The sequence below is a fragment of the Microbacterium sp. LWH13-1.2 genome (genome assembly GCF_038397735.1).
GTDB lineage: Bacteria > Actinomycetota > Actinomycetes > Actinomycetales > Microbacteriaceae > Microbacterium.
In genome coordinates, this window is sequence record NZ_CP151635.1 from 1639043 (window position 1) to 1696713 (window position 57671).

The 57671-nt window shown below is 67.3% G+C and carries 52 protein-coding genes and 1 tRNA gene (2 of these 53 running past the window's edge); 22 read left to right on the forward strand and 31 right to left on the reverse strand.

The features are described from left to right. Positions 1–780 carry the 5' portion of a Fe-S cluster assembly protein SufD gene (sufD, locus tag MRBLWH13_RS07710; protein WP_341957781.1) on the reverse strand. Its footprint begins 426 nt before the window's first position, so only the first 780 of its 1206 coding nucleotides appear in the window; its start codon is at positions 778–780; its stop codon lies beyond the left edge, outside the window. Between the two features lies 1 nt (position 781). Then, a complete protein-coding gene (gene sufB / locus MRBLWH13_RS07715) occupies positions 782–2200 on the reverse strand; it encodes a Fe-S cluster assembly protein SufB (RefSeq protein ID WP_053096457.1) in 1419 nt (472 codons plus the stop codon). Positions 2201–2460: 260 nt separating this feature from the next. Here sufB and MRBLWH13_RS07720 point away from each other — a divergent pair, with 260 nt between their 5' ends. Together MRBLWH13_RS07720 and MRBLWH13_RS07725 are read left to right on the forward strand one after the other, a co-directional pair. After that, positions 2461–3543 carry a heme A synthase gene (locus MRBLWH13_RS07720; RefSeq protein WP_341957786.1) on the forward strand — a complete coding sequence of 361 codons (1083 nt, stop codon included), beginning with the start codon at positions 2461–2463 and terminating at the stop codon, positions 3541–3543. A gap of 83 nt (positions 3544–3626) precedes the next feature. Beyond that, entirely contained in the window at positions 3627–4073 is a 447-nt protein-coding gene (locus tag MRBLWH13_RS07725; RefSeq protein ID WP_341957788.1) for a hypothetical protein, read from the forward strand. On the opposite strand, the gene MRBLWH13_RS07730 is transcribed toward MRBLWH13_RS07725, so the two are convergent. Then, on the reverse strand, positions 4019–4924 hold the full coding sequence (locus tag MRBLWH13_RS07730) for a heme o synthase (RefSeq protein WP_341958249.1): 906 nt from the start codon (positions 4922–4924) through the stop codon (positions 4019–4021). The two genes, MRBLWH13_RS07725 and MRBLWH13_RS07730, sit on opposite strands and share 55 nt — an antisense overlap. Positions 4925–5263: 339 nt before the next feature. Here MRBLWH13_RS07730 and tkt point away from each other — a divergent pair, with 339 nt between their 5' ends. Genes tkt through pgl form a run of 6 tightly spaced genes read left to right on the forward strand, consistent with a single transcriptional unit; the run spans position 5264 to position 13363 of the window. After that, positions 5264–7360 (forward strand): transketolase, encoded by a 2097-nt coding sequence (tkt, locus tag MRBLWH13_RS07735; RefSeq protein WP_341958251.1) that lies wholly within the window; start codon positions 5264–5266, stop codon positions 7358–7360. Continuing rightward, positions 7357–8469, forward strand: coding sequence for a transaldolase (gene tal, locus MRBLWH13_RS07740; protein WP_341957790.1), 1113 nt, complete (start codon positions 7357–7359; stop codon positions 8467–8469). Before tkt ends, tal begins: the two co-directional genes overlap by 4 nt. Further along, positions 8466–10073 (forward strand): glucose-6-phosphate isomerase, encoded by a 1608-nt coding sequence (locus MRBLWH13_RS07745; protein ID WP_341957791.1) that lies wholly within the window; start codon positions 8466–8468, stop codon positions 10071–10073. The genes tal and MRBLWH13_RS07745 overlap by 4 nt, the downstream gene beginning before the upstream one ends. 22 nt (positions 10074–10095) lie before the next feature. After that, on the forward strand, positions 10096–11646 hold the full coding sequence (gene zwf / locus MRBLWH13_RS07750) for a glucose-6-phosphate dehydrogenase (protein ID WP_341957793.1): 1551 nt from the start codon (positions 10096–10098) through the stop codon (positions 11644–11646). After that, positions 11643–12578 carry a glucose-6-phosphate dehydrogenase assembly protein OpcA gene (locus tag MRBLWH13_RS07755; RefSeq protein ID WP_341957795.1) on the forward strand — a complete coding sequence of 312 codons (936 nt, stop codon included), beginning with the start codon at positions 11643–11645 and terminating at the stop codon, positions 12576–12578. The genes zwf and MRBLWH13_RS07755 overlap by 4 nt, the downstream gene beginning before the upstream one ends. After that, the gene (gene pgl / locus MRBLWH13_RS07760; RefSeq protein ID WP_341957796.1) at positions 12578–13363 is read left to right on the forward strand and encodes a 6-phosphogluconolactonase; all 786 of its coding nucleotides are present in this window, start codon (positions 12578–12580) and stop codon (positions 13361–13363) included. The genes MRBLWH13_RS07755 and pgl overlap by 1 nt, the downstream gene beginning before the upstream one ends. 10 nt (positions 13364–13373) lie before the next feature. Here pgl and MRBLWH13_RS07765 read toward each other — a convergent pair whose 3' ends face one another. Continuing rightward, complete coding sequence (locus tag MRBLWH13_RS07765; protein WP_341958253.1) at positions 13374–14384, reverse strand: DMT family transporter; 1011 nt, start codon at positions 14382–14384, stop codon at positions 13374–13376. Between the two features lie 49 nt (positions 14385–14433). Here MRBLWH13_RS07765 and def point away from each other — a divergent pair, with 49 nt between their 5' ends. Both def and MRBLWH13_RS07775 read left to right on the forward strand, forming a co-directional pair. Beyond that, on the forward strand, positions 14434–15000 hold the full coding sequence (gene def / locus MRBLWH13_RS07770) for a peptide deformylase (protein ID WP_341957798.1): 567 nt from the start codon (positions 14434–14436) through the stop codon (positions 14998–15000). Positions 15001–15119: 119 nt separating this feature from the next. After that, positions 15120–15635, forward strand: a complete 516-nt coding sequence (locus MRBLWH13_RS07775; RefSeq protein WP_341957800.1) for a septum formation family protein — start codon at positions 15120–15122, stop codon at positions 15633–15635. A 127-nt stretch (positions 15636–15762) separates the two neighbouring features. On the opposite strand, the gene MRBLWH13_RS07780 is transcribed toward MRBLWH13_RS07775, so the two are convergent. The 5 genes from MRBLWH13_RS07780 to dusB form a co-directional block, all read right to left on the reverse strand. Beyond that, positions 15763–15838, reverse strand: a tRNA-Asn gene (locus MRBLWH13_RS07780). A gap of 97 nt (positions 15839–15935) precedes the next feature. After that, positions 15936–16709, reverse strand: coding sequence for an ATP-binding cassette domain-containing protein (locus MRBLWH13_RS07785; RefSeq protein ID WP_056307278.1), 774 nt, complete (start codon positions 16707–16709; stop codon positions 15936–15938). Positions 16710–16745: 36 nt separating this feature from the next. Beyond that, positions 16746–18611, reverse strand: a complete 1866-nt coding sequence (gene dnaG, locus MRBLWH13_RS07790; protein WP_341957807.1) for a DNA primase — start codon at positions 18609–18611, stop codon at positions 16746–16748. After that, positions 18611–19987, reverse strand: a complete 1377-nt coding sequence (locus MRBLWH13_RS07795) for a deoxyguanosinetriphosphate triphosphohydrolase (RefSeq protein ID WP_341957809.1) — start codon at positions 19985–19987, stop codon at positions 18611–18613. The genes dnaG and MRBLWH13_RS07795 overlap by 1 nt, the downstream gene beginning before the upstream one ends. Before the next feature lie 7 nt (positions 19988–19994). After that, positions 19995–21149 (reverse strand): tRNA dihydrouridine synthase DusB, encoded by a 1155-nt coding sequence (dusB, locus tag MRBLWH13_RS07800; protein WP_341957811.1) that lies wholly within the window; start codon positions 21147–21149, stop codon positions 19995–19997. 59 nt (positions 21150–21208) lie between these two features. Here dusB and MRBLWH13_RS07805 point away from each other — a divergent pair, with 59 nt between their 5' ends. Beyond that, positions 21209–21703: a glutathione peroxidase gene (locus MRBLWH13_RS07805; protein WP_056516851.1), complete on the forward strand. Its 495-nt coding sequence runs from the start codon at positions 21209–21211 to the stop codon at positions 21701–21703. On the opposite strand, the gene MRBLWH13_RS07810 is transcribed toward MRBLWH13_RS07805, so the two are convergent. After that, entirely contained in the window at positions 21700–22392 is a 693-nt protein-coding gene (locus MRBLWH13_RS07810) for a DsbA family oxidoreductase (RefSeq protein ID WP_341957814.1), read from the reverse strand. The genes MRBLWH13_RS07805 and MRBLWH13_RS07810 overlap by 4 nt on opposite strands. A 53-nt stretch (positions 22393–22445) precedes the next feature. Between MRBLWH13_RS07810 and MRBLWH13_RS07815 the strand changes: the two genes are divergently transcribed. Beyond that, positions 22446–23021, forward strand: coding sequence for an AAA family ATPase (locus MRBLWH13_RS07815; protein WP_341957816.1), 576 nt, complete (start codon positions 22446–22448; stop codon positions 23019–23021). Further along, positions 23018–23644 (forward strand): AAA family ATPase, encoded by a 627-nt coding sequence (locus MRBLWH13_RS07820; RefSeq protein WP_341957818.1) that lies wholly within the window; start codon positions 23018–23020, stop codon positions 23642–23644. The genes MRBLWH13_RS07815 and MRBLWH13_RS07820 overlap by 4 nt, the downstream gene beginning before the upstream one ends. Here MRBLWH13_RS07820 and MRBLWH13_RS07825 read toward each other — a convergent pair. Continuing rightward, entirely contained in the window at positions 23584–24387 is an 804-nt protein-coding gene (locus tag MRBLWH13_RS07825) for an isoprenyl transferase (RefSeq protein ID WP_341957820.1), read from the reverse strand. The two genes, MRBLWH13_RS07820 and MRBLWH13_RS07825, sit on opposite strands and share 61 nt — an antisense overlap. Then, positions 24384–25130 (reverse strand): DNA repair protein RecO, encoded by a 747-nt coding sequence (gene recO, locus MRBLWH13_RS07830; protein WP_341957822.1) that lies wholly within the window; start codon positions 25128–25130, stop codon positions 24384–24386. Before recO ends, MRBLWH13_RS07825 begins: the two co-directional genes overlap by 4 nt. Before the next feature lie 34 nt (positions 25131–25164). Here recO and MRBLWH13_RS07835 point away from each other — a divergent pair, with 34 nt between their 5' ends. Continuing rightward, a complete protein-coding gene (locus MRBLWH13_RS07835; protein WP_056516839.1) occupies positions 25165–25860 on the forward strand; it encodes a TRIC cation channel family protein in 696 nt (231 codons plus the stop codon). 69 nt (positions 25861–25929) lie between these two features. On the opposite strand, the gene leuA is transcribed toward MRBLWH13_RS07835, so the two are convergent. From leuA to hrcA, 12 genes are all read right to left on the reverse strand, one after another. Further along, on the reverse strand, positions 25930–27684 hold the full coding sequence (leuA, locus tag MRBLWH13_RS07840; protein ID WP_341957826.1) for a 2-isopropylmalate synthase: 1755 nt from the start codon (positions 27682–27684) through the stop codon (positions 25930–25932). A gap of 155 nt (positions 27685–27839) precedes the next feature. After that, on the reverse strand, positions 27840–28790 hold the full coding sequence (locus MRBLWH13_RS07845) for a zinc-binding dehydrogenase (RefSeq protein ID WP_341957827.1): 951 nt from the start codon (positions 28788–28790) through the stop codon (positions 27840–27842). Positions 28791–28851: 61 nt separating this feature from the next. After that, complete coding sequence (locus MRBLWH13_RS07850; protein WP_341957829.1) at positions 28852–29835, reverse strand: hypothetical protein; 984 nt, start codon at positions 29833–29835, stop codon at positions 28852–28854. Beyond that, the gene (locus MRBLWH13_RS07855) at positions 29832–30374 is read right to left on the reverse strand and encodes a sigma-70 family RNA polymerase sigma factor (protein WP_341957830.1); all 543 of its coding nucleotides are present in this window, start codon (positions 30372–30374) and stop codon (positions 29832–29834) included. Before MRBLWH13_RS07855 ends, MRBLWH13_RS07850 begins: the two co-directional genes overlap by 4 nt. Positions 30375–30404: 30 nt before the next feature. After that, complete coding sequence (era, locus tag MRBLWH13_RS07860; RefSeq protein ID WP_341957832.1) at positions 30405–31301, reverse strand: GTPase Era; 897 nt, start codon at positions 31299–31301, stop codon at positions 30405–30407. Further along, positions 31294–32589: a hemolysin family protein gene (locus tag MRBLWH13_RS07865; protein WP_341957834.1), complete on the reverse strand. Its 1296-nt coding sequence runs from the start codon at positions 32587–32589 to the stop codon at positions 31294–31296. Before MRBLWH13_RS07865 ends, era begins: the two co-directional genes overlap by 8 nt. Continuing rightward, the gene (ybeY, locus tag MRBLWH13_RS07870) at positions 32586–33044 is read right to left on the reverse strand and encodes an rRNA maturation RNase YbeY (RefSeq protein ID WP_056516826.1); all 459 of its coding nucleotides are present in this window, start codon (positions 33042–33044) and stop codon (positions 32586–32588) included. The genes MRBLWH13_RS07865 and ybeY overlap by 4 nt, the downstream gene beginning before the upstream one ends. A gap of 16 nt (positions 33045–33060) precedes the next feature. Further along, positions 33061–34086 carry a PhoH family protein gene (locus MRBLWH13_RS07875; protein ID WP_341958254.1) on the reverse strand — a complete coding sequence of 342 codons (1026 nt, stop codon included), beginning with the start codon at positions 34084–34086 and terminating at the stop codon, positions 33061–33063. A gap of 64 nt (positions 34087–34150) precedes the next feature. Further along, complete coding sequence (locus MRBLWH13_RS07880) at positions 34151–34498, reverse strand: HIT domain-containing protein (protein WP_341957837.1); 348 nt, start codon at positions 34496–34498, stop codon at positions 34151–34153. A gap of 44 nt (positions 34499–34542) precedes the next feature. Further along, positions 34543–35271, reverse strand: coding sequence for a 16S rRNA (uracil(1498)-N(3))-methyltransferase (locus tag MRBLWH13_RS07885; protein ID WP_341957839.1), 729 nt, complete (start codon positions 35269–35271; stop codon positions 34543–34545). A 14-nt stretch (positions 35272–35285) separates the two neighbouring features. Then, complete coding sequence (gene dnaJ / locus MRBLWH13_RS07890; protein WP_056307243.1) at positions 35286–36401, reverse strand: molecular chaperone DnaJ; 1116 nt, start codon at positions 36399–36401, stop codon at positions 35286–35288. Between the two features lie 39 nt (positions 36402–36440). Next, positions 36441–37472, reverse strand: a complete 1032-nt coding sequence (gene hrcA / locus MRBLWH13_RS07895; protein WP_341957842.1) for a heat-inducible transcriptional repressor HrcA — start codon at positions 37470–37472, stop codon at positions 36441–36443. A 91-nt stretch (positions 37473–37563) separates the two neighbouring features. Here hrcA and MRBLWH13_RS07900 point away from each other — a divergent pair, with 91 nt between their 5' ends. Beyond that, entirely contained in the window at positions 37564–38979 is a 1416-nt protein-coding gene (locus MRBLWH13_RS07900; RefSeq protein ID WP_341957844.1) for a carboxylesterase family protein, read from the forward strand. Between the two features lie 16 nt (positions 38980–38995). Here MRBLWH13_RS07900 and hemW read toward each other — a convergent pair whose 3' ends face one another. From hemW to lepA, 3 genes are all read right to left on the reverse strand, one after another. Continuing rightward, a complete protein-coding gene (gene hemW / locus MRBLWH13_RS07905) occupies positions 38996–40213 on the reverse strand; it encodes a radical SAM family heme chaperone HemW (RefSeq protein ID WP_341957845.1) in 1218 nt (405 codons plus the stop codon). A 16-nt stretch (positions 40214–40229) separates the two neighbouring features. Next, entirely contained in the window at positions 40230–40883 is a 654-nt protein-coding gene (locus MRBLWH13_RS07910; RefSeq protein WP_341957847.1) for a DUF1990 family protein, read from the reverse strand. 71 nt (positions 40884–40954) lie between these two features. After that, positions 40955–42808, reverse strand: coding sequence for a translation elongation factor 4 (lepA, locus tag MRBLWH13_RS07915; RefSeq protein WP_341957850.1), 1854 nt, complete (start codon positions 42806–42808; stop codon positions 40955–40957). Between the two features lie 240 nt (positions 42809–43048). On the opposite strand from lepA, the gene MRBLWH13_RS07920 reads away from it, so the two are divergent. The 5 genes from MRBLWH13_RS07920 (at position 43049) to MRBLWH13_RS07940 (ending at position 49601) form a co-directional block, all read left to right on the forward strand. After that, positions 43049–44032: an ABC transporter permease gene (locus MRBLWH13_RS07920; protein ID WP_341957852.1), complete on the forward strand. Its 984-nt coding sequence runs from the start codon at positions 43049–43051 to the stop codon at positions 44030–44032. Continuing rightward, positions 44032–44958, forward strand: a complete 927-nt coding sequence (locus MRBLWH13_RS07925; protein WP_341957853.1) for an ABC transporter permease — start codon at positions 44032–44034, stop codon at positions 44956–44958. The genes MRBLWH13_RS07920 and MRBLWH13_RS07925 overlap by 1 nt, the downstream gene beginning before the upstream one ends. Next, positions 44955–46886 carry an ABC transporter ATP-binding protein gene (locus MRBLWH13_RS07930; RefSeq protein WP_341957855.1) on the forward strand — a complete coding sequence of 644 codons (1932 nt, stop codon included), beginning with the start codon at positions 44955–44957 and terminating at the stop codon, positions 46884–46886. The genes MRBLWH13_RS07925 and MRBLWH13_RS07930 overlap by 4 nt, the downstream gene beginning before the upstream one ends. Before the next feature lie 116 nt (positions 46887–47002). After that, on the forward strand, positions 47003–48715 hold the full coding sequence (locus tag MRBLWH13_RS07935) for an ABC transporter family substrate-binding protein (protein WP_341957858.1): 1713 nt from the start codon (positions 47003–47005) through the stop codon (positions 48713–48715). An 85-nt stretch (positions 48716–48800) separates the two neighbouring features. After that, positions 48801–49601: an alpha/beta hydrolase gene (locus MRBLWH13_RS07940; protein WP_341957861.1), complete on the forward strand. Its 801-nt coding sequence runs from the start codon at positions 48801–48803 to the stop codon at positions 49599–49601. Here MRBLWH13_RS07940 and MRBLWH13_RS07945 read toward each other — a convergent pair. Beyond that, on the reverse strand, positions 49519–50907 hold the full coding sequence (locus tag MRBLWH13_RS07945) for an MFS transporter (RefSeq protein ID WP_341957863.1): 1389 nt from the start codon (positions 50905–50907) through the stop codon (positions 49519–49521). The two genes, MRBLWH13_RS07940 and MRBLWH13_RS07945, sit on opposite strands and share 83 nt — an antisense overlap. A 228-nt stretch (positions 50908–51135) precedes the next feature. Here MRBLWH13_RS07945 and rpsT point away from each other — a divergent pair, with 228 nt between their 5' ends. Beyond that, positions 51136–51396: a 30S ribosomal protein S20 gene (gene rpsT, locus MRBLWH13_RS07950; RefSeq protein WP_053096545.1), complete on the forward strand. Its 261-nt coding sequence runs from the start codon at positions 51136–51138 to the stop codon at positions 51394–51396. 133 nt (positions 51397–51529) lie between these two features. On the opposite strand, the gene holA is transcribed toward rpsT, so the two are convergent. The 3 genes from holA to MRBLWH13_RS07965 all read right to left on the reverse strand — a co-directional run bounded on the left by holA (position 51530) and on the right by MRBLWH13_RS07965 (position 56779). Next, on the reverse strand, positions 51530–52567 hold the full coding sequence (gene holA, locus MRBLWH13_RS07955) for a DNA polymerase III subunit delta (protein WP_341957866.1): 1038 nt from the start codon (positions 52565–52567) through the stop codon (positions 51530–51532). A gap of 40 nt (positions 52568–52607) precedes the next feature. Next, entirely contained in the window at positions 52608–54842 is a 2235-nt protein-coding gene (locus MRBLWH13_RS07960; RefSeq protein ID WP_341957868.1) for a ComEC/Rec2 family competence protein, read from the reverse strand. A gap of 353 nt (positions 54843–55195) precedes the next feature. After that, positions 55196–56779 (reverse strand): SLC13 family permease, encoded by a 1584-nt coding sequence (locus MRBLWH13_RS07965; protein ID WP_341957870.1) that lies wholly within the window; start codon positions 56777–56779, stop codon positions 55196–55198. Positions 56780–57078: 299 nt separating this feature from the next. Here MRBLWH13_RS07965 and MRBLWH13_RS07970 point away from each other — a divergent pair, with 299 nt between their 5' ends. Next, on the forward strand, positions 57079–57671 hold the 5' portion of the coding sequence (locus tag MRBLWH13_RS07970) for an SDR family oxidoreductase (RefSeq protein WP_341957873.1). The gene runs 160 nt beyond the window's last position; the window shows 593 of its 753 coding nt (coding positions 1–593); it begins with the start codon at positions 57079–57081; its stop codon lies beyond the right edge, outside the window.

A 57671-nucleotide genomic window follows, 5' to 3' on the forward strand; every position in this document is an offset into this window, starting at 1 on the left:
GCTCTCGAGGTGCTGACCCGCATCGGCGTACGACAGACCGTAGAGGTAGCCCTCGGATCCGGCGCCCGCGAGCTCGACGCTCGGGTTCACACGCACGACGCCGCCGCCGAAGCTGATGACGAAGTGCTTGAGGGTGGCATCCGCGTCGACACGCGCCTGGTGCGCCGACGTGTGCACGGCCGCATCCTGCCACTGCTGCAGGCTGATGACGGTGAGCTTCGCTCCGTCGCGCACGATGATCTCGACGTTCTGCGAGTACTGCGCGGCTCCGGTGTGCTGGAGCACGACGGTGGCTGAGCTGTGCTCGAGCGCCTCGATGACGATGTGGGCATCGGCGCGCAGTTCTGCGCCGAGACCGTCGATCGACACGAGGATCGGCTCTGCGACCTCTTCTTCACGAGGGATGCGGATGTGCAGCGCCTCGGGCGAGCCCTGCCACGCGACCGCAGCGGTGATGTCTTCGGCGAGGAAGACCTCGCCACGGGGAGCCTCGCCGGCGGCGAGTGGCGCGGAGACGTACTGCTCACCCGCGCCGAACGTGTAGCTCACTCCCTCAGCGGAGCCCGCGACCTCGAAGAGGGGAGAGAGCTTCACGACGGGCGTGTGCTTCCAGTTGACCTCACGGCCGGTCGGCGCACCGAAGTCCGCCGGCTCGAACGAATGCGGGCGCTCGGAACGCGTCTGAACCGGAACGAATCCGGCGTCCGCGACCTGTGCGGCCGGGTCGACGTGCGCGCTCGAATGATGCGACGCCGTGGGCGTCGTCGTCTGGGCCGTCATCTCAGCCGACCGATCCTTCCATGCCCATCTCGATGAGCTTGTTCAATTCCATCGCGTACTCCATCGGCAGCTCCCGTGCGATCGGCTCGATGAAGCCGCGCACGATCATCGCCATCGCCTCGTCCTCGGGCATGCCGCGGGACTGGAGGTAGAAGAGCTGCTCTTCGCTGACCTTCGAGACCGTCGCCTCGTGGCCGAGCTGCACGTCGTCGACACGGATGTCGATCGCCGGGTATGTGTCGGATCGCGACTTCGTGTCGACGAGCAGCGCGTCGCAGCGCACGGTGTTCGCGGAGTGGTGCGCGTTGGCGTCCACCCGCACCTCACCGCGGTATCCGGCACGTCCGCCGCCACGCGCGATCGACTTCGAGACGATCGACGACTGCGTGTAGGGAGCCATGTGGATCATCTTGGCGCCGGCGTCCTGGTGCTGACCGGGGCCCGCGAAGGCGACCGAGAGCGTCTCGCCCTTGGCGTGCTCGCCCATCAGATAGATCGACGGGTACTTCATCGTCACCTTGGAGCCGATGTTTCCGTCGACCCACTCCATCGTCGCGCCCTCGTGCGCGACCGCACGCTTGGTGACGAGGTTGTAGACGTTGTTCGACCAGTTCTGGATCGTCGTGTAGCGAACGCGGGCGTTCTTCTTCACGATGATCTCGACGACGGCCGAGTGCAGCGAGTCCGACTTGTAGATCGGGGCCGTGCAGCCCTCGATGTAGTGGACGTAGCTGTCCTCGTCGGCGATGATCAGGGTCCGCTCGAACTGGCCCATGTTCTCGGTGTTGATGCGGAAGTAGGCCTGCAGCGGGATCTCGACGTGCACGCCCTTGGGGACGTAGACGAACGATCCGCCCGACCATACGGCGGTGTTCAGGGCCGCGAACTTGTTGTCGCCGGCCGGGATCACGGTGCCGAAGTACTCCTCGAAGAACTCGGGGTGCTCGCGGAGCGCCGTGTCGGTGTCCATGAAGATGACGCCCTGCTCCTCCAGGTCCTCGCGGATCTGGTGGTAGACGACCTCGGACTCGTACTGAGCCGCGACGCCGGCCACGAGACGCTGACGCTCGGCCTCGGGGATGCCGAGGCGCTCGTAGGTCTCACGGATCTCGGCGGGAAGGTCTTCCCACGACTGCGCCTGCTTCTCTGTAGAGCGCACGAAGTACTTGATGTTGTCGAAGTCGATCTCGCTGAGGTCTGCGCCCCAGGTCGGCATCGGCTTGCGTCCGAAGAGCTGATATCCCTTGAGACGGGTCTTCAGCATCCATTCGGGCTCATGCTTGAGCGCCGAGATCCCACGCACCACCTCTTCGGAGATACCGCGCTTGGCGATGGCTCCGGCAGCATCTTCGTCATGCCACCCGAATTCGTACACCCCCAGGCCGTCAAGCTCCGGGCGGTCGATCAGCACATCCGACATCACACACTCTCCTCACAGGTCCCAAAACGGTGTCATCCGCCCCGACACACCTGATCCCCGTCGAGTCTGCGGGAGCGGGTGCCGTTGGTGGGCCCTCATCACCGGCGCATCCATCGCGCCTAAACTGTTAGTGATGGTGCAGCGCGGTCAGCGCTCATCACAACAATCCGATTCTACAGGTTCCGCCTGAAGACAGGGCCGCTCGCCGTGTCCGGCGCGGTTCGGAGAGAACAATGCCCGAGACGATGATCTCCTCCCCCATGAACGCACCTCTGGCGCCCTCGACGGCCGCGCGCCTCTGGGGGCGGATGCTGCGCGTGTGCGCCTGGCTCTCCTTCCTCGCACAGACGATCATCATCGGTACCGGAGGCGCGGTGCGCCTCACCGGTTCCGGCCTCGGATGCTCGGAGTGGCCGCTCTGCACTCCCGAGTCACTCGTGCCGATCTATGCCGATCAGGGAATACACGGGATCATCGAGTTCGGCAATCGCGTGATGACCGGAGTCGTCGGCATCATCGCCCTCGCCGTCCTCCTGCTCGTACTGGCACGCGTGGGTGGCAGACTTCTGGTGTTCTCGGCGCTGCGGTTCGCAGCCGCCGGGATCCTGGCTGCGGCGATCGTCTTCGGGCTCGTCTCCCTGTTCTCCCTTCCCGCGACGCCCTTCGCCATGGGCGCACTTCTCATCACGGTGATCGCCGCGATGATCCGTTCGCTCAGGCTCTCGTCCGAACGACGCGACCTCGTCGCGCTCGCCTGGATCGTCCTCGTCGGAGTCGTCGCGCAGGCGCTCGTGGGCGGCATCACCGTCCTCACCGGCCTGAACCCCTTCATCGTCGGGTTCCACTACGTCTCGTCGCTGCTGCTCGTGTGCGTCACGGCGGCGTTCCTGGTGCGGCTCTACGCTGCGGCCGGACCCCGTGTGAGCGCCGTCCCGAAGTGGTTCGCGATCCTCAGCCACGTCACCGGTCTCGCTCTGGCCGTCACGATCGTGTTCGGTGTTCTGACGACGGGCTCAGGGCCGCACTCCGGAGATGCCGACGTGCTGCGGCATGGATTCGACGCCACGATCCTCGCCCACGTGCACTCGTGGCCCGGGTACATCCTCGCCGCTCTCGTCGCCGCGCTGACGATCTCGGCCTGGGCGCTTCGGCTGGAACCCCGCAAGTGGCTGCTGGTCCTCGTGCTCGCGATCCTCGTGCAGGTGGGCGTCGGTATCTGGCAGGCGCGTGAGGGACTCCCCCCGCTGCTCGTAGGCATCCACATGGTGCTCGCTTCGCTGTCGGCCGCCGCCTACACGGTCGTGGTGCTGCACCTGAAGAAGCCGGTGTCCGCCAGGGAGTGACGACCGCAGGCTGGGCGACCGGCACAGTGGATGCATAGCTCCGACATCAGAGGCTCATCAGTTGCTCGTGCACCGTGGCTGACATGAACAAGTCACTGACACGCAGCATCGGCTTCTGGCTCCTCCTCGTGCTCTCGCTCGCCTCGGCAGGCGTCGGCGGATGGCTGGTCGCCGGGCAGGTCGGCACTATGACGAGCACTCTGCTCGATGGCACAGCCACGGGCATCGAGGTCTATGTCGGCCAGTCGCTCGTCGTGGTCGGCGCGGCTCTCCTGGGCGCAGGCGTCATCGGACTCCTGATCGCGATCGCGCTCACCGCGGTGCAGGCGCTCATGCCCGCGGCCGCACCCGTGGTCGTCGAACCCATCGACTGGACTTCAGAGGCGGACGCCGACGACGCGATCGAGCCCTCCACGGATGACAACCCGACCCCCGCCTCGCCGGACGACGAGGCTGTCGTCGAGAAGGACGAGCGTCAGAACGGCAGCAGCGGGTCGACCGCGACGGCCACGAAGATCAGCGTCAAGTAGGTGATCGAGGCGTGGAAGACTCGCATCGGCCGCGCCTCGTTCCCCCGCACAGCCTGGTTGTACAGGCGGTGCGACTCGTAGATGAACCAGCCGCCGAACACGAGGGCGGAGACGGTGTAGACGAGGCCCATGTTCGCGATGGGGATCAGCAGCAGCGAGCAGGCGATGGTCGCCCAGGCGTACAGGATGACCTGGAGGCCGACCTGCGATGCGTTGCGCGTCACTCCGAGCATGGGCACGTCGACATCGTCGTAGTCGTCCTTGTACTTCATCGAGAGCGGCCAGTAGTGCGGCGGCGTCCAGAGGAAGATCAGGGCGAAGAGGATGAACGCGGGCCAGTCGAGCGAACCGGTGACGGCCGCCCACCCGATGAGAACCGGGAAGCATCCGGCGATGCCGCCCCAGATGATGTTTTGCTCGGTGCGGCGTTTGAGGATCATCGTGTAGATCACGACGTAGAAGAAGATCGCGGCAGCCGACAGCGTGGCCGCCAACCAGTTCGTCGTGAACCACAGCCACACCGTCGAGACCACGGCGAGGGTCCAGGAGAAGATCAGAGCACCTCGAGGGGTGATCTCTCCCGTCACGAGCGGACGGTTCTCCGTGCGGTGCATGTGCGCGTCGATGTCGCGGTCGAGGTACATATTGAATGCGGCTGCCGAACCGGCGCTCAGCGAGCCGCCGATCACGGTGGCGAGGACCAGCCACATGTCGGGCAGGCCGCCCTGCGCGAGGAACATCACCGGGACTGTGGACACCAGCAGCAGTTCGAGGACGCGCGGCTTGGTGAGGGCGACGTACGCCTTCACGGTACGACCGATGGACTTCTTCACAACGGTCTGATCAGACATCGTCGAGATCTCGATCGCCTCCTCCACACGCGTCACGACAGCGTTTCCCAGTCTAAGGCACGCCGGAGGCCCGGCCGGCCCCAGCCCGGGGACTCGCCCGGGCACCGCGAAACCGCGTGTCGAAGACGGTGATCCCGGGTCTCACACGACCGTGCAGCACCCGCCCCGCCAAGGAATTCCTGGGCCGGTGACGCGTTGTAAGACGGGGTAACGGGTCACACCACGGCACTATGCTGAAATGACTCGCGCGCCCGGCGCACATCACACACCCCTCCGTAACGTTGCGGTCTGCGAATGTGCACTCCGGACGCTCTCGAACAGTTGCAGAAGGGCTTCACAGTGTCGGAATTGCAGTGGGATGAGATCGACCGACGTGCGGTGGACACCGCGCGTCTTCTGGCAGCGGATGCCGTGGAGAAGGTCGGGAACGGCCACCCCGGCACCGCGATGAGCCTCGCTCCAGCCGCGTATCTCCTCTACCAGCGGGTTCTCCGCCACGACCCGACCGACACCGACTGGCTCGGACGCGACCGCTTCATCCTCTCGGTCGGCCACTCGTCGCTGACGCAGTACGTGCAGCTCTACCTCGGCGGCTTCGGTCTCGAGCTCGACGACCTCAAGGCGCTTCGCACCTGGGGATCGCTCACTCCCGGCCACCCCGAGTACGGCCACACCAAGGGCGTCGAGATCACCACGGGCCCGCTCGGCCAGGGCCTCGCCTCGGCGGTCGGCTTCGCATACGCGGCCCGCTACGAGCGCGGCCTGTTCGACCCTGAAGCCGCTGCGGGCACGAGCCCGTTCGACCACTTCGTCTACGTGATCGCCGGCGACGGCGACCTTCAGGAGGGCGTCACCAGCGAGGCCTCCTCGCTGGCCGGCCACCAGGAGCTCGGCAACCTGATCGCGATCTACGACTCCAACCAGATCTCGATCGAGGACGACACCAACGTCGCTTTCACCGAAGACGTCGCGAAGCGCTACGAGGCCTACGGCTGGCAGGTCCAGACCGTCGACTGGAAGAAGACGGGCGAGTACGTCGAAGATGTGGCCGAGCTGAACGCCGCCATCGAGGCCGCGAAGGGCGAGACCTCGAAGCCGTCGCTCATCATCCTCAGGACGATCATCGGCTGGCCGTCGCCCGGCAAGCAGAACTCGGGCAAGATCCACGGCTCGGCCCTCGGTGGCGACGAGCTCGCTGCGACCAAGAAGGTCCTCGGCTTCGACCCCGAGGAGCACTTCGCCATCGCCGACGACGTGATCGCCCACACCCGCGCGCTCGCCGACCGCGCCGCCGAGACGCGTGCCGCGTGGCAGACGTCGTTCGACGCGTGGGCCGCGGCCAACCCCGAGCGCAAGGCGCTCCTCGACCGTCTCGAGGCCAAGGAACTCCCGGCCGACATCACGTCGGCTCTGCCTGTCTTCGCCAGCGGCAAGGACGTCTCGACCCGCGCGGCATCCGGCCAGGTCATCAACGCACTCGCCGCCGAGCTCCCCGAGCTCTGGGGCGGATCGGCCGACCTCGCGGAGTCGAACCTCACCACGATCAAGGACTCGAAGTCCTTCATCCCCGCCGAGTGGTCCACCCACGAGTGGTCGGGTGACCCCTACGGCCGGGTGCTGCACTTCGGCATCCGCGAGCACGCCATGGGCGCCATCGTCAACGGCATCGTGCTGCACGGCCCGACACGCGCCTTCGGCGGCACGTTCCTCATCTTCAGCGACTACATGCGCCCGCCGGTGCGTCTGGCAGCGCTGATGAACGTGCCGAGCATCTTCGTCTGGACGCACGACTCCGTCGCGCTCGGCGAGGACGGCCCGACGCACCAGCCGGTCGAGCAGATCGCCACGCTCCGCGCCATCCCCAACTTCACGCTGGTGCGCCCCGCCGACGCCAACGAGACCTCGGCCGCCTGGCTCGAGATCCTCCGCCGCCACGAGGGCCCGGCCGGCATCGCCCTGACCCGTCAGAACATCCCGGTGTTCGAGCGCGGTCAGGGAGCAGCCGACGGCGATGTGTTCGCCTCGACCGATGGCGTCTCGAAGGGCGCGTACGTGCTCGCCGAGGCTCCGAACGGCACCCCCGACGTGATCATCATCGCGACCGGTTCCGAGGTCCAGCTGGCGGTCGACGCCCGTGCGGCCCTGGCCGAGGAGGGCATCGGCGTCCGCGTCGTGTCCGCTCCCTCTCTCGAGTGGTTCGACGAGCAGGACGACGCATACCGCGAGTCGGTCCTGCCGAAGGCCGTCACCGCCCGCGTCTCGGTCGAGGCCGGTTCCGTCCTCAGCTGGCGCGGAATCGTGGGCGACCGCGGCCGTTCGGTCGGCATCGACCACTTCGGCGCATCCGCCGACTACAAGACCCTGTTCGAGAAGTTCGGCATCACCACAGAGGCCGTCATCGCGGCCGCACGCGAGACCATCAAGGAGAACGCATGAGCACCCCCACCGCAGACCTCGCAGCAGCCGGTGTCAGCATCTGGCTCGACGACCTGTCGCGCACCCGCATCTCCTCCGGCAACCTGGCCGAGCTGATCGAGACCCGCAACGTCGTCGGCGTCACCACCAACCCGACGATCTTCGCGAACGCGATCACCGACAAGAACAACACGTCGTACGACGCGCAGGTCACCGAGCTCGCGGCGTCCGGCGCGACGGCCGAAGAGGCCGTGTTCGCCGCGACCACGCAGGACGTCGCGGCAGCGCTCGACGTCTTCCGCCCCGTGTGGGAGAAGTCGGGCCACGTCGACGGCCGCGTCTCGATCGAGGTCTCCCCCGACCTCGCGCACGACACCGAGGGCACCGTCGCACAGGCCAAGCAGCTCTGGGCCACCGTCGATCGTCCGAACCTCCTCGTCAAGATCCCCGCGACGAAGGCCGGGCTCCCGGCCATCACCGAGGCGATCGCATCCGGCATCAGCGTGAACGTGACCCTGATCTTCAGCCTAGAGCGCTACGCCGAGGTCATCGAGGCGTACCTCGCCGGTCTCGAGCGCGCACACAGCGCCGGCATCGACCTGTCCACCATCCACTCGGTCGCGTCGTTCTTCGTGTCGCGCGTCGACACCGAGACCGACAAGCGTCTCTCCGCGATCGGCACCGACCAGGCAGAGGCTCTCAAGAGCAAGGCCGGACTCGCCAACGCACGCCTGGCCTACGAGCTCTACGAGCAGAAGTTCGCCGAGAAGCGCGCTCAGGACCTGATCTCGGCCGGTGCCAACGCCCAGCGTCCACTCTGGGCATCGACCGGCGTCAAGGACCCGGCTCTGCCGGACACCCTCTACGTCACCGAGCTCGTCGCGAAGGACGTCGTCAACACGATGCCCGAGAAGACGCTCGAGGCGACCTTCGACCACGGCGTGGTCACGGGCGACACCATCACTGGTGGCTACGAAGAGGCCCGCGCCGTCTTCGCCGGCCTCGCCGACCTCGGGATCGACTTCACGGACGTGACCCAGGTGCTCGAGGATGAGGGCGTCGCCAAGTTCATCGACTCCTGGCACGACCTGCTCACCCAGGTGGCAGAGGGCCTCGAGGCGCAGCGATGACATTCGCGATCCACGCCTCGGGCGCGGCTCGGGTCGCGATCGACGAGACGGTTCCCGCTCTCGTTCACGACCTCATCGCCTCCCGACTCACCGGCGGCGACGCGACCCTGTGGGGTCCGGCAGCCGAGTCCGAGGCATCGATCCGCCTCGGGTGGATCGATGCGGTCTCCGTCTCGCGCCCACTGGTCGCCGAGATCGCAGCCCTCCGCGCGGATCTCCATGCGAAGGGTGTGACGCGAGTCGTGCTCGCCGGCATGGGCGGATCCTCGCTCGCGCCCGAGGTCATCGCCCAGACTGCGGGCGTGCCGCTCACGATCCTCGACTCCACCGCTCCGAGCCAGGTGCTCGCCGCATTGGACGAGGGCCTCGAGAGCACCGTGCTCGTGGTGTCGTCGAAGTCCGGCTCCACGGTCGAGACCGACTCGCAGCGCCGCACGTTCGAAGCCGCGTTCCGCGACGTGGGCATCGATCCGATCGAGCGCATCGTCGTCGTCACCGACCCGGGTTCGCCGCTCGACGTCTCGGCCCGCGAGGCGGGGTACCGCGTCTTCAACGCCGACCCGAACGTCGGAGGGCGCTACTCGGCGCTCACCGCCTTCGGTCTCGTCCCCTCCGGGCTCGCCGGAGCCGACATCGATGAGCTCCTGAACGAGGCCGATGCCTCGCTTCTCGAGGTCGCGATCGACTCCGCCGACAACCCGGCGCTGCGGCTCGCAGCGGCGATCTCCGCGACGTCGCCCCGCCGCGACAAGCTGGGTCTGATCACCGACGGCACGCACATCAACGGCCTGCCCGATTGGATCGAGCAGCTCATCGCCGAGTCCACGGGCAAGGACAGCACGGGCATCCTGCCCGTCGTCCTCCTCCCGGTTTCGCCGGAGCTCGACTCGAAGCCATCGGATCTGCAGATCGTGCGTCTGGTCGACGACGCGAACGAGTTCCACCTCCGCGAGCGGCACGAGGGCGAGATCCTCGTCAGCGGATCGCTGGGCGCTCAGCTCGTCGTGTGGGAGTACGCCACGGCGATCGCGGGCTACCTGCTCGGCATCAACCCCTTCGACCAGCCCGACGTCGAGTCCGCCAAGGTGGCGGCCCGCGGCCTGCTGGACGCACGCCCCGCGCCCACCGCGCCAGCGTTCGTCGAGAACGGCGTCGAGGTGCGCGTGTCCGACCCCGCTCTCGCGGCGTCCGGAACCGTCGAGGGCGTGCTCGATGCGCTGTGGGCACAGCTGCCGGCTGACGGCTACGTCTCGATCCAGGCGTACGTGAACCGACTCGACGTCCCCCAGCTGCAAGGGCTCCGCGAACTCGTGGCCGCCGATTCCGGTCGCCCCACGACGTTCGGATGGGGGCCGCGCTTCCTGCACTCCACGGGTCAGTATCACAAGGGCGGGCCCGCTCAAGGAGTGTTCCTGCAGATCCTGGAGCGCACCGAGGTCGATCTCGAGATCCCCGAGAGGCCCTTCACGTTCGGGCAGCTCATCGAAGCGCAGGCCGCCGGCGACGCCGGTGTCCTCGCCGAGCACGGCCGTCCGGTCGTCTCCCTGACGATCACCGATTCGTCGGCCGACGTCCTCACCCTCTTCGAAGCAGCACAGAAGTAACAGCCAGGAGAATCCCCCACCGATGTCTGTTCCCATCTCGCGCGGGCACAACCCGCTGCGTGACCCCGATGATCGCCGTCTCAACCGGATCGCGGGGCCCAGCGCCCTCGTGATCTTCGGAGTGACCGGAGACCTGTCACGCAAGAAGCTCATGCCCGCGGTCTACGACCTCGCCAACCGCGGACTCCTGCCGCCCGGATTCGCTCTCGTCGGCTTCGCCCGACGGGACTGGGAGGACCAGGACTTCGCTCAGGTCGTCTACGACGCTGTCAAGCAGTATGCGCGCACCCCGTTCCGCGAGGAGACATGGGCGCAGCTGCTCCAGGGCATCCGCTTCGTCTCCGGCGAGTTCGACAACCCCGATTCCTTCGGCAAGCTCCGCGAGACGGTCGACCAGCTGGACGTCGAGCGAGGCACGATGGGGAACCACGCGTTCTACCTGTCGATCCCGCCGAAGGACTTCCCGCTGGTCGCGAAGCAGCTCAAGGACTCGGGTCTCGTCGGCGAGAACGACGATGACGACGAGCGCTGGCGCCGTGTGGTGATCGAGAAGCCGTTCGGCCACGACCTCGAGTCGGCGCGCGAGCTCAACGCCGCCCTCGAAGTGGCGTTCTCGGCCGACTCGATCTTCCGCATCGACCACTACCTCGGCAAGGAGACGGTCCAGAACATCCTGGCGCTGCGCTTCGCGAACGAGCTCTACGAGCCGATCTGGAACCGCAACTACGTCGACCACGTGCAGATCACGATGGCCGAGGACATCGGCGTCGGTGGCCGTGCCGGCTACTACGACGGTGTCGGCGCCGCTCGCGACGTCATCCAGAACCACCTGCTGCAGCTGCTGGCGCTCACCGCCATGGAAGAGCCGATCAGCCTTTCGGCCGAGCATCTTCGTGCCGAGAAGGAGAAGGTCCTCGCCGCGGTGCACGTGCCCGACGATCTCTCCCTCGCGACCGCCCGCGGCCAGTACGCCGGCGGATGGCAGGGCGGCGAACAGGTCACCGGCTTCCTCGATGAAGACGGCATGAACCCGGAGTCGGCGACCGAGACGTATGCCGCGATCAAGCTCGAGATCGACACGCGGCGCTGGTCGGGCGTGCCGTTCTACCTGCGCACCGGCAAGCGCCTCGGACGCCGTGTCACCGAGGTCGCCGTCGTCTTCAAGAAGGCCCCCGAGCACCTCTTCGGTCGCTCGAACACGTCAGAGCTCGGGCAGAACGCCCTCGTCATCCGCGTGCAGCCCGACGAGGGTGTGACGATCCGCTTCGGTTCCAAGGTCCCCGGCAACGGCACGAATGTGCGTGACGTCACGATGGACTTCGGTTACGGCCACGCGTTCACCGAGGCGAGCCCCGAGGCCTACGAGCGACTCATCCTCGATGTGCTGCTCGGCGACCCGCCGCTGTTCCCGCGGCACGAAGAGGTCGAGCTCTCCTGGAAGATCCTCGACCCCGTAGAGAAGTACTGGGCGGCCGAGGGCGGCCCAGTGGATCAGTACGCACCGGGTTCGTGGGGTCCGGCATCCGCCGACGACCTCCTCGCCCGCGACGGACGAGTCTGGAGACGCCCGTGATCATCGACCTTCCCGACACGACCGTGAGCCAGGTCGCCAAGCAGCTCGTCAAGGTACGCGAAGAAGGCGGCGCCGTCGCCCTCGGACGTGTGCTGACGCTGATCATCTCGGCCCGCAACGGCGTCGCCGAGGCCGCGATCGACGCAGCCAACGACGCCTCCCGCGAGCACCCGATGCGTGTCATCGTGCTCACCACGGGCGACGGCGACGCACGACTCGACGCCCAGATCCGCGTCGGCGGCGACGCCGGAGCGAGCGAGGTCGTCGTACTCCGCGCCTACGGCGATGCCGCCAGCAACGAAGAGAGCCTCGTCACCGGACTCCTTCTGCCCGATGCTCCCGTCGTCGCCTGGTGGCCGGAAGATGCTCCGCCCTCCCCCGCGAACTCGCCGCTGGGCCGGATCGCTCAGCGCCGGATCACGGATGCGGCCACCGCATCCGATGTGCGCGACCGCCTCGCCCAGCTCGGCGAGTCGCACGCGCCCGGCGACACCGATCTCGCCTGGACCCGCCTCACCCACTGGCGCGAGCAGCTCGCCGCCGTTCTCGATCAGCCGCCGTTCGAAGAGGTCACAGCCGTCGAGGTGCGTGGCGGCTCGGCCTCGCCGTCGACGGCGCTGCTCGCCGCCTGGCTGCAGATGGCGCTAGAGATCCCCGTCACGTGGTCCTACGAAGACCCTGAGCACTGGCAGGAGGGCATCAAGTCCGTGCGGCTCCACCGTGCTTCGGGCGACATCCTGCTCGAGCGTCCGACGCCGGGCGTAGCCGTGCTGACGCAGCCGGATCAGCCGGACCACGATCTGCACCTCCCCCGCCGCACCCTGCGCGAGTGCCTCGCCGAGGAGCTGCGTCGCCTCGACCCCGACGTCCTGTACGGTCGAGTGATCACCGAGGGCTGGGAGAAGCTGGGTCCGCCCGAGACAGGAGAATGATGTCGTCGCAGACAGCGTCCGCAGAGAAGCGGGTCGTGGTCGAACCCACCCCCGCAGCACTCGCCGCAAGGGTGGCCGACAGATTCCTGACACGTCTTCGTGCACGCACGCGCAACGGCCGCATCGCCCACGTCGCCCTCACGGGCGGCTCGATGGGTGGTGCGGTCCTGCGCGCCACACGCGACGACCCTCGGTCGTCGCAGATCGACTGGTCGCTCGTTCACTTCTGGTGGGGCGACGAGCGGTTCGTCGCCCGAGACGACGCCGACCGCAATGCGTTGCAGTCGCGTGAGGCTCTGCTCGACCACATACCCGTCCCCGCCGAGAACGTGCACGAGGTCGCGGCCGCAGGCGAGGGATTGACCCTCGACGAGGCTGCCGAGGCCTATGCCGCTGAGCTCGCGAAGTTCGGCACCGACGAGCATCCGTGGCCCTCGTTCGCCGTGTGCTTCCTCGGTGTCGGCCCCGACGGCCACATCGCGTCGCTGTTCCCCGATCGTATCGAGGTCACCGTGACGGATGCCGCGGCACTGCCCGTGCGCGACTCCCCCAAGCCGCCGCCGGAGCGCGTGACGCTGACCCGCCCGGTGCTCAATGCATCCAAGCGCGTCTGGCTCGTGCTCACCGGCGCCGACAAGGCCTCAGCGCTCGGCCTCGCTCTCGCCGGGGCAAGCTACACGAATGTTCCCGCAGCGGGTGCCAAGGGACGCAAGCGCACGGTGTTCTTCGTCGATGAGGCAGCGGCCTCCGAGGTCTCGCCCGACCTCATCGATCCGGCGTACTGACCCGATGTGATCAGGCCTCGGGGTTCGTCGCCTCGGGGCCTTTCGCATGCGCATCGCTTCCGCGGGTGATGTCGATCTCCTGGCTGTCGCTGAGCACCTGTGGGTGATATCGAGCGAGCCCTACGACGCCCCACACCGCGATCGCTCCGGCGACGCCGAAGATCACGAGTACCCACGGCGGGGCGGCGGCAGCCTCGCCGAGCACGACCATGCCGATCAGAACAGCGACAAGGGGGTCGACCACGGTGAGCCCCGCGATGACGAGGTCGGGCGGACCCGAACTGTACGCCGTCTGCACGAAATAGGCGCCTACGGCGCTCGCGGCGACGAGCGCGATCACGCACACGAGCGTGATCCACTCGAAGTCGCCGGCCTGGACCCGCTTGATGACGACCTTCGCGAGCGTCGCGACGAAGCCGTACAGGATTCCGGCGCCGACGATGTAGAAGAGCGCGCGCATGCGGTGACGGAGGACGAGCCAGCACGCGCCGAGAATGATGATCACGACGAGCAGGATCGCGAGGATCGTGAACAGCTCTGTGTCGGTGACATCCTTCTCGGTGGCGAAGATCGCCGCGAAGAAGACGAAGAGGAAGATTCCTCCGACGCAGCAGATGATCGCCGTGATGGATTGCTTGGTCGGTGAGTGCCCCGAGATGCGGGCGTTGAGCAGTGTGGTGATGACCAGCGCGATCGCTCCGAGCGGCTGCACGACGATCAGAGGCGCCACCGTCAGAGCGGCGAGCTGACAGACGATGGCAAGGCCGAGCATGAGAGTCCCGACGAGCCACGAGGGCCTCGTCAGCAGCCCGCGGACCTGAGCCATCGACAGACCGGATGCTCCGTCCGCACCGCTCAGCCGCTCCATCTTCTCGACGCCGCGGTGCTGGTACTGAGCACCGAGCGACATGAAGACAGCGCCCGCGAGTGCGAGGGGGATGCCGAGGAGCAGTCCCGGGTTCTGGAACGCGCCTACCAGCTGGTCGGTGACGTCTTCCGCCCCGGCTGTCCATACGGAGATGCTCACCCTACGACCCTACCCGGCGATATGCGCCGAGTAGGGTTATGGCGTGGCTGTTCTTCCTATTCGCATCATGGGCGATCCCGTCCTGCACTCCCCCGCTTCCGTCGTCGAGGAGATCTCCGACGACATCCGCACACTCGTGGCCGACATGTTCGAGACCATGGATACCGCGCCAGGTGTGGGTCTGGCTGCACCCCAGGTCGGCGTGCCGCTGCGTATCTACACGTACGCGTACGTCGACGATGACGACCAGCCGTGGCGCGGCGTCATCATCAACCCCGAGCTCTGGATGGTTCCGCTGGAACCGGGCGAGCCGGACGACGACCTCGAGTCGGAAGGGTGTCTCTCCTTCCCCGGCGAGCGATTCCCCCTGCGTCGCTCCGAGCGGGTACGCGTCACAGGCGTGGATCTCGACGGTTCGCCGGTCGAGATCGCGGTCGACGGCTGGCGTGCGCGGATCATGCAGCACGAGTTCGACCACCTCGACGGCATCCTCTACATCGACCGTCTCTCGGACGGTGACTGGAAGACCGTGCAGAAGATCGCGAAGAAGCGTGGGTGGGGCAAGGCCGGAGCCAGCTGGATGCCCGGAGTCGATGACTTGGAAGGCTGACCTAACCTTTCAGCCCAATCAAAGCCTTCTCGGAGTTGCATCACAGACTCCGAGCCGGATAGCGTGCTTGAGGTGTGTTTCGATATACCACGCACCAAGAGGCTCTGGGAGGGGAAATCATGATGAAACTGCGCACGCGACGCGCACTGGCGCTTGCAGGTTCTGCTGTGGCGCTGTCGGTCGCACTGACCGGATGTAGCGCGCTGAACGGGATCCTGGGTGGCGGTTCGGGAGACGCCGACCGCGACGAGGACACCGGGCAGGTCACCGAAAGCTCGAACATCGACATCTTCGCGCTCAAGCTGGGCGACTGCAAGATGGCAAGCGCCACCGGCCTGATCGAGGATGCGGACGTCGTCCCGTGCGACCAGCCGCACGACGAAGAGGTCTACTACGAGATCACGATGGACGACGGCGAGTTCTCCGAGGAGAGCGTCGACGCAGCCTCGCAGGAGTGCATCGGAGATGCCTACACGAGCTTCGTCGGTATCGCGTTCAACGACTCCGTACTCGAGGTCTACCCGATCACGCCGACCCAGCAGACCTGGGACGAGCTGAACGACCGCATCGTGCAGTGCGTCATCTCGGACCCGGCCGGCCAGACCACGGGCTCGCTCAAGGGCGCAGCACGCTGAACCGGCGCTGACATGGATGAAGGCCTCGTCGTCGACGGGGCCTTCTTTCATGCGCGGGAGTGATCGACCTGTCCGGTGGAAGAAGACGAGGGAAAGGGAAAAGCCCCTCCGAAGAGGGGCTTTTCATTGGCTCCCCGGCTTGGACTCGAACCAAGAACCTGCCGGTTAACAGCCGGCTGCTCTGCCAATTGAGCTACCGAGGAATGTGCTCCGCTGCGCGGGCAACTCGTCAATCCTAGCAAACTCCGGAGCGTGCTCGTGACACGGGCCGCACATCGGGCGTGTCGCGCGCGGGCACCCTCAGTGCTGCGAATCCGCCTCCGCGTTGGGCGCCCACAGGAGGTCTTTTCCCACCCCGCGAGCGACGACGTGACCGCCGCGGAGCATGAGCGTCTCGGCGTTCAGCTCCCGGATGAAGTCGGCGTCGTTGGTGACGAGCAGCGCCCCCATCCCCTGCTCCTTGCGGCGCCGGGTGATCGCGTCGAAGACGACGGGACGAACCTCGAGATCGAGGTTCGCGAGGATCTCGTCGGCGATGAGAACGCGCGGTTCGAGCACGAACGATCTCGCTATCGCGACACGCTGCCGCATGCCGGCGCTGAGCTCGTAGGGGAACTTCGCGGCGGTGCCCAGCGGCAGATGCAGCTCGTCGAGCAGCGTCGCCACCCGGATCGACAGTGCCTTGGTGTTGACGCGCTTCTCGCGGATGAGGATCGGCTCGGCGATCACCTCGTTCACTGTGAGCTGCGGCGGCAGATCGGCCCCCGCACCCTGCGGCACGAACCCGGTGCGGTAGGTCAGCAGGCGGTGCTTGCGCCCAGGACGACGGATGTCGACACCACAGACCTGAGCGCTGCCTCCGACGACCCGCACCGACGGATCCGTGGAGCCGGCCAGAGCAGCGACCAGCGTGGACTTGCCAGACCCTGTGGGCCCCGCGACGCAGATGAGCTCCCCGGGTGCGAGCGAGAAGCTCACCCCGTCGATCGCACGGGTCGCACCGCTGTGCCCGATGCGGTCGATGACCAGGTCGGAGCTGTCGATCGCGTTGGTCGATTCGGGCCGGGAGAACATTCCTCCATCCTGCCCTGCCCTGCTGGGCACCTGCCGTTACGACTCGGCGAACCGCTGACGCTCCACGTCGATGTCACGCAGCCGCATTCGCAGCGCACGCCCGCCGTCGGAATCCGCAGGCACCCGCTGCACAGCGCCGAGTAGTTCCTGCTTCTCGTGCTCCAGGCTGCGCATGATGAGTCTGCGCGCGAGGTCGGTGGTCGATGCGACGGCTCCGGCCTCGTTGCGAGCGGGGAACGGCGTCATGAGCAGCTCACCTGCCAGCGACCGGTACGGTTCACGCACCGAGTTCACGGCGTCGGTCACCCAGCCTGCGCGAGTGCGGTCGGGGGCGGCTGCGACGGCCTCACGCACGGCGTCGAGTCCAGGTGTGCGGAAAGGACTGCCGAGCGCGCGGCCGAGCAGCGCCTGATCGATCTGGTGACCGTACTGGAGGGCGCCCATCAGCGCATCGCGTTCGACCGCGACGTCCGCCGTGCGCGGCAGGCTGGCCAGCGTCACGGGCGCAACGGCCGGCGCACCGGTCGTGGGGTCGATCGTCACCTCGGGCCGGGGCGACTCGTGACGCGTGGTCTGGGATCCGCCGCGCGCCGCGCGCTCGACCTCGTTGTGCACCTCGGTCGGATCCATGCCCAGGCGCCTGGCGAGCACCCGCTCGTATCCGGGGCGCAGCAGACGGTCGCGGATCTCGGCGACGATCGGCGCCGCGGCGCGCAGCGCGCCGACGCGTCCTTCGACGGTGGAGAGATCGAAGCCCGAGAGCTTGCGGTCGATCGCGAACTCGAACATCGGCTGCTTGGTCTCCATGAGCGACCGCACGGCGGCATCGCCGCGCTGGAGTCGGAGATCGCAGGGGTCGAGGCCGTCAGGGGCGACCGCGACGAAGGTCTGCGCATTGAAGCGGTCGTCCTCGGTGAAGGCGCGCAACGCCGCCTTCTGCCCCGCCTCGTCGCCGTCGAAGGTGAAGACGACCTCACCCGAGGCGTTGTCGTCGCCCATGACCCGGCGCAGCACCTTGATGTGGTCAGTGCCGAAGGCCGTGCCGCAGGTCGCGATCGCGGTCGTGAGACCGGCGAGGTGACAGGCCATGACGTCGGTGTACCCCTCGACCACCACGACACGACGCGGGTCGCCCCGCGAGATGTCGCGCTTGGCGAGGTCGAGCCCGTAGAGCACCTGCGCTTTCTTGTAGATCGGGGTCTCCGGAGTGTTCAGGTACTTCGGTCCTTGGTCGTCGTCGAACAGCTTGCGCGCGCCGAACCCGATCGTCTGACCCGACACATCGCGGATGGGCCAGACGAGACGCCCGCGGAATCGGTCGTAGACGCCGCGCTGCCCCGTCGAGACCAGCCCCGCGGCGCTCAGCTCGTCGCGCGTGAAGCCCTGCGCCGTGAGCGCCTTCAGCATCTTGTCCCAGCCACGAGGCGCGAATCCCACACCAAAGTGCGCAGCGGCGCCGGCGTCGAAGCCGCGCTCCCCGAGGAAGCGGCGCCCTGCCTCGGCATCCGCCGTCAGCAGCTGCCCGCGGAAGTATTCTGCCGCGGCGGTGTTCGCGGCGTACAGACGACTGCGTCCGCTCGTCTCGGGAGCGGAACCGCCGTCTTCGTAATGCAGGGCGTAGCCGATGCGGCCCGCGAGGCGCTCGACGGCTTCGGTGAAGCTGACGTGGTCCATCTCGCGGAGGAACGAGTACACGTCCCCCGACTCACCGCATCCGAAGCAGTGGTAGTAGCCGACCTGGGGCCGCACATGGAAGCTCGGGCTCTTCTCATCGTGGAAGGGGCAGAGCCCCTTGAGGGATCCGACTCCGGCCGATTTGAGCGCGACGCGCTCTCCGACGATGTCGGCGATGTTCGTGCGGGCCTTGACCTCGTCGACGTCGGCCTGGCGGATGCGGGGCATCAGCCGGCCCCTTCGACGACCGCCTGCCGCGGCGTGTGCTGACGAGCACCCGGTCGCGCATGACGCGGCGTCCAGATGCCCACCTCCGCGGGGTCGATCTCGCCGACGAGCCTGTTATGCCAGTCGATCGCGCTTTGATCGGTGAGGCTCGCGATCTGATCGACGATGACCCGTGCGCGTTCGCCGTCGGTCGTCGCGGCGCGGAAGTCGGCCGAGAACGCGGGCTCGAGCACATCCGCTCCGGCGGACCAGAGCGTATCGGTCGACCACAGCGCGTCGGCGAGCCGTGTGAGCACGCGGCGCTGCTCCTTGTAGACACCCTTGCGCGCATCGATCGTGACGATGGCCTGGCCCATGATGCCCTTGAGCACGGCGATCTCGGCCTCGATGACCCGCGGTACCACGACGTGCGCGTTGTAACGCACGAGCGTAGGACCGGCGTATGCCTCGCGGGTCGCGGCGACGGCGGCGCGGGCGAATCGACCGATGAAGTCGCTCGTGAGGTTCTTGAGCCGCGCCAGGTCGTGACGCGAGCGGTCGAAGGACTGCAGCCACATCGGCTGGGAGGCGAGGCGGTACAGCGCATCGGCGAGGTCATCGCGCGTGAAGTCGTAGCCGACCCACTGCTGGATGCGGTCGATAAGAGCCTCGTGCTGGCGCGGGTCGGAGAGCTGGGCGACGTCGACGTAGCCGTTGACGATCGCATCCTCGAAGTCGTGCACCGAGTACGCGATGTCGTCGGAGAGATCCATGATCTCGGCCTCGATGCAGCGCCGACGCCCGGCGATTCCCTCACGCATCCATCGGAAGACCTCTTCGTCTTCGGGATACACGCCGAACTTGAGCCGACCACCGGGGTCGGGAACGGGGCTGTCGACCGTCCACGGATACTTGCAGGTCGCGTCGAGGCTGGCCCTGGTCAGGTTGAGTCCGACCGAGCGCCCGTCGTCGTCGATGGCCTTGGCCTCGAGACGGCTGAGGATGCGCAGCGACTGCGCGTTGCCTTCGAAACCGCCGATGGGCTCTGCCCAGTCGTTGAGCGCCCGCTCGCCGTTGTGCCCGAAGGGCGGGTGCCCGAGGTCGTGACTCAGGCACGCGGTGTCGACAACGTCTGCGGAGACGCCGAGCGCGGTCGCGAGCTCGCGCCCGACCTGGGCGACCTCGAGCGAGTGGGTGAGGCGGTTCCGAGCGAAGTCGGCCGTGCTGGCGGGACTGAGCACCTGCGTCTTGGCCGCCAGGCGGCGGAGCGCCGCGGAGTGCAGCACGCGCGCGCGGTCGCGGGCGAAGTCGTCGCGTTCGGATCGATGCGTCTCGGCGAAGAATCGCTCGGCGTCGCGCGGGTCGTATCCGTCCGAGCGCCCGCGCGCCGAGTCCATCTGAGGATCAACCGCCACTGTTCTCGATCTCCGCCCCTCGCATCATCTCGGATGCCGACGCCGCGAGTTCGCGCGACTCCAGCCACTTGTCCGGCAGTGCCGGACGCTTCGGACGCCCAGAACGACCGCGCTGGCCTTCGGCGTCCGCGCCGGGGTAGGGCGCTGTGTGGTCGAGCTGGCCCAGCAGGTCGTCGATCTCGGCAAGGCTGGATGCCGTCGCGAGTCCGGTGCGGATGTCGCCGCCGACCGGATACCCCTTGAAGTACCAGGCCACGTGCTTGCGGACGTCACGGCATCCGCGATCTTCGTCCTCGAAGAACTCGACGAGCAGCTCGGCGTGACGACGGAAGGCGTCGGCGACGAAACCGAGTGTCGCGTCGACCGGGTGCGATTCGGCACCGAAGGCCGCAGCGAGCTCGCCGAACAGCCACGGACGACCGAGACATCCGCGTCCGACGACCACTCCGTCGCAGTCGGTCTGCTGCATCATGCGCACAGCGTCGTCAGCCGACCAGATGTCGCCGTTGCCGAGCACCGGGACGCTAGTGACGGCCTGCTTGAGCTCGCCGATCGCGTTCCAGTCGGCGAAGCCGGAGTAGAACTCGCTCGCGGTGCGGGCATGCAGGGCGATCGCAGAGACGCCCGCGTCTTCGGCCGCGCGCCCGGCATCGAGGAACGTCAGGTGGTCGGGGTCGATGCCCTTGCGCATCTTGATGGTCAGCGGCACGTCACCCGCGGCCTTCACGGCCTGTGTGACGATCTGCGAGAAAAGGGAGCTCTTCCAGGGCAGCGCCGCTCCCCCGCCCTTGCGCGTGACCTTGGGAACGGGGCACCCGAAGTTCAGGTCGATGTGGTCGGCATGGTCTTCGGCGACGATGATGCGGACTGCTTCGGAGATGGTGTGCGGATCGACGCCGTAGAGCTGGATCGAGCGCGGCGTCTCGGACTCGTGGTGGCGAATCAGGCGCATCGTCGTCTCGTTGCGTTCGACGAGTGCGCGAGACGTGATCATCTCGCTCACGTAGAGCCCGGCTCCGTATTCGCGGCAGAGCCGACGGAACGCGGTGTTGGTGATACCCGCCATGGGTGCGAGGACGACCGGTACGTCGAGAGCGATCGGACCGATGTTGAGGGTGCGAGCGGAAGTGGTGGCGAGAGTCATGTCCCCCCCATTCTCCCAGACACAGAGCCCGTCTCGGCGCATCGACCTAAGCTGTGAATATGACCGATCCCGCAGTCCGTTCCATCCCCTTCACAGACGCCGACGGCAACGAGAAGACGCTCGACGATCTGGGTGCCGATGTGGTGCTCGTGGTCAACGTCGCCTCGAAGTGCGGCCTGACCCCGCAGTACGAGCAGCTCGAAGAGCTGCAGCGCCTCTACAGCGACCGCGGGTTCAGCGTCGTCGGGTTCCCGTGCAACCAGTTCTTCGGCCAGGAGCCAGGCTCCGTCGAGGACATCAAGGAGTTCTGCTCCACGACCTACGGCGTGACGTTCCCCATCAACGACAAGGTGAAGGTCAACGGCAGGAACGCCACCGATCTCTACAAGACGCTGAAGGAGACGCCGGATGCCGGCGGCAAGGCGGGCCGTGTCGAGTGGAACTTCGAGAAGTTCCTCGTTCTGCCCGACGGAGAGGTCGTCCGGTTCCGCCCGAAGCAGAAGCCGAACGACCCCGAGATCGTCGGCGCGATCGAAGCCGCGCTGACGCGCTAGACCGCTGCAGCCTCGGACTCGGCCTCGGCGTCGCCGCGCTTGGCCCAGAGGTCCCGGAGGACGTTCTCGAATGCCGCCGGCGGCTGCGCACCGCTGATGCCGTACTGTCCGTCGATCACGAAGAACGGGACGCCCTGGATGCCGTAGGCCTGGGCCTGCGCCTGATCCTGGCGGACGTCCGCGAGGTGGCGGGCCGAGACGAGAGCCTCGCGGGTGTCGTCGGGGTTGAGCCCGACCTCGACAGCGAGCTCGACCAGGTCGTCGATACGGCCGACGTGCTTGCCCTCGGTGAAGTAGGCCGACATGAGACGCTCTTCCATCTCGTGCTGCACGCCTTGAGCCTTTGCGAAGTGCAGCAGCTCATGGGCTTTGACCGTGTTCGTGTGCTGCAGCAGATCGAAGCGGTACGCGAGTCCCGCTCCCTCGGCGACGCCTGTGACGTGCGAGAGCATCTGCTCGACCTGCTCGCGCGGCATCCCCTTGTGGCCGGCGAGGAAGTCGATCTCGTCGCCGTCGAAGTCGACGGGGGTGTCGGGCGAGAGCTCGAACGAGTGGAAGGTGATGTTCACCTGCGGGGCGTCGTCGTCGGAGGCTACGGCTTCGAGTCCCTTCTCGAGGTTGCGCTTGCCGATGTAGCACCACGGGCAGGCGATGTCGGACCAGATGTCAATCGAGATGGCTTCACTCACACTGACATCCAACCGCATGCGCCTATGGGCTATTCCGTCGGTAGGATTCTCGGATGCTCTCCGCCGCCGATCCGCTGCCGTTCAGGCCCGAGAGGGTGCTGATCGCCGGGGTCACAGGATCGGGCAAGACGACGCTCGCTCGACGCGTGGCGGAGATGTGGGATCTGCGTCACGTCGAGATAGACGGCCTGTTCCACGGCGAGAACTGGACGCCGCGTCCATCGTTCATCGACGACGTGCGCGCCTTCGCCTCAGAGCACCGCTGGGTCACCGAGTGGCAGTACACGAGCAAGGGCACCGATGCGATCCTCGCTCCGCGTGCGCAGGTCGTGATCTGGCTGGACTATCCCTACCGCCTGGTCCGGCGACGTCTGCTGCGCCGCACGCTGGCGCGCCGCACGTTCCGAACTCCGCTCTGGAACGGCAACGTCGAGCCAGCACTGTGGGATCGGGAGGGGTGGACCGGCGAGAACGACATCCTGCGGTGGCAGAAGAACACACGTCACAAGTGGGAGGAACGCATGCCGAGCATCGAGGCGGCACACCCTCACTTGCGCATCGTGAGGCTCGGCCATCCTCGGGAACTGGAGAGGTGGCTTGCGGGCGCAGATCGGATCGGAAGGCCATGACCGCGCGAATGCTGGCCGCCGCCGATCCGCTGCCGTTCAGCCCCGAGCGAGTGCTGATCGCCGGCGTCACCGGATCGGGCAAGACGACGCTCGCACGGCGGGTCGCTGATCTCTGGGATCTGCGCCACGTCGAGATCGACGGCCTGTTCCACGGCGAGAACTGGACACCGCGTCCGTCGTTCCTCGACGACGTCCGCGCCTTTGCTGCCGAGGACCGCTGGGTCACCGAGTGGCAGTACACCAGCAAGGGCACCGACGAGATCATGACGCCACGCGCCCAGCTGGCGATCTGGCTCGACTATCCGTGGTCCGTCGTGCGCACGCGTCTGTTGCGGCGTACTCTCAGCCGCAGCATCCTCCGCACGGAGATGTACAACGGCAACATCGAGAAGCCCATCTGGCAGCTGCTGACCACGCGCGAGCCAGAGCGCAACGTCCTCTCCTGGCAGACGAAGACCAGATCATCGTGGACGACACAGATGCCTCTGAAACAGGAGAGTTTCCCGCACCTCACGATCGTGCGACTGCGTCGCCCGCGTGAGACCGAACGGTGGCTGCGCGCTCAGACCGGAGCGTCAGGCGTGTCGATCGCCCCGCCGAAGCGACGGTCGCGCGACAGGTAGATGCCGATCGAGCGCCACAGCTCCTCGCGCGAGAAGTCGGGCCAGAGCGTGTCGAGGAACACCATCTCGGCGTAGGCCGCCTGCCACAGCAGGAAGTTCGAGGTGCGCTGCTCTCCTGAGCTGCGCACGAACAGGTCGACGTCGGGCATGTCGGGCACGTACAGGTTGCGGCGGATCATCTTCTCGCTGATCGCGTTCGGCTTGACCTTGCCTGCCGCGACATCGGCGGCGATCGACCGCATCGCGTCGACGAGCTCGACGCGTCCACCGTAGTTCACGCACATGGTGAGCGTGAGCACATCGTTGTCCTTGGTCAGCTGCTCCGCGTACTGCAGCTCCTTGATGACACTGCCCCAGAGACGCGGCTTGCGGCCGGCCCAGCGGACCCGGACGCCCCACTCGTTGAGCTGATCGCGTCGTCGGTGCAGCACGTCGCGGTTGTACCCCATCAGGAACCGGACCTCTTCCGGAGACCGCGCCCAGTTCTCGGTCGAGAACGCGTATACGGAGAGGTGCTTCACCCCGGCCTGGATCGCGCCGGCGACCACGTCGAGGAGCACCTCCTCCCCCGCCTTGTGACCCTCGACGCGATTGAGACCGCGGCGGTTCGCCCAGCGCCCGTTGCCGTCCATGACGATAGCGACGTGCTCGGGCACTGCGGGGAAGCTCGGCGGATACACGCCCGTCCAGTCGAGCGGGCGGTACGCCACTGCATCCTTGTGGGTGTAGGGCTTCGGGCTCACCGTGCTCCTTCTCGGGGGATGTCGGCCACGAGGTGCGCGAGCGAGCGGATGCCGCGCTCCAGGTGCCATTGGGCGTACGCCGCGACGAGACCTGATGCGGCAGCGTTGTCGGCGTGAGGCGCGGCGTCGATCGTCTCCCAATCGCCGGACATCAGCGAGCGGAGCAGCGACAGAGTCTTCTCGGCGACCTTCGGGCTGCCGGCCGGCGCGCAGTTCACGCACACCGCCCCGCCGAGCTGTCCCACGAAGTGGGCGTGGGGGCCGGGTGCGGCGCACCGGGCGCAGTCGCCCAGCGACGGCGCCCACCCCGAGAGCGCCATCACGCGCAGCAGATAGGAGTCCAGGATGCTGCGGGGAGAGTGCTCACCGCGGGACAGCGCGCGGAGACCGCCGACCAGCAGCAGGTATTGCTCCGGCGTCGCCTCGGAGTCGCTCAGACGATCGGCGGTCTCGACCATGGCGTTGGCCGACGTGAACCGGTCGTAGTGCGCCGCGATGTCGGATCCGTAGGAGCCGAGAGACTCCGCCTGCTGCACGATGTCGAGTGTGCGGCCCTGGTACAGCTGCACGTCGGCGACCATGAACGGCTCGAGCCGCGAGCCGAACTTCGATGACGTGCGGCGCACCCCCTTCGCGACGGCCCGGATCTTGCCGTGACGCCGCGAGAGCATCGTGACGATGCGATCCGCCTCACCCAGCTTGTGGGTGCGCAGGATCACCGCTTCGTCTCGGTAAGTGGGCACCGTTCGATTATCCTCCGTGCGGGAGAATAGGGGCGTGACCGAACCGCTCTTCATCATTCCGCTCTGGGCGGACCTGCTCGGCGTCGGCCTCGGCGGCGTGCAGGGCGCCATGTTCGCCTCGGGATTCCAGGGGCAACGGCGGCTCGACTGGCTCGGCGTCTCGATCATCGGGATCATGATCGGTATGGGCGGCGGTCTGATCCGCGACATCCTGCTCGGTCAGACTCCGGCGACGCTGCAGAACCAGTGGTATCTGGTCACCGCTGGTGGAGCAGCCCTTCTCGGCATGCTCCTCGCCGGGCTCTTCACCCGACTGAACACGGCGATCGTCGTGCTCGATGCTGTCGTGATCGGGATGTTCGGCGCCTTCGGGACGAGCAAGGCCCTCGCGTTCGGCATCCCCGAAGTGCCGGCGGTCTTCATCGGCGTCTGCGCGGCCGTCGGCGGCAGTGTGCTGCGAGACATGCTGATGGGCCTGCCTACCGCCATCATGCACGTCGGCTCGCTCTACGCGGTCGCGGCCGGTGCTGGCTGCACGTTCATCGTGATCGCCGTCGCGCTGGGCATGCCCATCACACTGGCGGCCGTCATCGGCATCGCGGTCACGAGCGTCATCCGCATCCTCGCCGTCACCTTCGACGTCTCGCTGCCCGAACAGCGCCGCATCTACCGCCGCAAGGTGGCGGCCGAGACGGGCGTGATCCCGATCATCAAGCCCAGCGCGGAGTGACCGGCCCTCGCCGGACACAAGAGGAAACGCCCCCTCGGTCGATGACCGAGGGGGCGTTCTCGTCGACGATCAGACTGCCGCGAGCTCTTGCTGGCGCGTGCGGATCGAGCGGTTCACGCCCGAGACGATCGCCTTGAGGGATGCCGTCGAGATGTCGCCGTCGATGCCGACGCCCCACAGACGCTGGTCCCCGACCTGCAGCTCGACATAGGCCGCGGCCTGCGCGTCACCACCGGCGCTGAGAGCGTGCTCGACGTAGTCGTAGAGCGTGATGTCGAAGCCCTGACCGCGCAGAACCTCGATGAATGCCGCGATCGGCCCGTTGCCATTGCCCGCGACGGCGACCTGATGGTCATCGTCGCGCAGCGTCACATCGAGCACCACGTCACCCGACATGTCGCTGCGGGTCTGCGTAGAGAGCAGCTCGAACCGGCCCCACTTGGCCTCGGTGTCGGCGGCGGGCAGGTACTCGTCGTTGAAGATCGACCAGATCTGCTCGCTCGTGACCTCGCCACCCTCGGCGTCGGTCTTGGTCTGCACGACGCCCGAGAACTCGATCTGCAGCTTCCGCGGCAGGTCGATCGCGTGGTCGGCCTTGAGCAGGTAGGCGACGCCGCCCTTGCCTGACTGGGAGTTCACGCGGATCACGGCCTCGTATGAGCGACCGAGGTCCTTGGGGTCGACGGGCAGATAGGGAACGGCCCACTCGATCTCGTCGACCGTGACGCCCTCTGCATCGGCACGCGCGGCCATCGCCTCGAAGCCCTTCTTGATCGCGTCCTGGTGCGATCCGCTGAACGCGGTGAAGACGAGGTCGCCCGCCCAGGGGCTGCGCTCGGGCACCGGCAGCTGGTTGCAGTACTCGACCGTGCGCTTGACCTGGTCGATGTCGCTGAAGTCGATCTGCGGGTCGATGCCCTGTGTGAACAGGTTGATGCCCAGCGCCACGATGTCGACATTGCCCGTGCGCTCGCCGTTGCCGAACAGGCAGCCCTCGATGCGGTCTGCGCCTGCCATGTAGCCGAGCTCGGCCGCAGCGATCGCGGTTCCACGGTCGTTGTGCGGGTGCAGCGACAGGATCACGTTCTCACGGTGCGCGAGGTGGCGACTCATCCACTCGATCGAGTCGGCATAGACGTTGGGCGAAGCCATCTCGACAGTGGCGGGGAGGTTGATGATGACCTTGCGGTCGGCGGTGGGCTCGAAGACCTCGATCACCTGGTTGCAGACGTCGACGGCGAACTCCAACTCGGTGCCGGTGTAGCTCTCGGGCGAGTACTCGTAGTACACCTTCGTGTCGGGGATCGTCTTCTCGAACTTCCGGCACAGGCGCGCACCCTCGAGCGCGATGTCGATGATGCCCTGCTTGTCGGTGCGGAACACGACCTCGCGCTGCAGCACGCTGGTCGAGTTGTAGAGGTGCACGATCGCCTGCTTTGCCCCGGCGATCGACTCGTAGGTGCGAGCGATCAGGTGCTCGCGCGCCTGGGTCAGGACCTGGATCGTGACGTCGTCCGGGATCAGGTTCTCCTCGATGAGCTGACGGACGAAGTCGAAGTCGGTCTGGCTCGCCGACGGGAACCCGACCTCGATCTCCTTGTAGCCCATGCTCACGAGGAGCTCGAACATCACCCGCTTGCGCTCGGGCGACATCGGGTCGATGAGCGCTTGGTTTCCGTCGCGGAGGTCGACTGCGCACCAGCGCGGGGCTTCGGTGATGCGGGCGTCGGGCCAGGTGCGGTCAGGCAGGTTGACCGCGATCTGCTCGTGGTACGGCCGATACTTGTGGATCGGCATCGCAGACGGGCGCTGAGTGTTCTGCATGATGGGGCTTCTTCTCTTCGTCAGAAATGTGAACGGGCCAACACAAGCGCCGCGACGAGGAAGGCCCTAGCTTTAGGACTCGTCGCGGCAGCTAAGAAGAAGCAGACCGCCGAAAGGCATGCGGCCATGGTAGCAGGATTGCGGGAAGCGTCCGACTACGCCGACGGGACCAGTGCGAGCTTGCCGCCTGGATGCCCGTCGGCGAGGAGTGCGAGCGCTGCCGGCGCGTCCTCGAGGGCGAAGGTCCTCGCCAGCGGGACGACCAGCTCTCCCGCCTGCGCGAGCGCGACCAGCTGTCCTCGCACGGCATCCCGGAACCGCGCGCTGTCGGGCATCGAGCCGGCGATCACCAGGATGCCGTCGCTCTTCGCCCTGCTCGCAGCGGCGATCGTCACGATACGACTCCGGTCGATGACGAGTCGGAGGGACACGTCGACGGCTTCGTCGGTGCCCACTGCGTCGAGGGCTGCCGATACGGCTGTCGTGCCCGCGGCGTCCCTGACCCGATCGATGAGGCCCGGCCCGTAGGCGACAGGGATGCCGCCGAATCGTTCGACGACGTCGAACCTGCCGATGCTGGCGGTGCCGATCACATGGATGCCTCGACGTGCCGCCTGCTGGAGCACACTCACGCCGACAGCGCCGGATGCGCCGTGCAGCAGGATCGTCTCGCCAGGAGCTGTGCCTGTCACCGCCAGCATCTCTGCCGCCGTGGTTCCGGCGAGAAGGAGGTTGGCCGCCTCGGGGTGCGTGAGCGTGGTCGGCTTCACGAACGCCTTCTCGGCGGGCACGGTCAGCTCGGTCGCGTATCCCCCGTGAACGCGGAAGGCGACGACCTCGTCCCCCTCCTTCGCTTCGCCCGAGCCGATTCGCGTCTCGGGTCCGATCGCGCTGATCGTGCCCGAGACTTCATAGCCGATCGGCACCGGCAGCTGCGCGCCCGGGCGCGGAGACGCGACATGCTTGGCATCCGCGGGATTCACTCCTGCCGCGGCCACGCGGATGGTCACCTCAGAGCGGCGGGGCGGGGGCACCTCGTGCTCGACGAAGTCCCACGTCTCAGGACCTCCCCACGATGAGGCGATCCACCGCTGCGCGAGTGTCATGTCCCACCCCTTCCCTCTCCGAAGGTTCCGACTGCGGCCGCACCGCGCACAGCCGTCCGACTCATCGCACGAGATCCTCATCGACGTCCCACATCGTGTACGCCACGATCGCCCCGGCCGCGATCAGATCGTTCTCGATCAGGTTGGTCCGCTCGACGCCGATGATCCTTCCGGTGTCGAGCGAGAGGAGGACCACGTCGCTCGCAGCGCCGTCCGGAGTGATCACGCGCAGCCCCGCAGCCTGTCGTCCGAGGCGGTCGGTGGTCGTACCGAGCGCCGCCACTCCGTCCGAGTCCGCCAGGATCTCCAGCACCTGCGCCTCCTGCGCATTGGTGAGAGTCCACTGTTCGAGCACTGAGGTCGCCGCCGCCACGACCTCGGAGCCTGTCGGATCGGCGGGCATCCCGAACGCGGTCAAGACGGCCTCCAGGTCGTCGCGGGTGTCACCGAACACGTCGGGAACGGGCGTCGTGAACTGGCCGGGTTCGATGGGCAGATCGACGACGATCTCACCCGAGCTGCTGATCTCGGCTCCGACGTTCGCCGATGCGTCGGCCGGGTCGTAGGCGACTCCTCGCACCGAGACCATCCGCCCGGAGAGATCGGGCTCCCAGCGCAGAGTGTTGAGCTGAGGAACCACCTCAGTCGCCCCCGTGTTCCCGTTGATGTCGAGCCCCCATGTCGCCGAGCGCACGACGCGCTCGGGTGCTGCGGGCCCCTCCGTCGAAGCGAGCGTGGATTGCGCGGTGCTGAGCGCATCTGCGGTGCTCGCGCCCTCTGAGAAGTCGAGCGGAGCGGGTGATCCCGCCATCGCCGTTCCCTGGGGAACCAGGACAGCGACGGCGACGACCGCGGCTGCGGCTGCCATTGCCACAGCGGACACCCAGGCGACGGCGCGCCGGCGCTGAGGCCGGGGTGTCGCTGCCGTGCGGATGATGCGTTCTCGCGTGATCGCTGCCGCGGCGTCGGGCTTCGCGTCACGAGGCGTCACCGCAGGATCAGCCTGCGTCAGGACACGTTCGAGCAGATCACGGTCAGCCGTCATGATGCCTCCGCCCCGTCCAGTCCCAGCTCTTCTCGCAGCTTCTCCTCGGCCCGCGACAACGTCCTCCGCACTCGGAGACGTGGACTGCGCAGCAGCTCTGCGATCTCCTCCACCGCGAGCCCATCCCAGTACTTCAGCATGATGATACGCCGCTCGCGCCGGGTGAGGACGCCGAGAGCTGCCAGAACTCTGGCGCTCATCGTCAGATCAGTCGTCGTCGCGATACCCGACAACCCAGCCTGCACCGCGTCGACGACCGTCCGTCGAAGGGCCGACCGTCCTGCTCTACCCCTGATGACCCGATCCGCCGCGCGAATCAACCAGATCCGGTCTATCGGCTTCGCGGGGACGAGTCGCCCCCACGCCGCGAGAAAGGTCTCGGAGACGATCTCGGTGACCTCGGCGGGGTCCTCGACGACGCCTTCGACATGGTGTCTGACCGCTGCCCAGTTGGCATCGAACAGCCGGGTGAAGGCGTCGTTCCTGTGGGTCTCGCGGTCGCTGCCGCGGGCGCTCATCTTCGTCGTCCGCTGGAGCACCCGATCCGCGTCGCGTCTCGGTGTCGCACGTCAGAAGCCGAGACGACCCAGCTGCTTCGGGTCGCGCTGCCATTCCTTCGCGACCTTGACGTGCAGCCCGAGGAACACCCGGGTACCGAGAAGGTCCTCGATGCCCACGCGCGCGCGCCGCCCCACGTCGGCGAGACGCTTGCCCTTGTGGCCGATGATGATCGCCTTCTGGCTGTCACGCTCGACCACGATCGATGCGTGGACGTCGGTCAGGTCGGTACCCTCGCGCGGGGCGATGTCGTCGATCACGACCGCGATCGAGTGCGGCAGCTCGTCGCGCACGCCGTCGAGCGCGGCCTCACGGATCATCTCCGCGATCCGGTCTTCCTCCGACTCGTCGGTGGTGACGCCTTCGCCGTAGAGCGCTGGCCCCTCGGGCATGAGGGAGAGCACCTCGTCGGCGAGGACCTCGAGCTGGTCGTTCGTGAGCGCGGAGATCGGGATCACGGCGTCCCAGTCCTCGCGAAGCGCATCCACCTCCATGAGTCGTTCGGTGATGTCGTCGCGGCTGGCCGCATCCGTCTTCGTGACGATCGCGATCTTCTTGGCGCGGCGATATCCGTCGAGCGACGCGGCGATGCGGCGATCACCGGGACCGACCTTCTCGGTCGCAGGCACGCAGAAGCCGATGACGTCGACGTCGCCGAGAACCTGCTCGACGAGATCGTTCAACCGCTCGCCCAGGAGCGTGCGGGGCTTGTGGATGCCGGGGGTGTCGACGATGACGAGCTGCCCCTCCGGGCGGTTGACGATTCCGCGGATCGCCCGTCGTGTCGTCTGGGGCTTCTCGCTCGTGATCGCGATCTTCTCGCCGACCAGTGCGTTCGTGAGAGTCGACTTCCCGACGTTCGGCCGTCCCACGAAGGTCACGAATCCGCTTCGCGTCTGCTCAGTCATCGTCGTCATCTCTCTCATCTGCGGTCGATTCCGCGTCGTTCTCTGCTCGTTCGACGAAGACCGTCGCGATTCCGCGGCCTCGCCCTCTGGAGGCTCCGCCGGTGAGCGTCAGTCCGTCGACCGTCGCCGTGGCTCCCGGCTGCGGAACCTGTCCGAGCGCCTTGCCGAGCAGACCTCCTATGGAGTCGACGTCCTCATCCTCCAGTTCGAGGCCGAAGAGATCGCCGACATCCTCCAATGAGAGTCGCGCGCTCACGCGATAGCGTCCGTCGCCGAGTTCGACGACTTCAGCCGATACCTGATCGTACTCGTCGGAGATCTCGCCCACGAGTTCCTCGATGAGGTCCTCGAGCGTCACGAGGCCCGAGATTCCGCCGTGTTCGTCGATCACCAGGCACACGTGCACGGCGTCCCGCTTCATCTGCTGCAGGAGCGTCTCCGCGCGCATGGACTCGGGGACGAAGGTCGCCGGCCGCGAGATCGGACGGATGGATGCAGCACGCCACGCGTTCTCGTCTCGGAAGGCGAACAGCACGAGGTCCTTGAGGTAGAGCACTCCGACGACATCGTCGGCGTCGTCGTCGACCACGGGCATGCGTGAGACGCCGCGCTGCAGGAACAACGTCATGGCCTCGCTCGTCGTCGCTGTCGCGTCGACAGTCACCATCTCGGTTCGCGGCACCATCACCGCACGCACGAACTGGTCGGTGAAGTCGAAGACGGAGTGGATGAGGTCGCGGTCGTCCGCCTCGATCAGGTCGTTCGAGGCTGCCTCGTCGACCATGCTCAGCAGCTGCTCCTCCGACGTGAACGAGCTGCGCCCGCGCCCTGGAGTCACCCGGTTGCCGAGCACGACGAGACCCTGGGCGAGCGGCCCGAGGATGACGCGCAGCCCGCGGACCACCGGCGCATTCGCGCGTAGCATCCCCTCGGCATGGTGACGACCGAAGGATCGAGGACTCGCCCCGACCAGCACGAAGCTGATGCCCGTCATCAGCAGCGCAGCGGCGAGCATCGCCCACCAGATGTTCTCGAACAGGATGCTGAACGCGACCGTGACCAGCACCGCTGCGGCCGTCTCGGCGAGAACGCGGATGAAGGCGACGGCGTTGACGTGAGCGTCAGGATCGGCGGCGATGCGGGCCAGCTGCCGGGCGTTGCGCCCTTCTGTGCCCATCTCGGCGATGTCGGAGCGCGACGTGACGCCGAAGGCCGCATCGATCGCAGCCATGAGCCCACCGAACGCGACCAGCAGAACGGCGCCGGCGAGAAGGAGGGCCGCGGTCATCGTCGACGTTCAGACGCGGCGAAGCCCTGGATGAGCTCCTTCTGCAGTCCGAACATCTCGCGCTCCTCATCGGGCTCGGCGTGGTCGAACCCGAGCAGGTGGAGAAGGCCGTGCGTGGTCAGCAGGATCAGCTCGTCCATCAGCGTGTGACCGGCCGCCTGAGCCTGTGCCTCGGCGACCTGCGGGCACAGCACGATGTCTCCGAGCAGCCCGGGGGCCGTGGGGCGATCCTCGGTGCCGGGGCGCAGCTCGTCCATCGGAAAACTGAGCACGTCCGTGGGGCCGGGCTCGTCCATCCACTGCACGTGGAGTGCTTCCATGGCGCCCTCGTCGACGAGCACGATCGCGACCTCGGCATCAGGGCTGACATGCATCTGCGCGAGGTTGAAGTCGGTCAGTCGCTGCAGCACCGTCTCGTCGACATCGATGGCCGACTCGTTGTTGATCTCGATCATGGCTGTGCTCGTTTCATCAGGAGAGGCCGCGTTTCGGCATCCGGTCCCGGGGTCCTGGTCGTTGTGCACCTCGGCGGTCGGCGCGATTGGCGAACTCGGCAGCCTGCTCGCGCTCGAAGCGCTGAGCGGTGCGGCGTTCGTCGTACTCGCTGTACGCGTCGACGATGCGGCCGACAAGAGAGTGACGCACCACGTCCTCGCTCGTGAGGCGGGCGAAGTGGATGTCGTCGATGCCGTCGAGCACACGCGTCACCAGACGCAGTCCTGACGAACCCTGGGGAAGATCCACCTGGGTGATGTCACCCGTGACGACCATCTTCGAGCCGAAGCCGAGACGCGTCAGGAACATCTTCATCTGCTCGGGCGTCGTGTTCTGCGCCTCGTCGAGCACGACGAACGAATCGTTGAGCGTGCGGCCGCGCATGTACGCGAGCGGTGCCACTTCGATCGTCCCCGTCGCCATCAGGCGAGGGACGATCTCGGGGTCCATCATCTCGTTCAGCGCGTCGTAGAGCGGGCGCAGATACGGGTCGATCTTGTCGGTGAGAGTGCCGGGCAGGAAGCCCAGTCGCTCACCGGCCTCGACCGCCGGACGCGTGAGGATGATCCTGGTGACCTCCTTGCGCTGCAGCGCCTGGACGGCCTTCGCCATCGCGAGGTAGGTCTTTCCGGTACCGGCCGGGCCGATGCCGAAGACGATCGTGTTCTCCTCGATCGCGTCGACGTACTCCTTCTGGCCGAGGGTCTTGGGTCGGATGACCTTGCCCCTGGTCGACAGGATGGCCTCGCCGAGCACCTCGCTGGGGCGCGGGCCGCCATCATTGCGCAGGAGGCGCGCAGAACTGGCCACATCACTCGGAGCGAGATCGTGCCCGGCCTTCGTCATGGTCATCAGCTCGTCGACCAGTGTCTTCGCCTGCGCGACGGCGTCAGCGGCGCCCGTGAGCGTGATCTCGTTGCCTCGCACGAGCACCTGCACGTCGCGGTGCTCCTTCTCGAGCATCCGCAGCAGTCGGTCCTGGGGGCCGAGGAGCTGCACCATGGCGACACCGTCGGCGTAGATCTTCTCGACGGCGGTGTCGGATGCGGTCACGGAATCGTTTTCGTCAGAAGCCAACGAGCTTGTTCTCCTCGATGTTGCCGAGCACATGGACGTGCACGTGGAAGACGGACTGGGCGGCGCTCGCGCCGTTGTTGAAGATCAGGCGGTATTCGCCGTTCGCGTGCTCAGACGCGAGCTGCGCAGCCGCTGCGACCATCTCCGCGAGAAGACCGGGGTCACCGGCTGCGAGCTCCGTGACGTCGCGATAGTCCTCGGTCTTGGGGATCACGAGCGCATGCAGCGGCGCCTGCGGGTTGATGTCACGGATCGCGAACACCCGACCGGTGTCGAGCAGGATCTCGCCCGGGATGTCACCGTTCAGGATGCGCGTGAAGATCGAGGGCTCGGACATGATCCCAGTCTACTGATCGCAGCGCGGACGGGCCCGTCGCGCGATCACCAGCGACCGAGCGCCACGGACAGGACCGCGATCGCTGCGGGGCCTGCCGTCGAGGTGCGCAGCACCGTGTCGCCGAGCAGCACGCGTTCGGCACCGGCGTCAGACAGCTTCGCCAGTTCGTCGTCCGAGATGCCGCCTTCCGGACCGACCACGAGCACGAGGTCTCGCCCGTCGGGCTCGAGCTCCGACAGCCGGGTGGTCGCGCTCGGATCGAGCAGCAGCACGCGCTCGGATGACGCACGCTTCACGAGATCTGCGGTCGAGGCCGGGGCCGACACCTCAGGAACCCATGCACGATGCGCCTGCTTGGCTGCCTCGCGGACGATGGTCGCCCAGCGCTCTCGGCCTTTGACCGCCTTGGCGCCCTCCCACCTCGAGATGCTGCGGCTCGCCTGCCACGGCACGATCTCGTCGACACCGAGCTCGCAGGCGGCCTGCACCGCGAGCTCGTCGCGATCGCCCTTCGCCAGTGCCTGCACGAGGACGAGACGAGGACTGGGCGCGGGCTCTGCCGATCGCTCGGAGACACGGACCTCGACACGGGAGGGCGAGACCTCCTCGGCGACGCCGGTGAGCCACACCCCCGCACCGTCGCCGACGGTCACCGCCTCGCCGACGCGGAGACGGCGGACCACCGCGGCGTGCTTGGCCTCAGCCCCGGTGAGCGACACGAGGCCGCCGACCGCGGCATCCGACGATGATTCGACGAGGAAGTGCAGAGCCATGAGCGCCGTCCGGGTCAGTGCGAGCGGAAGCGGTCGCGGAGCTTCGAGAAGAGTCCCTGCTGGAACTGCGCCAGCTGGGGGCCCGGTGCCTTCGTCTTCTTCGCGAAGTCCTCGATGAGCGCCCGCTGCGCGGAATCGAGCTTGGTCGGGGTGACCACCTGGACGCCGACGCGCAGATCGCCGCGCTGGCTGCCCCGCAGCGGAGTGATGCCGCGACCCTTGATCGTCAGGACGTCGCCGGACTGCACGCCGGAGCGGACCTCGAGGTCGACCTCGCCGTCGAGCCCCTGGATCGTAGTCTCGGTGCCGAGGATCGCGTCGGGCATCGAGACCTCCAGCGTCGCCAGCAGGTCATCGCCGTCACGGCTGAACGAAGGATGAGGATTGACGGTGACCTCGACGTACAGGTCGCCGTTCGGGCCGCCGGCCTTGCCGACCTCGCCGGAACCGGGAAGCTGCAGACGCAGACCCGTCTCGACGCCGGCCGGGATGTCGAGCGAGACGGTGCGACGCGAGCGCACGCGTCCCTGGCCGCCGCAGGTGCCGCACGGGTAGGGGATGGTCGTGCCATAGCCTTCGCAGGTGCCGCACGGCTGGGAGGTGACGACGTTGCCGAGCAGGCTGCGCACCTGGCGCTGCACGTGACCGGACCCTCCGCAGATGTCGCAGGTGACGGGCGACGTGCCCTCCTGACAGCACGAGCCGTTGCACGTCTCGCACAGGACGGCCGTGTCGACCTCGATGTCGCGGTGCGCACCGAACACGACGTCGCCCAGATCGAGCGTCACGCGGACCAGGGCGTCCTGCCCGCGCTCACGGCGAGACCGCGGGCGCGCTCCCCTGCCGCCGCCTTGACCCGCCCCGAAGAAGGTCTCGAAGATGTCACCGAAACCGCCGAAGCCGCCGAAGTTGCCGGCAGCGCCGTCTCCTCCGCCCATGTCGTAGCGACGACGCGAATCGTCGTCGCTGAGCACGTCGTACGCGTGCGTCACGAGCTTGAACCGCTCGGCGGCGTCTTCACCCGGGTTCACGTCGGGGTGGAGCTGACGAGCCAGACGTCGGTACGCCTTCTTGATCTCGTCGGTGGAGGCGTCGCGAGAGACGCCGAGTACCTCGTAGTGGTCTGCCACAATGGCCCTTCTGCGTGTGCTGTTCTCTGGGCGCCCGCGTCAGCGGGACGCCTCGTCTTCATCGAGCATCCGCGAGAGATAGCGGGCGACAGCCCGCGCAGCCGCGAGATTGCTCGGATAGTCCATGCGCGTCGGCCCCATCACGCCGACACGCGCCGTGCCGCTGGGTGCGGCGTAGTTGCTGGCCACGATCGATGCCTCGCCGAGGCCGAACGAGGCGTTCTCCGTGCCGATGCTGGCTGCAAGGCCATGTGAGTCCGCCTCCATCTCGCTCATCAGGCGCAGCAGGGTGACCTGCTCTTCGATCGCCTCGAGCAGAGGGTGGATGCTGCCGCGGAAGTCCTGCTCGCGTCGCGCGAGGGTCGCCGCTCCCGCCATCACCAGGCGCTCCTGACGGAAAGCACCGAGCTCATCGATGATGATCGTCGCGAGTGCCCGCAGCGCGACGTCGCCGGAGTACTCGTCTGCGGCGAGCAGGTTCTGCAGCCGCTCGGCCGCATCGCTCACCGCTCGCCCAGTGATGAGCGCCGACAGCCGCGCACGGAGGATCGCCATGTCGGCTTCGTCGACATCGACCGGCAGCGGCGCCATGCGCTGGGAGACCCCGCCCGCATCGGTGACGAGCACGATCAGCAGCCGGTTGGACGACAACGCGACGAGTTCGAGATGGGTCAGGTGCGCCCGTGCGAACGACGGGTACTGAGCGAGGGCGACCTGGCCCGTGAGCTGGGTGAGCACGCGGACCGTGCGCACCATCAGGTCGTCGAGGTCGGAGGGCGCCGTCAGGAACGATTCGATCGCCGTGCGCTGCGCGACCGTGAGCGGGCGCAGCTGCGCGAGGTGGTCGACGAAGACCCGGTAACCCTTGTCGGTCGGGACTCGACCCGACGATGTGTGCGGCGCGGCGATGAGCTCTTCGTCTTCGAGCAGTGCCATGTCGTTGCGGATCGTCGCGGCGGAGACACCGAACGAATAGCGGTCGACGATCGATCGACTGCCGACCGGCTCGTGCGTCTCGACGTAGTCCTGCACGATCGCGCGAAGAACCTGGAGGCCTCTTTCACTGACCATCGCAACTCCCTCCCTCTGGCACTCACTGGGTACGAGTGCCAATTCTACCCGCCGATGCGGGTGCCGCGCTGATCCCCCTACGATGACGGGTATGAGTGTCGCGCCGCAGGCCACCGTGTCCACCGGAATCGTGCGGGGCGAAGCGATCGACGGCGTGCGTCGCTACCTCGGCATCCCGTACGCCGCCGCCCCGTTCGGGCCCAACCGCTTTCGTGCGCCGCAGCCCGCTCCCGCGTGGGAGGGCGTCCGAGACGCCACGGCATTCGGTCCGACGGCTCCTCAGCATCCGTACCCCGGCGCGATCGGCGACCTTCTGGGTTCGGTCGAGATCCCGGGAGATGAGATCCTCTCGGTCAACGTCTGGGCGCCTGATGATGCCGCGGGCGCGCCCGTCGTCCTCTGGATCCATGGCGGTGCGCTCGAGCGGGGAACCGCCGCACTCCCCCTCTACGACGGGGCCGCGTTCGCCCGAGCCGGGATCGTGTTCGCGTCGATCAACTACCGTCTGGGCTCCGAGGGCTTCTCGGTGCTCGACGGTGCCCCTCGGAATCTCGGCCTGCAGGACGCCGCGGCCGGACTCGCCTGGGTGCACGGCGAGATCGCCTCGTTCGGCGGCGACCCGTCGCAGATCACGGCCATGGGCGAATCTGCCGGGGGCGCGATCGTCGCCGGCCTGCTCGCGAACCCCTCGTCGCGCTCGCTGATCGCGCGGGCGATCATCGAATCCGGACCGCTCGAGGCGCAGACCGCGAAGAAGGCGGGCCGCGTCACGGCGCAGCTGGCGAAGAGGCTCGGCATCAGAGCCGACCGCGCGGGCTTCCTCGACGCGTCTCCTGCGAAGCTGCTCCATGCGCGCAGGCGACAGGCCGCCGGTTCGTCGCCGCTGGGCGGGGCGCCCGGGTTCCAGTTCGCGGTGGATGCCGATTCGCTTCCGCGGTCGCCGCACGAGGTCCTCGCCGACACCGAGGTCCCGCTTCTCATCGGGAGCAACACGGACGAGTATCGTCTCTGGTTCCCTCCGGCAGCCCTCGCCGGAATCAGTCCGGCGAAGCTGCTGCTCGCACGGCTCGCCCTGCGGATCCCGAGGACGGCCGTCGCGGCATATCGTGCGACCTTTCCCGGAGCCTCCACGGGCGAGATCTTCGGCCAGCTCGCCACCGACATCATGCTGCGCGCGCCGCTGACCCGGCTGGCCCAGTCGCGCATGGCGCCGACCTATGTCTACGAGTTCGCCTGGCAGAGCCGGGTCCGCGATCTGCGTGCTGCCCACGCTCTGGAACTGGGCTTCGTGTTCGACCGACTCGGCGACCCCGAAGCGCAGCGGCTCGCCGGGACGGACGCGCCGCAGAACCTCGCAGACGAGATGCACTCGGCGTGGATCGCCTTCATCAAGACAGGTGACCCGGGCTGGCCGCGGTTCGGCCCCGAACGGATGACGCGCCTGTTCGACACCCAGACCTCGACCGTGGCGCAGCGACGCACAGAGGCACTCGACCTGCTGCCGTAGCGACCCCGACCCGTGGTCAGTCCGTGAGCTCGCGCACCACGGCGTCGGCGAGCAGGCGCCCATGAAGTGTGAGCTGCACGCGCCCGCGCACCGCGGCGGCGGGGTCGACGAGGCCGTCCGCGATCAGGCCGGCGACACGCGTGCGCTTGTCCGGCTGCAGGTCGGCGACCGCTATCCCTTCGCGGATGCGGCTCAGCAGCAGAACACGCTCGAGGGTCCTTGATTCCGCATCGGGACGCTCGGTACCGGCGGCCGGCGACTCCTCGGCGGCGAGACGCTGCGCATAGGCGGCCGGGTGCTTCACGTTCCACCACCGGAGTCCTGCGACGTGGCTGTGCGCGCCGGGGCCGAAGCCCCACCAGTCGCTCCCGCGCCAGTACGCGAGGTTGTGTCGCGAGCGCTGATCCACAGTGCGCGACCAGTTGCTGATCTCGTACCAGTCGAAGCCCGCCGCTGCGAGACGCGCATCGGCGAGCTCGTACATGTCGGCCTGCAGGTCGTCGTCCGGCGCCGGCACCTCACCTCGGCGGATCTGCCGCGCGAGCTTCGTGCCGTCCTCGATGATCAGCGCATAGGCCGAGATGTGGTCCGACTCGAGTGCGAGCGCCGCGTCGAGCGACGCCTCCCAGTCAGCCAGCGACTCCCCCGGCGCTCCGTAGATGAGGTCCACGCTGACCGCCAGGCCTGCGTCCTTCGCGGCGGCGACCGCTGTCGTCACGTTCTCGGGGCGATGGGTGCGGTCGAGAGCGGCGAGCACATGCGGCACTGCCGACTGCATGCCGATCGAGAGCCTCGTCACACCGGCATCCGCGAGGGTGCGGGCGACCTCGGGCGTCACCGTGTCGGGGTTCGCCTCTACCGTGACCTCGGCGCCGTCGACGAGCCCGAACGCCTCGGTCGCCGCACCCAGCATCCGGGCGAGATCCCCAGCGGGCAGAAGCGTCGGGGTGCCTCCGCCGAAGAACACGGTGTCCATCGGGCGCAGCGCGCCCGCATCCGCGAGAACGTGCTTCGCCAGATCGATCTCGGCGATCAGCGTCGAGGCGTAATCCTCCTGCTTCGCACCGCGAAGCTCGCCGGACGTGTAGGTGTTGAAGTCGCAGTAGCCGCAGCGCACCCGGCAGAAGGGGACGTGCAGATAGGCCGAGAACGGCACAGCCGGGTCGATCGCGAGATCGGACGGAAGGCGTCCGTCAGCCGGTGCCGGATCACCCAGGGGAAGGGGCCCGGCCATCAGAGAACTACGGCCATCAGACCGGAGTCGCGTAGAGCGGAGAGATCGCCCGCAGGTAGCGTGCGAACAGCTCGCGGCGGCGGCGCTTCACGAGCGCGGGAACGACGCGGTACAGCAGGGAGTTGGGCGCATCGAATGCGCGCACCGAGAACCACACCTCGTCGTTGTCCTCGCGCCAGTCGATGTCGAAGGATTCCTCACCGCGCACGACGGAGCCGCCGACCGTGCCCAGCACGAACCCGATGCGGCGCTTCTCCTCGGTGACCGAGATCACGCGGAGTTCGGCATCCGCCCGCATCCCGCTCACACGCCCGTGCAGGCGGAGCGTCATCCCCGGCCCCGCGAACGGAGTGCCCTCGGCATCGAAGCGCTGCTCGACGTCGGTCTTGCTCGGGGCGATCGGGTTGCCCTCCGCATCGAAGCTCACTCCGGCGTAGGCGGGGCCCGGTGCCGGGCGGACATCCTCGACGCTCAGGCCCGAGGCGCGCTGCGCCGTCCAGGTCAGGAGCGATTCACCGGCGGACTGGAAGCGTTCGATGCCGCTGCCGATCCGCCAGGAGTTCTCCGCCGGGAGGCTGCGCTCCGGCGGGTACTGCATCAGATCGGGCGCGTGGGTCGCACCCACGGCCGCATAGTCCACCGTGTCGTCTCGGAAAGTCCCGCGCCGCATGATTTCCAGCCTACTTCCCGTTCCCTGGACGGTCACCCCTCACGCGCCGAGCATGCCCGGCTCGTGGGCTTCTACTTCTTGTCCTTGCCCTCGACGTCGCCGGAGAGCGCGGCGATGAACGCCTCCTGCGGCACCTCGACACGGCCCACCATCTTCATGCGCTTCTTGCCCTCTTTCTGCTTCTCGAGGAGCTTGCGCTTGCGGCTGATGTCACCGCCGTAGCACTTGGCGAGCACGTCCTTGCGCAGCGCCCTGATCGTCTCGCGGGCGATGATCCTGGCGCCGATGGCGGCCTGGATCGGCACCTCGAAGTTCTGGCGAGGGATCAGCTTGCGCAGACGCTCCGTCATCAGCGTGCCGTAGGCGTAGGCCTTGTCGCGGTGCACGATCGAGCTGAACGCGTCGACCTTGTCGCCCTGCAGGAGGATATCGACCTTGACCAGGTCCGCCTCCTGCTGTCCGGCGGGCTCGTAGTCGAGCGAGGCATAGCCCTGGGTCTTCGACTTGAGCTGATCGAAGAAGTCGAAGACGATCTCACCGAGCGGCATCATGTAGCGGAGCTCGACGCGCTCCTCGGAGAAGTACTCCATGCCCAGCAGTGCTCCGCGACGCGACTGGCAGAGCTCCATCACGGTGCCGACGTAGTCCTTGGGCAGCAGGATGGCCGTCTTGACCATCGGCTCCGACACCGAGCCGATGCGACCGTCGGGGTACTCGCTCGGGTTCGTGACCGTCACGGTCTCGCCGGTGTCTGAGGTGAGCACCTCGTAGATCACGCTGGGTGCGGTCGTGATGAGGTCGAGACCGAACTCGCGCTCGAGCCGCTCGGTGATGATCTCGAGGTGCAGAAGACCGAGGAACCCGCAGCGGAAGCCGAAGCCGAGGGCGACCGACGTCTCGGGCTCGTACTGCAGTGAGGCGTCGGAGAGCTTGAGCTTGTCGAGCGCCTCGCGGAGCTCCGCGTAGTCGCTGCCATCGATCGGGTAGACCCCCGAGAAGACCATGGGCTTCGGGTCGGTGTAGCCGGCGAGAGCCTCGGTCGCGGGCCTGCGCGCCGTCGTGACGGTGTCGCCGACCTTGGAGAGCCGCACGTCCTTCACGCCGGTGATGAGGTAGCCGACCTCGCCGACGCCCAGCCCCTTGGTGGGCACGGGTTCGGGGCTCGACACGCCGACCTCGAGCGCCTCGTGGGTCGCGCCCGTGGACATCATCTGGATGCGCTCGCGGGGCGACAGGCTGCCGTCGATCATTCGGACATAGGTGACGACTCCTCGGTAGGCGTCGTAGACGGAGTCGAAGATCATGGCTCGGGCAGGCGCGTCGGCGTCGCCGACGGGCGCCGGGATCTCCTTGACCAGGCGGTCGAGCAGCTCCTCGACCCCCACCCCTGTCTTGCCCGAAACCCGCAGCACGTCCTCCGGCTTGCCGCCGATGAGGGATGCCAGCTCCTTGGCGTACTTGTCGGGATCGGCCGCCGGCAGATCGATCTTGTTCAGCACCGGGATGATGTGCAGATCGTTCTCGAGAGCCAGATAGAGGTTCGCGAGCGTCTGGGCCTCGATGCCCTGTGCGGCGTCGACGAGCAGGATCGCTCCCTCGCACGCGGCGAGAGAGCGGGACACCTCATACGTGAAGTCGACGTGGCCGGGGGTGTCGATCATGTTGAGCGCGAAGGTCTCGCCATCGATCTCCCACGGCATCCGCACGGCCTGGCTCTTGATCGTGATGCCGCGCTCGCGCTCGATGTCCATGCGGTCGAGGTACTGGGCGCGCATGTCACGGTCCGAGACCACGCCGGTGATCTGGAGCATGCGGTCGGCGAGGGTCGACTTGCCGTGATCGATGTGCGCGATGATGCAGAAATTGCGGATCTGCTTCGCAGGCGTCGCGGCAGGCTGAAGAGGAGTGAGGGCGCGTGGTGACATGTCCCGTCGATTCTACGGTGAGGCGAGGCTTATGCTCGCTTCGGCCGATCCGGTGATATTCTGCCGAGGTTGCCCGGGAGCCATCCGTGACACCGGATCCCGTGAGCGATAAGACTCCGTCACAGACCACGTGCAGGCGTCGTGTCGCGCAGATCGGCAGATGGTGATTGACTGTCTTCCCGGCTCAGCGTTGCGTCGGCGGATCCCGCGCGCGCCTGTAGAAGAGAAAGAATCATCACCTTGATCAAGTATCTGTTGCGCCGCCTGTTCGGTTGGGTGCTGATGATCGTCATCGCGACGAACATCACCTACTTCCTCGCGTGGCTCTATCTCGACCCGGAGAACAACTACGTCGGGCGGCGTCCTCCACTGTCGGCGGATCAGATCGACAACCTCCTGCGTCCGCGCAACCTGAGCGAGTCGGTACCTCTCATCGAGCGGTGGTGGACGTGGTTGTCCAACATCCTCTTCCACTGGAACTGGGGTCTCAGCCCCACGGGTGAGTCCGTCAACGAGCAGGTCGCCTACCGCGTCTGGATCAGTGCCGAGCTCGTGCTCGGTGCGACGATCATCACGACGATCCTCGGCATCGCCCTCGGCGTGTACACCGCTTCGCGGCAGTACAAACTCGCCGACCGTATCGGTCAGGGCACCAGCATCATCACGATGAACATCCCCACGGTGGTCGCAGGCTTCGCCCTGGTCCTCCTGGCGATCAACTTCAACAACGCCGTCGGCACGACGGTCTTCTACGTGGTGGGTTCGTCCAGTCAGGGGGTGGAGGGCTTCTTCCCCGTCCTCATAGATGTGCTGCAGCATCTGACGCTCCCCACATTGGGCCTCGTGCTCACGGGATATGCGTCCATCCACTTCCTGCAGCGCTCGCTGCTGCTCGACAACATCAAGGCCGACTACGTGCGCACGGCGCGCGCGAAGGGCCTGACCAAGCAGCAGGCGATCCGCAAGCACGCGCTGCGGACATCGCTGATCCCGGTCACGACGCAGGTCGCCTTCACGATCCCCGCGGTCTTCACCGGCGCGGTGCTCACGGAGACGATCTTCAACTGGAACGGAATGGGTCGCTACTTCATCCAGACCCTCAACAACAACGACATCCACGGCGTGGTCGCGGTCGCGGCATTCGGCGCCCTGATGACGGCGATCGGCGCCATCCTCGCGGATATCGCCGTGGTCGTCCTCGATCCGAGAGTGCGGGTGAGCTGATGGCTCTGGAAAGCATCGGGGTCTCCCCCGAGATCGCGGAAACGCCCGAACGTCCGAAGAACCGCAAGCGGACCTCCATGCTGACGCTGTACAGGCGTCGCTTCATGCGCAACCGCGGCGCGCTGATCGGCGTCGTGATCCTGGCTCTGCTGGTGGTGTTCGCGATCGTCGGGCCTCTCATCGCTCCCTATTCGCACACCGACCTCGACTTCCTCGCGCTGCGCCAGGCGCCCTCGGCCGAGCACTGGTTCGGGACGAACGGATCGGGCAACGACAACTTCGCCCAGGTGGCCGTCGGACTCCAGCGGTCCATGATGATCGCCGCGCTCGTCGCGATCGGCACCACGGTCGTATCGGCGCTCGTCGGCGCCACCGCCGCCTATTTCGGCGGCCGATACGAGCGGATCATGCTCGCGATCATCCACTTCATGATGGTGGTGCCGAACTTCCTGATCCTCGCGATGATCTCGAACGACGCCGGCGGAAACTGGCTCGTCATCTCGCTCGTGATGATCTTCGTCGTCGGCTGGTTCTTCCCTGCCCGCATCATCTGGACGCTCTCGCTCTCGATCCGCGAGCGCGAGTACGTGCACGCCGCACGGTACGCCGGTCTCTCGGGCATGCGCATCGTCATCCGCCACATGCTGCCGAACATCGGTTCGCTGCTCGTGATCAACTTCACGCTCGGCGTCGTCTCGGCCGTGCTCACCGAGACCGCGCTCTCGTTCCTCGGCTTCGGTGTGAAGCTGCCGGATGTCTCGCTCGGTGCGCTCATCGGGTACGGCTCCAGCACGCTCGTGAGCGCTCCGTGGCTGTTCTACTTCCCCGCGGCGGCGCTGACGCTGCTCACCGTCTCGATGGCTCTCATCGCCGACGGTCTGCGCGACGCCCTCGATCCGACCTCGGCGGCTGGAGGTCGCGCATGAGTACTGTTCTGTCCGTCCGCGACCTCAAGGTCAGCTTCCCGTCCGAAGCGGGCCGCGTCGACGCCGTGCGCGGCGTCTCGTTCGACCTCGAAGCGGGAAAGACGCTCGGCATCGTCGGCGAGTCCGGCTCGGGCAAGTCCGTCACGTCGCTCGCGATCATGGGCCTGCTCGACGACAACGCCAAGGTCACCGGATCCATCGTCTACGACGGCCAGGAGCTGCTCGGCAAGACCGACAAGCAGCTCTCGGTCATCCGCGGCAACGGCATGGCGATGGTCTTCCAGGACCCGCTCACCTCGCTCACCCCGGTTTTCACGATCGGCGACCAGCTGATCGAGGCACTGACCGTGCACCGCCGACTGTCGAAGAAGGAGGCCTGGGACCGCTCGGTCGAGCTGCTGAAGCTCGTCGGGATCCCCGAGGCCGAGCGCCGCATGAAGGCGTTCCCGCACGAGTTCTCCGGCGGCATGCGCCAGCGCGTCGTGATCGCGATCGCGATGGCCAACGACCCGAAGCTGATCATCGCCGACGAGCCGACCACCGCTCTCGACGTCACCATCCAGGCGCAGATCCTCGAGCTCATGGAGAAGGCCCAGGCCGAGACCGGCGCCGCGATGATGATCATCACCCACGACATGGGCGTGGTCGCGAAGACGGCCGACGACGTGCTCGTGATGTACGCGGGCAAGCCCGTCGAGCAGGCGCCGGTGCGCGAGCTCTTCTACCGCACCCGGATGCCGTACTCGATCGGCCTCCTCGGGGCCATCCCTCGCGTGGACAAGACCGAGAAGGTGCCGCTGATCCCGATCAAGGGCAACCCGCCTCTGCTGATCAACCTGCCGGACGCGTGCCCCTTCGCGGCTCGCTGCCCGATCGCGATCGACGCATGCCGTGAGCGCGAGCCCGAACTGCTGCCCGTCACCACGAGTGGCCACGCGAATCACTCTGTCGCCTGCATCCGCGCGAACGACATCGATGACGACGGGAAGATCGGCGGACTGCCGGTGTTCCCCGTCCCGGAGATCCCTGAGAGCTCGCTCGCCAAGGTGCCGCGCGAGGAACGACCGATCACGCTCGAGGCCGTCAACCTGAACAAGACGTTCCCGCTGATGAAGGGTGCTTTCTTCAAGCGCAAGGTAGGCGAGGTGCGCGCGGTCAAGGGCATCAGCTTCGACATCCGTCAGGGCGAGACCCTCGCGATCGTCGGCGAGTCCGGCAGCGGCAAGACGACCACCCTGCTGCAGATCATGGATCTCGTCACCCAGGAGGACGGCGACATCCGCATCGGCGGCACGAGCGTCGCCGACATCAAGAACCGGGCGGAGGAGCGCAAGCTCCGTCGTGACCTGCAGATCGTGTTCCAGGACCCGATGGGCGCACTGGACCCCCGCATGACGGTCTGGGACATCATCGCCGAGCCGATGTTCGCGATCGGTATGAGCAAGGACGACGTGTTCGACCGCGTCGAGGAGCTCATGGGACTCGTGGGTCTCGACCCGGCACACAGCGACCGCTTCCCGCAGGCGTTCTCGGGAGGACAGCGCCAGCGCATCGGCATCGCCCGCGCGCTGTCGACGAACCCCAAGATCGTCGTGCTCGACGAGCCGGTGTCGGCCCTGGACGTCTCGATCCAGGCCGGTGTCATCAACCTGCTCGACGAGCTCAAGGCCAAGCTCGGCCTGTCGTACCTCTTCGTCGCGCACGATCTCGCCGTGGTCCGCCACATCGCCGATCGCGTCGCGGTCATGTACAAGGGATCGTTCGTCGAGCACGGCGATGTCGATCAGGTGTTCGACGATCCGCAGCATCCGTACACGAAGGCGCTGCTCTCGGCGATCCCGATTCCGGATCCCGACATCGAGCGCACCCGCGAGCGGATCATCCTCCCCGTCGAGGGGTTCGACGCCGAGGCAGTCGCGGCAGGCTGACCGGCGAGCGATGTGCACGGTCCGATAACGGTTCCGTGTCGCAGGGGTTTCGCCCCCAACATGCGGGGTTAGTCTGCCCCTATCCCAAGTAAGGCCGACAGGCACTAAGGAGTACCATGAAACGGCATCAGAAGCTGATGGGCATCGCTGCTCTCGGCGCCGCCTTCGCACTCGTCATGAGCGGGTGTGCACCGGCAGGCAACGGCGGCGGCAACAGCGGCGAAGGCGAAGCTCAGACGGTCGAGGGCGCGGACTACAACCCGCAGCCCCGCGAGAACCTCGCAGAGGGTGGCGAACTCCGCATCCCCATCTCGAACATCGCCGAGCAGCTGAACTATTTCCACAGCGACGGCGACGCTCGCGTCACCCAGGTCGGAACGTGGTTCCGCCCGCAGATCCTGCTCATGGATCCTGACGGCACCGTCAAGAAGAACGACGCGTACCTCGACGACTACTCCTTCGGTGTCGAAGACGGCAAGACCGTCCTGCACTTCAAGGTCAACGAGAAGGCTGTCTGGAACGACGGCACTCCGATCGACGTCACCGCTTTCAAGGCCACCTGGGAAGCCAACAACGGCACGAACGAGGAGTACCAGCCGAACGCGACCGACGGCTGGAAGGAGATCGAGTCCGTCGAGGCCGGCGAGAACGACCGCGACGTCATCGTCACCTTCAAGGGCGAGTTCGCCTGGCCCGAGATGGTCTACTCGCAGCTCCTGCACCCCGCCGTCAACACGCCTGAGCTCTTCAACACGGCGTTCCTCGGCGACTGGCACCCGGAGTGGGGCGCTGGCCCCTACACGGTCGACAACTTCGACAAGACCGGCGGCGTCGTCACTCTCGTCCCGAACGAGAAGTGGTGGGGCAACGCTCCGCTGCTCGACAAGGTCTCCTTCATCCAGATGGAGCCGACGGCTGCGGTCAACGCTCTGCGCAACGGCGAGGTCGACATGGCCGAGACCGGCAGCGCCGAGCTGCTCGCTCAGGTCGAGGGCCTCGAGGGCGTCAAGACCTACAAGGGTCAGGCGACCGCGAACGCGATCTTCACGCTCAACTCGTCGAACCCCGCACTCGCCGACCTCGATGTCCGCAAGGCCGTCTTCGAGGCGATCAACATCGAGCAGGTCAAGGACATCGTCTTCAACGGCCTGAACTACACCGAGGAGCCCGCCGGGTCCCTCACGCTGTTCTCGTTCCAGCCTGACTACGTGAACGCTCTGGAAGAGGCCGGTCGCAAGGACGGCGACACCGAGGGCGCCAACAAGCTTCTCGATGAGGCCGGCTGGGTCGCAGGCTCCGACGGCATCCGCGAGAAGGACGGCGTGCGTCTGTCGCTCGTCTTCCCGGTCCACTCCGACACCGAGACCGCCCGCGCCCGTTCGCTGGCCGTGCAGCAGCAGCTGAAGGAGGTCGGCGTCGAGGTGACGATCGACACCCGTCCGTCCGCCGACTTCGCCGAGGACTACACCACGCAGAACGGTGACATCTTCTTCCTCAACTTCACGTCGTCCGACCCGTTCGGTGCTGCCTGGTTCTGCCAGCTGTACTGCTCGGACAGCGGCCTGAACCTGTCGGGCACCGGCACCGAGGAGATCGACAAGATGATCCACGACGAGCTCGAGACGATCTCCGACCCGGTCGAGCAGACCAAGAAGGCCATGGAGATGGAGTCCGAGATCTTCGCGAAGACCTGGGGCATCATCCCGGTCCTCAACGGCCCGGAGATCTGGACCGTCAAGGAAGGCCTCGCCAACCTCACGCCCGAGCCCTACGTGGGTCTCGACCTCTTCGGCATCACGCCGGTGGAGAACGTGGGATACGAGAAGTAATTCCTGCGAAGACTGACTCGATCAGTTCTTCGGGAAGCGGGGTCGGTGGTTCATCCACCGGCCCCGCTTTCTCTATGCTGAACGCGTGAGCGTCCAGATCGTCTTCGTGCACGGCATCCGTACGTCCGCGACGATGTGGCGATCGCAGCTCGCGTTCCTCGAGGAGCAGGGCATCCCCGCGGTCGCTGTCGATCTTCCGGGTCACGGGACGCGCATGGCGGAGGACTTCACGCTGCACGAGGCGCTGCACACGATAGACGCCGCCGTCCGAGACGCCGCGACGCGAGGCCCGGTACTGCTGGTGGGGCACTCGATGGGCGGGCTGCTGTCGCTCGCCTATGTCGGCGGAGCGCAGACACCGCCGGTGGCAGGACTCATCGCAGCGTCGTGCACCTCGCTCCCCCGCGGTGCGGGTCTCGCCGCCTATCGAGTCATCGCGAGAGCAGTGGATCGCCTGCCCGATCGCGGGATGTGGATCACGAAGCGCATCCTCGAGGCGACGATCCCCGAAGAGACGCGCTCCGACTTCGCGGCCGGCGGCTATGCGCTCGACACGCAGGACACCGCGCTGCGCAACCTCTCAGCTCTTGACCTCGCGACGGCGGTCGGACGCATCCGTGTGCCGCTGTGGTTCGTCAACGGCCAGTGGGATCAGCTGCGGGTGAACGAGGCGCTGTTCCAGCGGCTCACGCCGCACGCCGAGCTCATCGTCGTCCCGCGCACGACGCACCTCGTGACGGCGATGCGCCCGCATGTCTTCAATGCCGTCGTCCGGCTCGCCGTCGCGTCGATAGAGTCTGGGGTCACGGCTCCCGAGACGGAGCCTGGTCCTGAGACAGACGGTGATCCTGTTTCTGACGAGCGGGCTGTCGCGCCAGAGCGGTGAGTACGCCGCCGACGAGCGAGAGCACTGCGGCTGCGGCGAACACGAGCCAGAAGCCGCCGACGAGCGCCACGAGGCCCGCACCGAGCACCGGACCGATCAGCTGGCCGAGAGCGGCAGTGACGTTGACGATCCCGAGGTCACGGGCGTGGTCCTTCTCATCCGGCAGCAGGTCGGCGGCGAAGGCCAGGCCGACGGTCGAGAACGCTCCGTAACCGAGCCCCATGAGCGCTGCGGCGATCATGGTCGCCTCGAAGGTCGGCACGACGACGATCACGACGCCCGACGCTGCCTGCACGAGCGTCGCCAGGATCGTGAGGGTGCGCCTGTTGCCGGTGCGGTCGGACACGATTCCGGTGAGCACCGACGCGAGCACGACGAACAGCGTGTAGACGACGATCAGCAGAAGCAGGTTGTCCTGCGCGACGACCGTCTCCTGGTGCAGGCCATGGAGCAGGAAGAAGAGGAATAGCGCCGTTCCGAGCGCGTTGCCGATGTTGGTGACCAGGCGCCCCCACAGCATCCAGGCGAAGTCCCGATCGCGAAGGGATGCCAGAAGACGACGGTCCCTGTCGACCGCTGCGGGCCTGATCGCCGCAGCCGACACAGGCGCGGGCGGATCGGGCAGCACGAGGGCGGCACCTGTGCCGATCACTGCGATCACCGCCGCGAGCAGCAGGTAGCCGTCACGGATTCCGAGGCCGAGGAGCACGACGAGTCCGACGCCGAGCACGATTCCCACCGCCTGGCTCGAGCCCACTGCTGCGGATGCCGCGCCGCGCTGCGTCGCGGGAAGCTGGTCGGCGATCAGGGCGATGAACGCGGCCGACGACACGGCCACACCGATCGTCACCCCGACCCAGGCTCCTCCGACAGCCCAGGGGCCCTCGCTGAACCCGGTGACGACGAGGAACACAGCAGTGACGACGACGCCGCCGATCGCCCAGGGACGCCTCCGACGCCTGCCGACGCCGGCACGGTCGGAGAGCGCGCCCGCGACGGGCCCGGCGATGATGCCTGCGAGTCCCCCGATGCCGAGCACGAAACCGGAGGAGACGACCCCGCTGATCCAGTCATCATCCGAAGTGTTGAGCTGCAACGGAAGGAGCAGCTGCACGGGAGTCAGCTGCACCGTCCAGATCGCCAGCCACGCGAGGGTGAACACCGTCATCCATCGCGCGCCGACCTTCTTCAGGGCGCTCACCTCTGTGCTGCCTGCGGGGTCGTCGCTGTCGCGCGGGAGCAGGGCGGGAGGGCAGAAGTCATGGCGCTCCTTGACGTCGATGTCACGACGAGGATGTCGGGACATTGATGATTGTGCACCCGGTGCCGTCCCGTGCGCGACCGAGTCTCGATACCGCCGCCGCGTTTCGTCACTGTCGTCGCGCACGACCCGCGCCCCGTTTAGGGCGAAACGCCCTGATGCTGGTAGAGTTGGTTCTTGGCTTGCGTGTGGGTTCTTCCCTCACGACCGCCGCGTGGAAGCCCTCTTCTTCTGCCGGCATTCCTAACAACTCCGTACAGAAAGCGTCCACACGTGGCAAACATCAAGTCGCAGATCAAGCGCAACAAGACCAACGACAAGGCTCACGAGCGCAACAAGGCCGTGAAGAGCGAGCTGAAGACGCACATCCGCGCGACGCGCGCCGCTGTCGTCTCCGGTGACAAGGCTGCAGCCGAGGCTGCTCTGAAGGCTGCTTCCCGCAAGCTCGACAAGGCCGTCAGCAAGGGTGTCATCCACCAGAACCAGGCTGCGAACCGCAAGTCCTCCATCGCCAAGCAGGTTTCCGCTCTCTGAGCCGATCCCCCGTTTGAGGGTGTGACAAGAGCCCGTCCCGTTCGCGGGGCGGGCTCTTTCGCGTGCGCTGGGCGTGCGGCGAGTTCTCGGCCAAGCAGTGTCGCGCCGCCATCACCCCGGACGGCGACGTGGCTCACTCTCCGAACGGCTGCCGAGTGGCGATCACCGTGAGCATGCGCTCGAGGGCGAAGATCGGATCGCGCGATGCACCCTTGACCTCGGCGTCTGCGCGGGCCGTGGCCTGGATGGCCATCCCGAGCGAGCGCTCGTTCCAGCCGGCGAGATCGCGCTTCGCGCGGTCGACCTGCCAGTCCTTCATGCCGAGGCGCTGCGCGAGCTGGCGACTGGGTTCGCGATTTCCGGCGACACGCGCCATGGTGCGCAGCTTCATCGCGAAGGCGGCCACCATCGGCACGGGATCGGCTCCCGAGGCGAGTGCGTGCCGCAGCGCGATGAGGGCCTCGCCGTAGCGCCCCGCGATCGCCGTGTCGGCGACGACGAACGCCGACACCTCGACTCGACCGCCGTAGTACTTGGTGACGACGTCTTCAGTGATGTCACCTTCGACATCGTTGATCAGCTGCTGGCATGCGGCCGCGAGTTCGGTGAGGTCGTCGGCGAACGCCGACACCAGGGCACGCAGCGCAGGGGGCGCGATACGCTTCTTGGCTGCCTTGAACTCCCCCGCCGCGAAGTCGACCCGATCACCGTCGCGCTTGATCGCCGGGCAGGGGATCTCGATGCCGTCGCCCGTGCCGGCGCGCAGCGCGTCGAGCAGCTTCTTGCCGCGGACGCTCGCACCGGTGTGCCGAAGGATGACGGTGGCACCCTCCTGCGGGTGATCGAGGTATGACACGGCCTCCTGGAGGAAGGCGTCCGAGCACTTCTCGACTCCCGAGACGCGCACGAGACGCGGCTCGCCGAAGAGTGACGGCGAGGTGAGCGAGAGAAGCGTGCCCGGCGCGTAGTCGTCGGCGCGCACGTCGGTGATCTCGAGCGCCGGATCTTCGGCGCGCAGGTAATCGCGAACCCCGGCGATCGCGCGCTCCGCACAGACTTCTTCAGGCCCGAAGACCAGGATGACGGGTGCGGGGCGGGGCTCTCGCCACGAGACCTGCGCGACCTTGGCCGTCTTCGCACCGCCGCGGGAGGGGGTACGAGAAGCAGCCATGTTCTCAGCCTACCGGGGGCCGCCGACGTCGATGTCGCGGTCATGGCGGCTGCTTCTCGGTCCAGAGCTGCAGCACGCCGTCGACGAGACCGACGAGGAGCCGCCCCTGTTGATCGGTCCTCAGCACGCGCGCGCCGGTGGCCGCGAGAGAAGCGAGTGTCTCAGCGCGCGGATGGCCGTAGTCGTTGTCCACGCCGGCGCTGAACAGCGCCACGATCGGATGCAGGTCGACGTAGAGCTCGGCGTCCTGATCGGCGCTCCCATGATGCGCGACCTTGACCACCGCGAAGCTCCCCCGAATGTGCGCGGTGCGCGACAGCATCCGCTGCGCCTCGGCCGAAAGGTCTCCGAGGAAGAGCGACCGCGGCACTCCGCCACCCCCGACTTCGAGCACCACGCTCTGGTCGTTTCCCGGTGGGAAGGCCGCAGATCCGCGCTGCGGCCAGAGCACCTGCCAGGATGCCGCTCCGAGCTCGCCGTGAAGCCCTGCCGCCGCCGAGGTCACCTTCGCCCCACCCTCGGCGAGGCGCTGCAGCATCGTCTCGTCGCCGCTCTCGCCCGTGGGTCCGTGCAGAACCGTGTCGACTCGCCCCCGAACGGCCTCCGCCCCACCCACATGATCCAGATCGAAGTGCGTGAGCACCAGCAGATCGATCCGATCGACGCCGAGCGTACGGAGGCAGGCAGCCACAGGCTCGGGGGCGGGGCCGGTGTCGATCAGAGCGATGCGGCCCTCCGATCTGATGACGAGGGCGTCGCCCTGACCGACATCGCACGCGGCCACCGACCAGGCCTCGGGGTTGGTCGCACTCGCCAGGGGGCCGTTGAGTGCGACGTGCGCACCGCCCAGAGCGAGCACGATCGCGAGAATGCCTGAGGCCACGCCCCGGACGACCTTTCCCCTGCGGACCCCGTCGACGAGGACGACCCCGATCGCTCCGCTCACGACAGCGACGAGTACGGCGCTGGCGATGCCGGGCTCCATCACGATCTGGGCGAACGGCAGCCCGGCAGTGAGGGTCGCGGTCTCTGCGATCCACGCGGCGGGCAACCACGCGGATGCAGCCAGGAGGTCGGCGACCACGGAGACGGGCGCCGTGAGACAGGCGAGCAGCCCGATGATCGTGGCGATCGGTGCAGCCGGCGCAGCCAGCAGATTCGCCACGAGTCCGACGAGCGACTGCTGCTCTGCGAACAGAGCGATCACCGATCCGCAGACCAGCTGCGCGGCGGTCGGCACGGCGATCGCGAGTGCCAGCGGTTGCGGCATCCACCGCGCGAGACCTCGAGTCAGCGACGGCGAGAGCATGATCAGCGCACCGGAGGCAGCGACCGACAGCGCGAACCCCGGCGTCGAGGCGAGCCAGGGATCGGCGATCAGAATGCCGACGGCGCTGAGCGCGAGCATCCCCGTTCCCGCGCTCGGGCGCCCGAGGAGCAACGAGAGCATCGCGACACCGGCCATCACCGCGGCGCGGATCACGCTCGGTTCCGGTGTGACGAGCACGACGAACCCGGCGAGCACGACGGCCGCCGCCACGACCCTTGTCGCGCGCCCCGCTCCGCACAGCGCCGCGAACCAGAATGCGGCACCGACGACGATCGCGCAGTTCGCCCCGGAGACGGCCGTGAGGTGGCTGAGTCCGCTCGTGCGCATGTCGTCGCCGAGCTCCGTCGACACCGCTCGGGTGTCTCCGACCGCGAGTCCGGGGAGCAAACCCGCTCCGGGCTCGGGAAGCCGCGATGAGCGCTCGATGAATGCGCCCCGGACATCGGCCGCCACCGCGAACACCCCCGACGCGGGCGCCTCGACCGACGCGCTGCTCGCGAACACGACCAGTGCCGACCTCTCCCCCGGATCCGTCGCCGCAGCCTCTCCCGTCACCCGGACAGCCGCGCCGAGATCGAACCCGTCAGCCGGATCGATCCCGATCCGCACCGGCGCCGAGGCCGCCTGCACCGACCCCGGCGACCCGATCCCCGTGAGCTGCACCTCCATCCAGAGACGCCCGTCCCGACCGACCGACGCCGACGAGGTGACCTCCCCCGTGGCCTCGACCACACGCCCATCCCACGACGCTGCGCTGTCGCGAGCCGGCCCCGCCGTCAGGACGGTGATCGACACCGCAGCCATCGCCGCGAACACGACGAGCGCGAGAGCGGCACGGGACCCTGCGCAATCCGCGCGTCGCAGCACGAGCCCGCATACGACGGCCGCTCCACCTGCTGCCGCGAGCGCACACCATCCGGCCGCGGCAGGCGCGAATACGCACACGAGAGCAACCGCCCACACTCCCCCGGCGACGGGAAGAAGCCGCAGATCCCGCCTCACACGAGCACCCCGTCACGGCTCTGGAAGATCACAGTCCCGCCCAGATCGTTCGCCCCGGTTGCTCCTCGCATTCGCACACCGTAGTAGCCCGACTATTTGCGGCATCCGACACCAACCGCCGACGGTGAATAACACGTCATCACGGGTGTGACGTGCAGGAGCGCCGGGCGGAGGCCGCGTCCAACGCCAACTCGAGGAGCCTCCACGCTGGTCGCTGGATGAGCCGTCAGCGAGGGCTCGACCCGCTGCCGCGAGTTAGTCGAATCGGCCCTCGTTTGCGGGCCCGATCGCTGCTCTCAGAACGGCCAGATTAGTGGCACGTAAAGTACCGCGACGGCGATGTAGACGAGGGCGAGCGGGAGTCCGAGACGCCAGTAGTCGCCGAAGCGGTATCCCGCCGGCTGCATCACCATGAGGTTCACGGGAGTCGCGATGGGCGTCAGGAACGCCGCGGCTCCGACGACGGTGAGCGCCATCATGAACGGCTGCACGCTGACGTCCATGCTCGATGCGACCGAGACGGCGATCGGGGCGATCACGAGCACGGTCGCGACGTTCGAGATGAACTGACCGAGGATCACCGATGCGACGCAGATGGTGAGCAGTGCGAGGTACGGCGAGGTGTTCCCGACGAGCTGGAGCACGGCCTCACCGACGAGATCGGCGGCGCCGGTCGACACGAACGCCGACGACAGCGGGATCAGGCCGGCGATGAGAGTGACGGTGGGCCACGAGATCGCCGAGAACGTCTGCGACACGGTGAGCACACGCGTCAGGATGAGGGCTCCGGCGGCGAGCAGCCCCGCGATCACCGGAGGGACGACGCCCGTCGCGAGGAGCACGACCATCACGCCGAGGATCACCAGCGCCCGGCGGGCCCCGCGCCCGAGCGGCACGGTCCGCTGCATCTGCTGCGGCGCGCTCACTGGGATGACGTCGGGCGACGCGGTGTAGCGATGTAGCGCTTCCCACGGGCCCTGAACGAGGACGGCATCGCCTGCTTGGAGAGTGACGGCACGGGTTGCCTTCCCGCCGACGATACCCTGCCAGCTGCCGTGTCGGAGAGCCAGAATCACGAGGTCTTCCTGGCGCGTAGTCATGCCGGGCGAAACAGTGCGGCCGATCAAGCTCGAGCGCGGCGCGATCAGGACCTCGGCGACTCCTTCGCCGACTGTGAAGAGGCGCCCGGTGTCGAGTGTGACGTCGTAGGTTTCGCGCCACGCCTTCGCATCGTGACTCGGGTCTGCGGGTTCCGCGAGGCGGTCCGGAACGCGCTCTGGAAGGAGCTTGTCGCCGAATGCGAGCACGAGGACCACCGTCAGGATAACTATCGGGATGCCGACGAGGGAGAACTCGAAGTACCCGAACGCGCGCCCGCCAGCTTCTTCGGCGGCTTGGGACACAACGATGTTGACCGGCGTTCCGGTGAGCGTCAGAAGGGAGCCCGCGCCGGCCGCGAATGCAAGGGGCAACAGCATCTTGGAGGGCACGATCCCTGCCCGTACCGCCACGAGCACGACGATCGGCAGGAGCGCTGCCACGGCGCCGTTGATACTGATGACCGCGGAGAGTGCTGCGGCAAGCAGGCACACAATCATCAGGAGGCGTGAACGCCCCTTCCCCGCACGCTGCATGAGCTGCTGGCCCACCCACGAGGTCACCCCTGTCGCATCGAGTGCCTCACTGACGATGAACAGCGCGACGATGAACAGAACGATGGGGTCACCGAATCCGGCGAAGGCCTCACCAAGGGCGAGGACGCCGGTAGCCCACAACGCGATGGGCACCGCCATCGCGACGATCACCATCGGGATGCGGTTCGTCACGAACGCGATCACGGCGGCGCCGAGGATGATGAAGGTGATGATCTCTGGGTTCATACCCGAGCCTCCCTGTGAAGTATGCGGCGGTCTGAGAGCAAGGACGACGGCGACGTCCCCCGGTGAGGCTACGATCAGCGTCTTCTCGCCGCGCTCTTGATTATGCAGCCTGGTGAGACCTGCGGTTCTCGGCGCCTTGACATCTGGTAGCACGGCATGGGTGTGTCGTCACAGAATCTGGCAAGCGCTCTGCCGAGGCCTGCGGGCTAGTGGTCGCCGTCACAAATCCAGCTCGTGGCTGGTCACCTCTAATGACAGGGCCGCAACATACTTCGGGCCCGCGCATCGAAAGGAACAGCATGAGAATCGTAGTCATCGGAGGATCCGGCTTGATCGGAGCCAAGCTCGTGGAACTCCTCAAGAATGCCGGGCATGACGTCATTGCAGCGTCCCCATCCACTGGCGTCAACACGCTCACTGGCGCGGGCGTCCGTGAAGCATTCACCGGCGCAGACGTCGTCGTGGATATCCCGAACTCGCCGTCTTTCGAAGACGAGCCCGTCATGAACTTCTTCCAGACCTCGACACGCACTATCGCTGAGGAGGCTGAGCGCGCCGGCATCGGCCACCACGTGGTGCTCTCCATCGTCGGAGCCGACCGAATTCCCGACATCGGCTACATGCGCGCGAAGGTCGCTCAGGAGGAGATCGTCAAAAAGGGAGCAACTCCGTACACGATCGTCCGCGCCACTCAGTTCTTCGAGTTCATCGCCGGAATCGCTGAGGGCACGGCAGACGAGACGACCGTTCGGTTGTCGCCGGTGCTGATGCAGCCCATCGCGGCTTCAGACGTTTCCGCCGCCCTCGCAGAGGTCGCCACGAAGGCGCCCACCAACAGCACCTGGGAACTCGCCGGACCGGAAGCATTTCCGATCGTAGAACTGGGCCGTCG

Excerpts from the sequence above, each read along its gene's own strand:
- sufB (WP_053096457.1), bottom strand. The coding sequence starts at position 2,200 with ATGTCGGATGTGCTGATCGACCGCCCGGAGCTTGACGGCCTGGGGGTG.
- MRBLWH13_RS07720 (WP_341957786.1), top strand. The coding sequence starts at position 2,461 with ATGAACGCACCTCTGGCGCCCTCGACGGCCGCGCGCCTCTGGGGGCGG.
- MRBLWH13_RS07725 (WP_341957788.1), top strand. The coding sequence starts at position 3,627 with ATGAACAAGTCACTGACACGCAGCATCGGCTTCTGGCTCCTCCTCGTG.
- MRBLWH13_RS07730 (WP_341958249.1), bottom strand. The coding sequence starts at position 4,924 with ATGTCTGATCAGACCGTTGTGAAGAAGTCCATCGGTCGTACCGTGAAG.
- tal (WP_341957790.1), top strand. The coding sequence starts at position 7,357 with ATGAGCACCCCCACCGCAGACCTCGCAGCAGCCGGTGTCAGCATCTGG.
- MRBLWH13_RS07745 (WP_341957791.1), top strand. The coding sequence starts at position 8,466 with ATGACATTCGCGATCCACGCCTCGGGCGCGGCTCGGGTCGCGATCGAC.
- zwf (WP_341957793.1), top strand. The coding sequence starts at position 10,096 with ATGTCTGTTCCCATCTCGCGCGGGCACAACCCGCTGCGTGACCCCGAT.
- pgl (WP_341957796.1), top strand. The coding sequence starts at position 12,578 with ATGTCGTCGCAGACAGCGTCCGCAGAGAAGCGGGTCGTGGTCGAACCC.
- MRBLWH13_RS07775 (WP_341957800.1), top strand. The coding sequence starts at position 15,120 with ATGATGAAACTGCGCACGCGACGCGCACTGGCGCTTGCAGGTTCTGCT.
- MRBLWH13_RS07785 (WP_056307278.1), bottom strand. The coding sequence starts at position 16,709 with ATGTTCTCCCGGCCCGAATCGACCAACGCGATCGACAGCTCCGACCTG.
- dnaG (WP_341957807.1), bottom strand. The coding sequence starts at position 18,611 with ATGCCCCGCATCCGCCAGGCCGACGTCGACGAGGTCAAGGCCCGCACG.
- MRBLWH13_RS07795 (WP_341957809.1), bottom strand. The coding sequence starts at position 19,987 with ATGGACTCGGCGCGCGGGCGCTCGGACGGATACGACCCGCGCGACGCC.
- dusB (WP_341957811.1), bottom strand. The coding sequence starts at position 21,149 with ATGACTCTCGCCACCACTTCCGCTCGCACCCTCAACATCGGTCCGATC.
- MRBLWH13_RS07805 (WP_056516851.1), top strand. The coding sequence starts at position 21,209 with ATGACCGATCCCGCAGTCCGTTCCATCCCCTTCACAGACGCCGACGGC.
- MRBLWH13_RS07815 (WP_341957816.1), top strand. The coding sequence starts at position 22,446 with ATGCTCTCCGCCGCCGATCCGCTGCCGTTCAGGCCCGAGAGGGTGCTG.
- MRBLWH13_RS07820 (WP_341957818.1), top strand. The coding sequence starts at position 23,018 with ATGACCGCGCGAATGCTGGCCGCCGCCGATCCGCTGCCGTTCAGCCCC.
- leuA (WP_341957826.1), bottom strand. The coding sequence starts at position 27,684 with ATGCAGAACACTCAGCGCCCGTCTGCGATGCCGATCCACAAGTATCGG.
- MRBLWH13_RS07845 (WP_341957827.1), bottom strand. The coding sequence starts at position 28,790 with ATGACACTCGCGCAGCGGTGGATCGCCTCATCGTGGGGAGGTCCTGAG.
- MRBLWH13_RS07850 (WP_341957829.1), bottom strand. The coding sequence starts at position 29,835 with ATGACGGCTGACCGTGATCTGCTCGAACGTGTCCTGACGCAGGCTGAT.
- era (WP_341957832.1), bottom strand. The coding sequence starts at position 31,301 with ATGACTGAGCAGACGCGAAGCGGATTCGTGACCTTCGTGGGACGGCCG.
- MRBLWH13_RS07865 (WP_341957834.1), bottom strand. The coding sequence starts at position 32,589 with ATGACCGCGGCCCTCCTTCTCGCCGGCGCCGTTCTGCTGGTCGCGTTC.
- ybeY (WP_056516826.1), bottom strand. The coding sequence starts at position 33,044 with ATGATCGAGATCAACAACGAGTCGGCCATCGATGTCGACGAGACGGTG.
- MRBLWH13_RS07875 (WP_341958254.1), bottom strand. The coding sequence starts at position 34,086 with ATGGTGCAGCTCCTCGGCCCCCAGGACCGACTGCTGCGGATGCTCGAG.
- MRBLWH13_RS07880 (WP_341957837.1), bottom strand. The coding sequence starts at position 34,498 with ATGTCCGAGCCCTCGATCTTCACGCGCATCCTGAACGGTGACATCCCG.
- MRBLWH13_RS07885 (WP_341957839.1), bottom strand. The coding sequence starts at position 35,271 with ATGGCTCTGCACTTCCTCGTCGAATCATCGTCGGATGCCGCGGTCGGC.
- hrcA (WP_341957842.1), bottom strand. The coding sequence starts at position 37,472 with ATGGTCAGTGAAAGAGGCCTCCAGGTTCTTCGCGCGATCGTGCAGGAC.
- MRBLWH13_RS07900 (WP_341957844.1), top strand. The coding sequence starts at position 37,564 with ATGAGTGTCGCGCCGCAGGCCACCGTGTCCACCGGAATCGTGCGGGGC.
- hemW (WP_341957845.1), bottom strand. The coding sequence starts at position 40,213 with ATGGCCGGGCCCCTTCCCCTGGGTGATCCGGCACCGGCTGACGGACGC.
- MRBLWH13_RS07910 (WP_341957847.1), bottom strand. The coding sequence starts at position 40,883 with ATGCGGCGCGGGACTTTCCGAGACGACACGGTGGACTATGCGGCCGTG.
- lepA (WP_341957850.1), bottom strand. The coding sequence starts at position 42,808 with ATGTCACCACGCGCCCTCACTCCTCTTCAGCCTGCCGCGACGCCTGCG.
- MRBLWH13_RS07925 (WP_341957853.1), top strand. The coding sequence starts at position 44,032 with ATGGCTCTGGAAAGCATCGGGGTCTCCCCCGAGATCGCGGAAACGCCC.
- MRBLWH13_RS07930 (WP_341957855.1), top strand. The coding sequence starts at position 44,955 with ATGAGTACTGTTCTGTCCGTCCGCGACCTCAAGGTCAGCTTCCCGTCC.
- MRBLWH13_RS07935 (WP_341957858.1), top strand. The coding sequence starts at position 47,003 with ATGAAACGGCATCAGAAGCTGATGGGCATCGCTGCTCTCGGCGCCGCC.
- MRBLWH13_RS07945 (WP_341957863.1), bottom strand. The coding sequence starts at position 50,907 with ATGTCCCGACATCCTCGTCGTGACATCGACGTCAAGGAGCGCCATGAC.
- holA (WP_341957866.1), bottom strand. The coding sequence starts at position 52,567 with ATGGCTGCTTCTCGTACCCCCTCCCGCGGCGGTGCGAAGACGGCCAAG.
- MRBLWH13_RS07965 (WP_341957870.1), bottom strand. The coding sequence starts at position 56,779 with ATGAACCCAGAGATCATCACCTTCATCATCCTCGGCGCCGCCGTGATC.